Genomic DNA, 55,253 nt, shown 5'->3' on the forward strand with positions numbered 1-55,253 from the left:
AACGGCCCGAAGGCGAGCGGCAGTCGTACGCGAGCCCCCTCCCGGCTCTGGTGCCCGAATCCCCCGCCCCGGAGCCCGACCGCCCGCGGACCGGCTGGACCCGGCTCCTGTCCTGGTGGCGCGGGGAGTGAACGCCAGTGCCGCTAGGGCCCGTCCGGCGGATCATGCCGCGGACGCGTGGCTTGGCACGCCCTCCCCCAAGCTCTTCGAGCAGGGGGTGCCCCCAGCGGTGTTGTCGTCACTCTCCCCCGAGCTCTCGGCTTCGCTCGAGCAGGGAGGGGCCCCATCGCTCCGCGTCGACTCCCTCCTCCGCCTTGCAGCTGGACGCACCAAGCCCCGCTCACCTGTGCTGATGAGGCAGCCTCGCTTCCCTCCGACTTGATCCGCCGGACAGGCCCTAGCGGATCCGGGCGGGCAGCGTGCGGTGGCCGTTGGAGATGAAGGAGTCCACCGGCTCCAGGTCCGATGCCGGTACGGCGAGCCGGAGGCCGGGGAAGCGGTCGAAGAGGGCGGGGAGGGCGATGCGGGCCTCCAGGCGGCCCAGCGGGGCGCCGAGGCAGCGGTGGACACCGTGTCCGAAGGCGAGGTGCTCCTTGTCCGCCCGAGTGACGTCGAAAAGGTCGGCGTCCTTGCCGTGGCGCTCGGGATCGCGTCCGGCGGCGGCGTACGCGGCGAGGATCGCCTCGCCCCGGCCTATCACCGTGCCGTCGGGACCGCCCAGTTCGGCGAGGTCGAGGTCCTCCACGGCGTAGCGCAGCGGCAGGCTCGCGACGGGCGCCTCCACCCGCAGGGTCTCCTCGATCAGGTCGTCCCAGGTGGCGCGTCCGGCGCGGAGGTGGGCGAGCTGCTCGGGGTGGGTGAGCAGGGCGTGCACGGCGTTGTCGATGAGGTTGACCGTGGTCTCGTGACCGGCGCTGACCATCAGGACCAGCGTGTCGAGCAGCTCCTGCTCGCTCAGCCGGCCGTCGCCCTCGTCGCGGGACGCGATGAGGCCGGAGGTCAGGTCGTCGCCGGGCGACTCCCGCTTCTCGGCGACCAGTTCACCCAGTACGGCGTACAGCCTGGCGTAGTTGCCCGTCACCTCCTCGGGCTGCGCGGAGGTGTGGAAGATGCTGTCCACCAGGTCTCTGAGGTCCGCCCGCTTGTCCTCGGGCAGTCCGAAGAGCTCGCTGATCACCTGGATGGGGATCGGATAGCAGAACTCCTCGCGCAGATCGACGACTTCGCCGTGCTCGCCGGCCTCGGCGATGCGGTCGAGGAGGCCGGAGGTGATCTCCTCGATCCTGTGTTGCAGCGCGGCCGTGCGGCGGGCCGTGAACGCCGTGGAGACGAGGGTCCGCAGCCGCCTGTGATCGCCGCCGTACGCGGTGAACATGTTCTGCACCGCGACCCAGGTGAACAGCGGCCACTCGGGGGAGATCTCCCCGTTGATCCAGGCGGGCCAGTGCCGGCGCGGGTCCTTGGACACCCTTGGGTCCAGAAGCAGCCGTTTGAGCAGCTCGGGGCTGCTGACCGCCCAGGCCTCGACGCCACCGGGCAGGGCGACACGGGCCGCCGGTCCGCGCGCGCGGATACGGGCGGCTTCCGCGTGGATGTCACGGCCCGTCGCGTCCACCACCAAGGGACTCGGGCTGCCCGTCAAGGGACTCGGGATTCCCATCAAAAGTCTCCCTGGCGCTCGGATGCCGGTACGGCGCGTCACGCTACGCGAGGGTGGCGTCCCCCGACGCGACCGTCCGGTATCCACTGCGTGCGAGGGCAAATTCCCTGCGCGTACAAGCAAGTTGGAGGACAGTCCGCCTCCTGGAGCCGTACCGTCACGGCTCCCGCCCCGGCGGCCCATTGCCCTGAGCTCGGCCGGGGCGGACCCCTTCCGTTTCGCTTTCCCTACGCCTCGGTCGCCATCTGCTGCCGGCGGCGCCTGCGCAGCAGACGTCGCTTGCGCGGCTCCTGCTGGGGAAGCCAGCCGAAGGCCAGGCAACTGCCGGTCGCTCCGAGGAGGAGGCCGATGAAGAAGCCGCCGAGGTTGGAGGTGAGCCAGGTGCCGAGTGACAGGAGGATGCCGAGCAGGGAGTAGAAGAGGCGCTGCGTCGGGTTGAAGAGGATCAGCAGACCGCACAGGATCATGACCGTCGGCAGCAGATAGCCCGCCATGCCCTGCATTCCGATGTGCATGACGACCTTCAGGGACGCCTTCTCGGTGAGGAGGATCTCCGCCCCGCCCAGGGTGAGCAGCAGCCCGCCCCAGAAGGGGCGGTCCGCGCGCCACTGCCGGAAGCCGGATCGCAGATCCTGGACGGCCGGCATCAGCAGCCCGAGTCGCTGAAGCGGAGCTTGAGACCGGGGAGCTTGAACACGGCCGCCGTGGTGGAGTAGTTGGTCTGCCGCAGGTTCCCGATGTGGACGGTGTCGGCCTGCTGGCTGAAGACGCCCTTGTTCCCCTGGACCCCGGCCTTGTCGAGCGTGCTCGCGTCGTTGCCGATCTCGATGTTGTTGAAGGCCGCGTCGCCCGACAGCTCGGTCGAGTCGGTCGTCAGATTGGTCGCCTGGACCTTGTCCGTGCCACCGCCCGCGGTGATGACCAGGTTCGTACCGCCCAGGTCGACGCTCTGGCACAGCTTGGTGAGCGTCGCGTTCTTGATCGCGGAGGTGATGACGAGGACCTGGCCGCCGGTGTCGCCGGCGTTCGGGCTGCCGTCGGCCATGTTGTCGAGGTTGCCGAACTGCTCGAAGCCGGTGCCGTTGAGTTCGGTGGCCGTGACGGTGAACGGCATGCCGGAGATGGCGAACTGCACCCCCAGAGCGCCCTGGGCGGTGAGGATCATCAGTCCCGCGGCGACCGCGGTGGCAGGCACCGCCATCACCGCGGCGCGGCGCAGGCGGACCCGCCCGCGTCTGCCGGAACCGCTTTCGTTCTCGGGGGTCGAATCGGTGGACGCCGTGGCGTCCGAGGACGAGGCCATGTTCTGCTCCCTGGACATAGTCATGCAGGTGGGGCTTCAACGGGCACGTTGTCCTGGCGCGGACAGCGGCTGCCGCGCACGCCTCCTCGTAACTCCCGGCGTTCGCAAGGGCTTTCTCGTTACGCAGCAGTAGCCGACGTGGAAGTTACCGGGGGTTACATTCGTGGGTCAAGAGACTTGTGGCAAAGGGATGTTGATTGTGTACCACCTGTGGAGGCCCGGCCGTGCTGACCTCGGTCCCGGTCCCGCGACGCGCTGGTGGCCAGGTCGGCCGCCGCCTCGTTCCTGAGGCCGCGTTGACCTTCAACTTCCTTACTACGCCTTGACGTTGACCATTCATCAGGTCTAGAACTCTGCATGGTTTCCCTCGGATCCGTGGCGCCGGATCCGATGCGCGGCACGTACGCCACCTCCTGGACCCCCCGCTCCTCGCGGGGCGGCCGTGGCATGTCTGAACGTGCGGTGCGCTCCAACACCGAAACCGCCTCCCCCGCGGCACCGGCACGGCACTTTCCCCCCTGAGCCGTGTCCGGTCGCCCGGCTTCCGCTGCCGGTCCGTGACGTAAGGAGAAGGCGTCACGGACCGGCAGCGGTCCGCCGTGACGGCACGTCCGCGGCGGCCTCGTACCCACCCGCACCCCCGTCTGAGAAAGAGGCACCCCCATGCGCACTCGATCCCTGCTCGCCCTCCTCGGTACCGCCGCCGCGCTCTCGGTCTCCGCGATCGCCCCCGCCTCCGCGGACGACACCCCCGTGCTCACCGCCGGCGGAGCCGCCGTCGCCACCGGTGACGTCCTCACCGCCTCACTGGCGAGCGGCACCGCCGCCACGCTCTACTCCAGCGCGACCGGCACGAGCGGTGTCTCCTGTGCCGCGTCGACCTTCACCGCCTCCGTCACCGACAACCCGACGGCCCCGGGCACGGCCACCGAGTCCCTCAGCGCCCACACCTTCGGCAGTTGCACCAGCAATGTCATCGGCGTGCTCGGCGTCACCAGCGTCACGGTCAACAACCTCCCGTACACCACCACGGTCGCCTCCGGCGGCACGGTCACCGTGACCCCGGCCGCCGGCTCCACCATCCAGACCACCGTCGTGCTGCGCACCCTGCTGGGCAGCATCAACTGCGTCTACCAGGCGCCCAGCCTGACCGGCACGGCGAGCAACACCGACAACAGCATCACCTTCACCAACCAGGCGTTCGCGAAGTCCTCGGGCTCCTCGCTCTGCTTCAGCAGCGGCTACTTCACCGCGAAGTACGCGCCCGTCTCCGACACCACCCAGTCGGGCAGCCCGGCGGTCACCGTCAACTGACCCGAGCCGGAACCGAACCGACCCGGACGACCGGTCACCGACGGCGTCGCAGCGTGATGGCGACACCCGCGGTGAGCAGGAACGCGACCGCTCCCCCCGCCCCGGCGACGAGGGGGAGCGTGTTGCTGCCGCCGGACGAGCTGTCCGCGGCCGGCGCGAGATGGTCGGGCGCGGTCACCTCCGTCGTCGCCGCGGTGGTCTCCGGGGCGGGCGACGGTGACCGGTCGGTGGGTCCGGCCGTGGTCGCGGTCGGCTCCTGGCTGCGCTGAGCCGTCCGGCTCGCCGTCGGTGTCGTGCGCGCGGGAGACGAGGTCGTCGGCGCGGCGGCCCCGCCGCCGCTCGCGGCCGGGAAGACCACGTCCGAGCACGAGTAGTACGTGTCGCTCGTGCTCGTGTTCTGCCAGATCGTGTACAGCATCTGCCGGCCGGTCCGGTCGGAGGGCAGCGTGGCCTTGATCCGGTAGGCGCCGTTCACCAGCGCCGGATCGGTCGCGGTGGCGAACGGTTTCGTCGGCAGATCGGACCACTTGAGGGGCTTGGCCGGGTCGTACCCGGGCTTGGACAGATACAGCTTGAAGGTTCCCGTGTGCGGAATCGTCGAACTGTAGGAGAGCGTGAAGGTCGCACCCGGCGTCATCCGCGTGGAGGGCCAGTCGGCGCGGGCCAGGTTCAGCCCCTTGTAGGCGGGCAGCCCCCCGCTGCACAGCTGCCCGTCCGGGATCACCTGACGGTCCCTGCCGCCCACACCGGCGACCCGGAGGTTGTCCCAGGCGGTGAAGGGCGCGCCGTTCGCCGCGATCGCTGCCTTGCAGGCCGCCGTAGCGGTGTTGCTGCCGCCTTCCGGCGAACAGGCCACCACCCGGCTGACCGGATCCGTCGGCGCGCCGTGCGCCTGGGCCGGACCGACGGCCCACGTCAGAAGAAGCAGCGGGGCCGCCACGGCGACAGCGGCCGCGGTGGCGGTGCGGTGTGCGGTCATCCGGTGGGTCTCCTCGCGGGGTGGGGACGGGCGGGTGCGGCCGTACGGCATCGCGCGCAGGCGTGGCCGCACCGTGAAGTACGGGGGCACAGGGCCGTGCGTTCAGATGCGCGAGCCAGGTGAAACCGGGCACTCCCGGCCAACTGAGAGCCCTTGAGGGGTGGTTACCGGCCGGATCGAGGGTTTCCCCTGTATCCGTATTACCTGGGCTTTGCCTATCGTTCGGGCACAGCCGACCCACAGGCAACCCCTGACAGGTCGCTCGCGACGTACGGCCGGCCCCCGCGCCGCTTCTGGACTGCACCCCCCGCCGCTTCGACGACGAAGCGATTCGACCGCTGCTCCGCCGCGCCCTTCACCGCCCGGAGCCGGCCACGAAAGGCAAGCCCTTGCGTCCCGCCCCCTCACGAGAAGTCCGACGGAAGCTGATATCCGTCGCCGCGGTCTCCGCGGCCCTGCTGGCCGGAATGACCACCACGGTCGCCGCCGCCCAGCCGTCCACCGTGACCGCCACCAGCAGGGCGGCGGCCATCCCGGCGGCGCAGGCCGCCGCACAGGCCGTCGCCGCTCCCGCCGAGCGCCTCATCGTCGGCTACAAGTCCGGCGCCGCCGAGGCCACCTCCAACTCCGCCGCCTCCGCCGACGCCGAGACCAAGGGCAAGGAGGCGGGCGAGAACCTCGACTTCGCCCGCCGCCTCGGCACCGGCGCGGCCCTCGTCGGCCTCGGCGACAGGCTCGGTACGAAGGACGTCGCCGACGTCATCGCGCGGTACCGCGCCGACCCGCAGGTCGCGTACGCCGTACCGGACCGCCTGAACACGCCCCAGGCCGACCCGAACGACACCGAGTACACCAAGCAGTGGGACCTGTACGAGGCCAAGGCGGGCATGAACGTCCCCGGTGCCTGGTCCACCTCCACCGGCAGCGGGGTGACGGTCGCCGTCATCGACACCGGTTACGTGGCGCACTCCGACGTCGCCGCGAACATCGTCGCCGGATACGACTTCATCTCCGACACGGCGGTCTCCGTGGACGGCGACGGACGCGACAGCAACCCGGCCGACCCGGGCGACCACTACGCGGCGAACGAGTGCGGTTCCGGCATCCCGGCGAGCGACTCCTCCTGGCACGGCACGCACGTGGCGGGCACCATCGTCGCGGTCACCAACAACAACAAGGGCATCGCGGGCATCGCCTACGGCGCGAAGATCTCCCCGCTGCGCGTCCTCGGCAAGTGCGGCGGCTACGACTCCGACATCATCGACGCCATCACCTGGGCCTCGGGCGGCACCGTCTCCGGCGTCCCGGCCAACGCCAACGTCGCCAAGGTCGTCAACATGAGTCTCGGCGGCAGCGGCGCCTGCACCTCGGCCACCCAGAGCGCCATCACCGCCGCCGTGAACCGCGGCACCACGGTCGTCGTCGCGGCGGGCAACGACAACGACAACGCCGCCGGCTACTCCCCGGCGAGCTGCGACAACGTCATCACCGTCGCCGCGACCGGCCGCAGCGGCTCCCGGGCCTCCTACTCCAACTACGGCTCGATCGTCGACATCTCGGCCCCCGGCGGCGACATGAGCACCGCCACCGCCAACGGCATCTACTCCACGCTGAACTCCGGTACGAAGACCCCCTCCTCGGAGTCGTACGCGTACTACCAGGGCACGAGCATGGCCACCCCGCACATCGTGGGCCTGGTCGCGCTGATGAAGTCGGCCAACCCCTCGCTCACGCCGGCCCAGATCGAGACGGCCATCAAGAACAACGCCCGTGCCCTGCCCGGCACCTGCTCCGGCGGCTGCGGCGCGGGCCTCGCGGACGCGACGAAGACCGTGCAGGCCGTGAGCGGTGCGACCACGGGCATGACCTTCTCCAACACCACCGCCCTCTCGATCCCGGACAACGGGTCGGCCGTCGAGTCCTCGATCGCCGTCGGCGGCCGCAGCGGCAACGCGCCCTCCGCCCTCCAGGTCGGCGTCGACATCACCCACACCTACCGCGGTGACCTGGTCATCGACCTGGTCGCCCCGGACGGCTCGACGTACCGCCTGAAGTCCTCCAGCACCTCGGACTCCGCGGACAACGTCAACACCACCTACACGGTCGACGCGTCCACCGAGACCGCGAACGGCACGTGGAAGCTCCGCGTCCAGGACGTGGCCGCCTCGGACACCGGCAAGCTCAACAGCTGGAAACTGACCCTCTGAGCGCGGCCCACGGGGGGAGGGGCGGCTCACGCGCGGCGTGGGCCGCCCCTTTCGGCTCGGCCGGTACCGTGAGCCACATGTCTGAACCCGCCGACGCGCCCGTGATCCTCAGCGACGAGCCGGGCTCGTTCCCCTGGAGCGTGCTGGCCGAGCGGCATCCGGCGCTCATCCGGAAGGTCCGGGACGCCTTCCCCTACGGCCCCGAGCAGCACCGCGCGCTCGACGCCCTGCTGAAGAACGCCACCGAGGGCGTCATCGAACCGCTCGGCGAGCGGGCGGCGGACCGCGAGCAGTGGGAGCGGTGGGGCGCCGAGGAGTACACAGGCCGCTCCTGGTTCGACGTCCCCTTCCTCTGGTCCGAGAGCTACTTCTACCGCCAACTCCTCGAAGCCGTCGGCTATTTCACCCCCGGCCCCTGGAAGGGCATCGACCCCTTCCGCCCCTTCAAGCTCGCGGAACTCGACACCCCGGCGGCCGACGAGGAGCTCGCCGCCCTCGACCCGCTGGCCGAGCGCCCGGCCGAGGAGCGGGAGGAGGCTCTGCTGCACGGCTCGCTGTGGGGCAACCGGGCGGACCTCGGCTTCCGTCTCGCCGCCGCGGACGGGGGCTCGGTCGTCGACGCCCAACTGGTCGCCGACGACGGTGAGTCGCTGCGGTCCCTGTTCGCGGGCGGCACCCTCTGCCTGGTCGCGGACAACTCCGGCCGGGAACTCATCCCCGATCTGCTCCTGATCGACCACCTGCTCCACCACCGCCGCGTCGGGCGGGCGCTCCTGCACGTGAAGCCGTACCCGTACTACGTCTCGGACGCCACGACCGCCGACGTGGTCGACGCCCTGCGCCACCTCACCGGCGCGAAGGGCGCGGCGGCCGAGTCCGGCCACCGGCTGTGGGCGGCCCTGACCGACGGAGGCCTCACCGTCCGGGCCCACCCCTTCTCCTGTGCCCCGCTGCCGTACGCCGACATGCCCGACGACCTGCGCCGTGAGTTCGCCGAGGCCGATGTGACCGTCGTGAAGGGCGACCTGAACTACCGCCGCCTGGTCGGCGACCGGCGCTACCCCGCCACCACCCCCTTCGCGGAGCCCACCGCGTACTTCCCGGGCCCGGTCGCCGCCCTGCGCACCCTCAAGTCCGATGTGATCGTGGGCCTGGACGCCCGCACGGAGGCCGCCCTCGACGCGGCCGAGGGCGGACGCTGGCGCACGAGCGGCACACACGCCCTGATCCAGGTGCGGGCCTGAGAGCCAGGTGCGGGCCTGAGGGCCGGGTGCGGGCCTGAGGGTCGAGCGGCCACCAGCCGTGCACCGCGATCACCTTGTCGGCGCCGCCGTGCACTTCACTTGCCTCGAAAAGGGGTAAATTCACGCGATGGTGTGATCATGTCCCGCCCGGCGGATGCCCCCGGAGGGCCCTGGGTAGGGCCCGGCCATGACGCAGCCGTTCGAACTCCCGCACTTCTACATGCCGTATACCGCTCGGCTGAACCCGCACCTCGACGAGGCGCGCGCCCACACGGTCGAATGGGCCCGTGGGATGGGCATGTTGGAGGGCTCCGGCATCTGGGAACAGTCCGACCTCGACGCGCACGACTACGGGCTGCTCTGTGCGTACACCCACCCCGACTGCGACGGCCCGGCACTCTCGCTCATCACCGACTGGTACGTGTGGGTCTTCTTCTTCGACGACCACTTCCTGGAGACCTTCAAACGCACCCAGGACCGCGACGGAGGCAAGGCCTACCTCGACCGGCTGCCCCTCTTCATGCCGCTGGACCTCTCGACCCCCGTACCGGAGCCGGAGAATCCGGTCGAGGCGGGGCTCGCCGACCTCTGGGCGCGCACGGTGCCCGCGATGTCGGTGGACTGGCGCAAGCGGTTCGCGGTGTCCACGGAGCACCTGCTCAACGAGTCGATGTGGGAGCTCTCCAACATCAACGAGGGACGGATCGCCAACCCCGTCGAGTACATCGAGATGCGCCGCAAGGTGGGCGGCGCCCCCTGGTCGGCGGGGCTCGTGGAGTACGCGACGGCCGAGGTGCCGGCCTCCGTCGCGGGGACGCGCCCGCTGCGGGTGCTGATGGAGACGTTCTCCGACGGGGTCCATCTGCGCAACGACCTGTTCTCCTACCAGCGCGAGGTCGAGGAAGAAGGCGAGCTCAGCAACGGCATCCTCGTCCTGGAGACCTTCTTCGGCTGCACCACCCAGGAGGCCGCCGAGACCGTCAACGACATCCTCACCTCACGCCTGCACCAGTTCGAGCACACGGCCCTCACCGAAGTGCCCGCACTCGCCGCGGAGAAGGGGCTCACCCCGGACCAGGTCGCCGCCGTCGCCGCGTACACCCAGGGGCTCCAGGACTGGCAGTCGGGCGGCCACGAGTGGCACCTGCGCTCCAGCCGCTATATGAACAAGGGGGCGGTGGAGGGCAGTCGGCCGCTCGGCAGAGCCGGGTTCGGCACCTCGGCCGTCGACATCGGCGCCCTGCTCTCCGCGGCCGGGGCGCAGCGGCTGCGCAGGTACACCCATGTCCCGTACCAGAAGGTCGGCCCGTCCCTGCTCCCCGACTTCTACATGCCCTTCGAGCTCACCCTCAGCCCCCACCTGGACGGCGCCCGCGACCGCCTCACCGGCTGGATGTACGAGAAGGGCATGCTCCAGGAGGGCGTCTGGGACGAGGACAAGCTGGACGCTTACGACCTTCCGCTGTGCGCCGCGGGCATCCACCCGGACGCGACCGAGGAGGCCCTCGACCTCGGCTCGCAGTGGCTGGCCTGGGGGACGTACGGCGACGACTACTACCCGCTGGTCTTCGGACACCGCCGCGACCTGGCGGCGGCCAGGGCGACCACCGAACGCCTCTCGGCCTGCATGCCCATCGACGGCGAGCCGACCCCGGTCCCGGTCAACGCCATGGAGCACGGCCTCCTCGACCTGTGGGAGCGCACGGCGGCGACGATGACGCCGGACGAGCGGCGCAAGCTGCGCGGTGACGTGGACAAGATGACGGAGAGCTGGGTGTGGGAGCTGTCGAACCAGCTCCAGCACCGCATCCCGGACCCGGTCGACTACCTGGAGATGCGCCGCGCCACCTTCGGCTCCGACCTCACCCTGAACCTGTGCCGCCTGGGCCACGGCCCCAAGGTCCCGCCCGAGGTGTACCGGAGCGGTCCCGTCCGGTCGTTGGAGAACGCCGCCATCGACTACGCGATGCTGATCAACGACGTCTTCTCGTACCAGAAGGAGATCGAGTACGAGGGCGAGGTCCACAACGCGATCCTCGTCGTGCAGAACTTCTTCGGCTGCGACTACCCGACCGGCCTCGGCATCGTCCACGACCTGATGACCCAGCGCATGCAGCAGTTCCAGCACGTCGCCGCCCATGAACTGCCCGTGCTGTACGAGGACTTCAAGCTCTCGCCGGAGGTGCGCGGCATCATGGACGGCTATGTGGTGCAACTCGAGAACTGGCTGTCCGGAATCCTGAAGTGGCACCAGGACTGCCACCGTTACGGCGCCGAGGACCTGGCCCGCCGGGCCCACGGCTTCCTGCCGGACCGGGCCCCCGCGGTCCCGTTCCCCGGGGCGGCGGCCGGGACCGTGCCGGTACCGGGGCCGGTGCTCGGTCCGCACGACAGGGCGGAGACGGAAGTCCCGCCGGACCTCACTCCCCGGACCGCAGCAGGTGCCACCCCGTCGTTCGCCCTGCCGAAGGGAGTGGGAGCCGCCGCGGAGTTCAGCCTGCCGAAGGCTGAGGCGGTGTCTGCTCCGCACTGACGCCGGCATCGGGGTTCGCACCGGTGTCCGTGTTCGCCCTGGCCGTCCGGGAGAGTCTCGCCAGGAGCTCCCCGGCGGCCACGGTGACGGCCCGGACCTCGTCGGCGAGCGCCGGGTCGGTGGCCGCGGTCCGGGCGAGCGCGTCGTGCTCCTCGACGATGTACGCGCCCAGGTTGGTGCGCCACCAGTGCTCCAGCGAGCCGTCGCTGTCGCCGACGCCGCCGTCCGGCTCGGGGAGGGTGTCCCGCAGCGACGCCAACGTGCGTATCGCCGCGCCGAACCGGCCCTCCTCCCGCTCCAGCCGGGCGAGCCTGAGAAGGGCCGAGACGCGGTCCCAGGCCCTGGTCTGCAGGGGCACGTACAGACGCTGGGCGCGCAGCGCCTGAAAGGTGTCACCCAATTGCTCGAACTCGTGGACGAGCGAGCTCAGTTGAGAGGCGTCGCGGCGCTCCATGGCCTTGCTCTCCCGCGCGTCGCAGTACGCCCGGAAGTCGATGTCGTCCAGCCGGCGGATCAGCGCGGCACGGGCGAGCTCCATCAGACCCTGTTCGTGGGCGAGGCCGGTCCAGGTGAACAGCGGCTCGTCGGCGGCGTCGGTGCCGAAGAGAGATTCGTCCAGGTCGCGCGCCCACCTCCGCAGCTCGGCCGGATCAGCACCCGGCTCGGGCATCCCACCGAGTCCGCACCAGGTGTCGAAGTCCGTCTCACGGACCTCGTACAGCAGCGGCAGATCCTCCGCATGTCCGCGCAGGCCCACCAGGACGGCGGCGAGCCGCAGTTCGTCGGTCATCGACGCCTCGGCCTCGTGCCTCAGCAGATGTCGCAGCAGCGGCAGATCGCCCTCACGCCGGTCGAACTGGGCGGCGCGCAGCGCGAGCGCCCGGCGCGCACGGTCCCCGGCCACCTCGTCCCACGCCGAGCCCTCGCGCAGCAGCGCGAGGTCGGTGCGGCCCCGCGCGAGGACCGCATCCCACAGCGGAGGGCGAGGGTGGCGGTCGAGGAGGCCGTGCGCGCCGCCCTCCTCCGCGTTCAGGAGGAGGAAGTCGGGCTCGGTGCGCAGCAGGGCCGCATGCAGCAGGCCGACGAGCTCGACGGGCGAGCGCTCGGGCAGGCCGAGACCGGCCCGCAGCTCGCTCCGCTCGTCGTCGATCCCGTGGTACTCCCGGATCTCCTCCTCCGTCTCGGCGACCGCCGCGCGGATCTTCTCCTCGCCGTCGGCCGGCGCGAGCCCCAGGTGGTCGTGCCAGCCGGGCAGCCCGACCAGCACCTCCAACGCCTCGTCGACGCTGTTGCCGATGATTCCGGCGGAGCCCTCCGAGTCCGCGTACAGCACGGAGCCGTCCCCGCACACGAAATACGTGCCGCCCGTGTCGTCCCCCGCCACCGCCTCCAGCGGACCCCCCGAGGCGAGCCGGACGTCCTCGACGTGGTCGGCACGGGCCAGGTCGAAGTTGAAGGGGAACGCGGCCAGTTCGGCCAGGTGGGGCTGCTCCCGGAGCAGCCGCAGGGCGTGATCGCTCATACCGCCGAACGTAACAGCCGGCACTGACAACGGCTCCGTCACACCGGCTGACGCCGTCCGCCGACCACGTCGACCTCGTCGGCCCCGCCGACCGCGCCGGGTTCCCGGAGCCTTCCGACGGCCGCGTGTGCCACGGCGGCTCGTGCCAGCGCCCGCACGATCGGGTGCGGGCGTGAGCCGTCCCCGTACTGCTCCGGCTGGAAGAGGGTGCCCAGGAAGAAGGGGTGGCCCGGGAGTTCGACGATCCGTACGTTTCCGTCCTCGTCGTGGCCGCTGAAGCGCAGGCCGTGGGCGCGCAGGGTGTCGAGATGGCGGGTGGGGCCGTACGCGCAGAAGTAGCGCTCGACCGTCCGCTCGGCGCCCATCACCGACTGGGCGAGCGAACCCGGTTCGATGGTGACGGTGGCCTGGTGGCCCAGCAGGGAACAGGTGAGCGGTTCGATGAGAAGGTCCTCGGCGTCGGGGTCCTGCTCGGCGTGCGCGACACGGGTGAGCCCGCAGACGTCGCGCGCGAACTCCAGGAGCGCGTGCTGGAATCCGCCGCACGTGCCCAGGAACGGGATGCCCCCCTCGCGCGCGGTGCGGATCGCGGTGAGGGTCCCCGCCTCGCTGCGGTACGGGCTGCCGGGCAGCACCCACACCGCGTCGAAGCCGCGCACCGCGGCCGGGTCCTCGGCGTCCTCGGACGGCACCCAGTAGGCGTCGAGGACGAGGCGGTCGCGGGTGGCCAGGGCGTCCAGGAGAAGGGGGACGCGGGTGTGGGCGAGGACGTTCGGGGAGCGGTCGCCCACGAGGGCGAGGCGAGCGGGCTGCGCCGCGATGTTCGTCATGCCCTCATCCTCGGCGGGCCCGCTCGTTCACGTCCAACGATGATTACTGTACCTTCGATAAGCAACGCTGATGGGAATGCTGGTGCGGTACAGGTTCCGTACGGGATCCTGGAGCGCATGGATCCGCATCTCCTGCGCACTTACGTCACCGTGGCCCGCGTCGCCTCCTTCTCGGAGGCCGCCCGGGAACTCGGCTACACCCAGTCCGCGGTGTCCCAGCACATCGCCGCGCTGGAGCAGGACCTCGGCGCGCCCCTGCTGACCCGGCGCCCCGTGGCACCGACGGCGGCGGGTGAACGGCTCCTCGAACACGCCGGGCCGCTGCTGCTGCGCCTGGACGCGGCCCGCGCGGACGTCGTACGGATGGTGGGCGCGCCCGAGCACGGACTGACGCTCGCGACGACACCGACGGCGCTCGGTTCGCGCACGCTCGCGGCGCTGCCCGCCGCCGGGGTGACCCTGCGGGTGCTGGCCCGCGAGGAGATCCCCGCCGCCGTCGCGCAGGGCGCGGCGGAACTCGGCCTGGTGGACGGACTGACGGCGCCCAACGACCCCTTGCACCATCCCGACGTGGCCCCGCTGACAACGTACGGCGTCGGCGAGGAACCCGTCTGCGTGCTGCTGCCCGAGACCCATCCGCTCGCCCGGCGCGATGGGCTGCGCCTCGCCGATCTCGTCGACGCCCGCTGGCTGGACGCCCCCGACGCGGGACTGCCCCTGGCCCACCTCCGCCGGGCGAACGGCAGCGGGGGCTTCCGCCCGGCCCTGCGTTACGAGGGCACCGACGTGCGCACCCTCGCCGTCCTGGCCGCCGCCGGGCACGGCCTCACCCTGCTGCCTCGGGCTGCGGCCACCGGCGTCCCCGGGGCGGTGGCCGTCCCGCTCGTGGCGCCGCGCCTGGTGCACCGGACGGAACTGGTGCACAGCGGGTCGCCGCGCGGAGCCGCCGCGGCCGTGGTGGACACACTTCTCGAACGCGTTTGACAGTCTCACTCGTTCGTGAATCGTCGTGCGCCGGAGCGCAGGGTAGAGCAACAGCCGGGGGCGGTCCGTAGAGCATCTGCCGGAGGCGATCCATGGAACAGGCCGCACTGCGTCCCAAACCGATGCCCGGTCAGGATCCGGGCGGTGACGGGAGTCCGACCGGCACCACCAAGCGCCCGCACGCCGCGCGACGGCGTGGCAGGCGGCTGATGTCCCTGCTCTTCGGTCTCCTCGTCGCGGCCGTGCTGGTCCTGTCGGGCGTCGGACTCGGAACCGTGGGCGCCACGGTGATCGGTATGAGCAGGCTGGCGGACTTCCAGAAGCGGGCGGAGGCGGCGCAGGGGCCGTCCGGCCGGCCGTCCCGGCCCGGACAGGCCTCCGGCGCGCCGCAGGCCGGTGGCACCAAGTCGGCGCCCGGCGGCGGGAGTCCGGTCGCTTCGACGGCACCGGAGCCCGCGCCCGGGAAGGCCACGCTCGGCATCGAGGCGGTCGACGCCCCCCACGGCGGGGGCGCGCTCGTCGTCGGTGTGCACATCCCCGGCGCCGGCTACACCGCGGGCCTGGTCCGCGGTGACACCCTGACCGCCTTCGGCGGGACACGGCTCGGCTCGGCCGGCGACCTCGCGCGGTCGGTCTCGACCGCGGACCCCGGGACGACAGTGACGCTCGACGTGCGCCACGCCAACGGCAACCACCAGCAATTGTCCACGGTCCCGGGCATCGTGACCTGACGCCGAATCCGAGCATGGGAGCTAATGGAATGGAAGCGATCAACCATTAGTTGAGCTCCCGGACCGACGCCATGGCCGCAACCGGCTCGCGTCCGCATCGGCGAACGGGCAGGATGCTGCCCGTAGCCCCTGGGGAAACTCCGGACAGACGGAGGCATGGATGACCGGCACGCCCGCGCGCTTCACCGCCGGTGACCCCGCGCCCTTCACCGCCGGTGACTACGAGTCCCGTATGCGGCGCGCGGCCGAGGCCGCCGCGGACGCGGGACTCGACGGCGTCCTGATCGCCCCCGGGCCCGATCTGATGTGGCTGACCGGCTACCGGCCCGTGGAGACCGAACGCCTCACTCTGCTGGTGCTCAGGGCCGGGCAGGACCCCGTGCTGGTCGTGCCGACCCTGGAGGCCCCGGACGCGGCAGCGGCGGCTCCCATGCTGACCCTGCGCGACTGGACCGACGGCAAGGACCCGTACGCGGCGGCCGCGTCCCTGGTCGGGAGCGACGGCCGCTTCGGTGTCAGCGACAACTCCTGGGCCCTGCATCTCCTCGGCCTCCAGCAGCGGCTGCCGGACACGCGGTACGTGGCGCTCACCGAAGCCCTGCCAATGCTGCGGGCGGTCAAGGACGCGGCGGAGGTGGCGCGACTGGCGGAGGCCGGGGCGGCCGCGGACGCCGCGTACGAGGAGATCCGGAAGGTGCCCTTCGCGGGCCGCAGGGAGGCCGACGTCGCCGCCGACCTCGCCGAGCTGCTGCGGCATTTCGGGCACTCCCAGGTCGACTTCACCATCGTCGCCTCGGGCCCGAACGGCGCCAACCCGCACCACGAGGCGGGCGAGCGCGTCATCGAGCGCGGCGACATGGTCGTCCTCGACTTCGGCGGTCTCAAGCACGGCTACGGCTCCGACACCTCCCGCACGGTCCACGTCGGCGAGCCGGACCTCGAGGAGCGCCGGGTGCACGACGTCGTGCGCGCGGCCCAGGAGGCGGGCGTCGCGGCGGTCCGGCCGGGGGCCGCGTGCCAGGACGTCGACCGGGCGGCCCGCGCCGTCATCACCGAGGCGGGATACGGCGAGTACTTCATCCACCGCACCGGGCACGGCATCGGCGTCACCACCCACGAACCGCCGTACATGATCGAGGGCGAGGAACTGCCCCTCGTGCCCGGGATGTGCTTCTCCGTGGAGCCCGGCATCTATCTGCCCGGCCGCTTCGGGGTACGCATCGAGGACATCGTGACGGTGACCGAGGAGGGCGGATGGCGCCTCAACACCACGTCCCGCGAGATGGCGATCGTCGACTGACCGGCCACCAGGAGTACCCCCCAGGGCCTCCCGGCAGTCCAAGGCCCCCGACGGCAACGGCGCGACCATGACCCAGGCACCGACACCGACCGCGGACACCGTCCGCCGACTGGTCCGTTCGCTGCTCGCCGACAGCGAGACGGCGGGCGCGGGACCCGACGTCCGGCCCGTCACCGAGGGCGGTGAGCACTCCACCTGGTGGGTCGGCACCCGCCATGTGCTGCGGCTCGCCCCGGACCGCGAGACCGCCGTGCGCCGGCGCCGCGAGCTGCGGCTGCGCGACCTCGTCCGTCCGCTCGTCGGGGTCGCGGTGCCGACCAGCGTCGCGCACGGCGACTGGGCGGGCGGCCTGCCCTACACCCTGGACACCCGGCTTCCCGGCCGCTCGGGCGAGGCACAGGACGTCTCCGCGGTCGGGGAGGCGGACCTCGCGGGACTGCTCACGGGGCTGCGCGAGGTGCCCGTACGGCAGGCCGAGGCGCTCGGGGTGCCACGGGCCGCGCCCCGCTCCCTGGAGGAGCTGCGGACGGCCGCGGAGCGGGCCGCGGAGGGGCTCGCAGCCGCCGACGAGTTCGACCCCGGACGCCTCGCCCAGCTCACCCAGCCCGCCGCCGGCCAGCTGGCCGCGCAGACCGCGGCCGCCGTCCTCGTCCACCACGACCTCAGGGGCGACCACCTGGTGGTGAGCGCCGACGGGCGGGTGCGCGGCGTCCTCGGCTGGGCCGGCGCGGTCCTCGGGGACCCCGCCGAGGACATCGCCGGGCTCGCGATCGCCGTCGGCGCCCCCGCCGCCGTACGCGCCGCCACCCTCGCCGACTACGGGGCCCGCCCCTGTCTGCGCGGCCTGTGGCTGTCCCGCTGCGACACGGTGATCCGCCTCGCCGAGCACCTGCGGGGCCGCGGCGAAGGCCCGCTCCCGCTGCTGCGGACCCAACTGGGTCGCGCCTGGGAGCCGATCCTCCTCGAACGGGTCACGGAACTGCCGGGCGACAGCTGAGCCCGGCCGCGCGAAGCCGCCGGGCGCTCACGCCTGCGTCAGCACCACACACGACTCGCCGGGCACGCTCAACACCCCGTTCGCGTCAGGCGTCTCGACCGGTTCCCAGGCGGCCAGCACGCGCGCGTGGCGCAGCCCCAGCGGGATCGCGGCGGCCTCCTTGCCGAGGTTCACCGCCACCCGTACGTCCCCGCGTCGCAGGGCCAGCCAGCGGGCCTGGTCGTCGTAGGCGACCTTGACGGCGGCCAGATCGGGGTCCGCGAGGTCGGGCTGACGCCGACGCAGGGCGATCAGGTCGCGGTACCAGGCCAGCACACGCGCGTGGAGTGCCTTTTCGGGTTCCGACCAGTCCAGGCAGGAGCGGTCACGGGTCGCCGGGTCCTGCGGGTCGGGGACGTCCTCCTCCGCCCAGCCATGGGCCGCGAACTCCCGCCGCCTGCCCCGCCGTACGGCCTGAGCGAGCTCGGGATCGGTGTGGTCGGTGAAGAACTGCCAAGGAGTGCCCGCCGCCCACTCCTCGCCCATGAACAGCATCGGGGTGAAGGGCCCGGTGAGCGTCAGCGCGGCCGCGCAGGCCAGCAGGCCGGGGGAGAGGGACGCCGACAGCCGGTCCCCCTGGGCACGGTTGCCGATCTGGTCGTGGGTCTGGGAGTAGCCGAGCAGCCGGTGCGCCGAGACGCGCGTACGCTCCAGGGGCCGGCCGTGGCGGCGGCCGCGGAAGCTCGAGTACGTGCCGTCGTGGAAGAAGCCGGACGTCAGCGTCTTCGCGAGCGCCGCGAACGGGGACCGTGCGAAGTCCGCGTAGTAGGCCTGCCCCTCACCGGTCAGCGCGGTGTGCAGCGCGTGGTGGAAGTCGTCGTTCCACTGCGCTTGCAGTCCAAGACCGCCCTCCGCGCGCGCGGTGACGAGCCGCGGGTCGTTCAGATCCGACTCCGCGATCAGGAACAGCGGCCGGCCCAGGTCGTCGGCGAGGGCGTCCACGGCCGTCGACAACTCCTCCAGGAAGTGCACCGCGCGCGTGTCCCGCAACGCGTGTACCGCGTCCAGGCGCAGCCCGTCCAGCCGGAAGTCCCGCAGCCAGGCCAGGGCACTGTCGACGAGATACGCGCGCACCTCGTCCGAACCCGGTGCGTCCAGGTTCACCGCGGAGCCCCAGGGCGTCTGATGGGTGTCCGTGAAGTACGGCCCGAACGCGGGGAGGTGGTTGCCGGACGGGCCGAGGTGGTTGTGCACGACGTCGAGGACCACACCCAGGCCGAGTTCGTGCGCCCGGTCGACAAAGCGCTTCAGCGCCTCCGGGCCCCCGTACGGCTCGTGCACGGCCCACAGGGAGACCCCCTCGTACCCCCAGCCGTGCCGCCCGGGGAACGGACACAGCGGCATCAACTCGACGTGGGTGACACCCAGTTCCGCGAGGTGCTCAAGCCGCCCGGAGGCCGCGTCGAGCGTTCCTTCGGGGGTGTACGTCCCCACGTGCAGCTCGTAGAGGACCGCGCCAGGCAGCGGGCGCCCCGCCCACTCCGTGCGCCACGCGTACCGGGCCTGGTCGACCACCGCGCTCAGTCCGTCCGGGCCGTCCGGCTGCCGCCGCGAACGAGGATCGGGCAGCACGGGGCCGTCGTCCACCGCGAACCCGTACCGCGTGCCGTCCTGCGCGTCCGCGTCGCCCGTCCACCATCCGGCGCGCTCCGGATCGCGCTCCAGCGCGCGCGTGGCGCCCGCGCAGTGGAGCGTCATCCGGTCGGCCTCCGGTGCCCACACCTCGAACCGCACAGACGGTTCCCCCTTGTCCGCTCTCTGTTGTCCGCTGCCCGTTGCTTGTTCACCGTTGTCCGCTCTTCGTGACAGAGCGCGACGTGAGTGACGCAACATGTCGTGACGTAGCACGTCCATGGTGCTTCACACGAGATCAATTCGCTTTCGAATCCACCCTTTTGCCGCGTGTTTGCCACGTGATGGACGCGTGGAGCCCACCTGTCGGCGCCGGCGGCCTTTTCCGGGTCTTCTGGACACCCCGCTCCTACTGACCGACAATCACCTCCGTGACGTCGTCTTTCGAGTTCCACACGTACCCCGCGCGGCTGTCCGACGCGGAGCGCGACCGGGCGCTGAAGGCGCTCAGTGACGGCGTCGCCCTCGGGCGTCTCTCGCACGACACGTTCGTCCGCCGGATGGAACTGGCGCTCGCCGCCCGCCGCTCCGACGAACTCGCCGTACTCATCGCCGACCTGCCCACCGAGGGACGCTGGTCGAAACTGGTGTTCGGCACCGTCGAGGCGCTCTCCGGCTTCACCGTACGGCTGCGCAGGGCCTGGCAGGCCGAGCGACTCCCCAAACTGCTGCTGCCCCACCCCGGCAACAACTACCCCCTGCGGATCGGCCGCGACCCCGCGAGCGGACTGCGCCTCAACCACGAGACGGTCTCCCGTGTCCACGCCGAACTGAGCCGCCAGGGCGGCCTGTGGGTGCTGCGCGACCTCGGCTCGACCAACGGGACGACCGTCAACGGACGGCGGGTGATCAGCGCCGCCGTTGTCAAAGAGGGCGACCAGATCAGCTTCGGACGCATGTCCTTCCGCCTCTCGTCCTCCTGAGCGGCCGACCCGCACCCGCATGAGCCTTGGCCTCGGATTCACTCAGCGATTTCCTTAAATTCCCTTACGTTCGACGGTGTTGACGTACCTCCACAGCCGTGACTGACTGTGCGTACACCATGTACATCAGGTGAATCGACGGCACCACATTTGTGGAGGTGTGCCCTGCCGCCACTCCTCCGCTACCCGACCGTGGACGAGCTGGGCGCCCGTGCGGCCGCGCTTGTCGCCCGCCGGCCGCGCGACGCCCGACTGCGCCGCGTGGGCACGTCACGGGCGGGCACGCCGATGTGGCTGCTCTCCGTCGGACACGGCCGCCGCCAGGTCCTCGTCGTCGCGGGACCCCACGCCAACGAACCCGTGGGCGGTGCCACGGCCCTGCGCCTGGCCGAACGGGCGCTCGCCGACCCCCGGCTCCGCGAGGGCGCCGACGCCACCTGGAACCTGCTGCTCTGCCTCGACCCCGACGGCGCCCGCCGCAACGAGGCCTGGCTGTCCGGCCCGTACACCCTCGGCCACTACTTCCGGAACTTCTTTCGCCCCGGCTTCCTCGAACAGCCCGAGTGGCTGCCCGAGGGCGCTGCCGGCGCCACCCTCCCCGAGACCCGCGCCCTCCTCGACCTCCAGGACGAACTGCGGCCGGTCTTCCAGTGCTCCCTGCACGGCGTCGACGTCGGCGGCGCCTTCGTCGAACTGACCCGCGAGCTGCCCGGACTCGCCCAGCGCGTCGCCCACACCGCGGCCCGTCTCGGCATCCCGCGCGAACTCGGCCCCTACGACACCCTGTACTGGCCGAGACTCGGCCCCGCCGTCTACCGCATCCCGCCGCCGCACCCCGGCGACCTGGCCGCCGCCATCACCGAGGCCGCCGTCGAGTCCACCTGGTTCCATCCGCACCCCTACGGCACCGTCACCGCCGTCGTCGAGGCCCCCATGTGGGGCGTCGCGGCCGTGGAGGACGCCACCCGGCCCGCCGACGCCGACGCCGTGCTGCGCTCCGTCAGCCACACACTGCGCCACGACACACGGCTCCTGGAAGGTATCCTCGCCCGGATCCGCCCCGGCCTCGACACCTCCCCTGACGCGGCCTGCCTCCTCGCACCCGTCGACGACTATTTACTCGTCGGCCCCGGCCTCGCCGACTCCTGGGACCCCGACGTGCACGACGTCGGGGCGCGCCCCCTGCCGCCGCTCGACACGGCCCGCCTGACCGCCCTGCGCCTCGCCGGACGCCGGGTCGCCCTGCGCACGGCCGGGCTGCTGCACCAGCTCGTGACCGGCTCCGGGCGCGACCCGAGCGGGGCGCTGCCGGAGCTCGACCGGCTGATCGACGCATGGTGCGCCGACTACCGCGAGGGCTGCGGGGCGCGCTGGATCCCGGTCGCCCGCCAAGTCGAGTACCAGGCGCGCGTGGTGATCGCCGCGTTCGAACTCGCCGGGCGGTACGCGCCCGCGCGCTCCCATTCGAGTGAGGCGGGGTGGGGTTCGCAGGCCGCGCTGCCGATGCACCGGGAATGACGAGAAGCATCCACGCGGTACGCAGCGCCCTCCTCGCGACCGTCGCCCTGCTCACCCTGGGCGCGGCCCCGGCCCAGGCGACGTCCCACCAGGCGTTCCCCGGCAACTGGCTCTACCTCACCCTCACCACCAGCGACGCCCACTCCAGCAGCACCCGCGGCACGCTCCTGCTCTGCGACCCGCCCCAGGGCCACGCCCGCGCGGCCGAGGCCTGCGCCGAACTCGCCACCGCCGGGGGAGACATCTCCCGGATCCCGCCCAGGCCCGACACCATCTGCTCGATGATCTACGCCCCGGTCACCGCCTCGGCGCGCGGGGAGTGGGAGGGGCGGCAGGTGACGTACTCGCACACGTTCTCGAACTCGTGTGTGATGGGGGCTGAGACGGGGGCGGTGTTTGGGTTGTCGGGGTGAGGTGATGTCGGATATCAGATGACGAAATCTGTCATCTGATATCCGTCATCTGAAGCCCGTCATCTGAAATCTGTCATCCGTCAGGCGCGATCTGTGAGTCGCGACCCGTCATCTGTCATCTGTCATCCGTCATCTGTCAGACGTCAAACCACACCGTCCCGCGCATGTCGCGCCGCCGCGACCACGGTGCGGGACTGGTGCTCGACCTGGTGCTCCAGGGGAACCCAGCGGGCCCGGAAGCGTTCGGCGAAGGCGTCGCTCCACGCGGCGACCAGGCGCTCGAGGCGCGGCGCCGCCCGGTCGTCGGCCTCCTGGAGGACTCGCAGCAGCATCGCGGCGGCCCGCAAAGGGAGCCGGCGCCCGAACGCGTCGACACTGCCGACGTACGCCATCGTTGGATCGGGAGGCGGCGTCCGCACCCAGTCGTGGGCCAGGCCCGGCACCAGCTCCAGTGCCCACTTCGCGGCGCGCAGGAGGGGCCCGTCGGGGCCCGGGAGCCTCGGCAGGACCTCCGTGAGCACCGTCTGCACCTGGAACGCGTCGCGCAGCAGCCGGTGTGCCAGGCGTCGCATCGCCGCGTCCGGTGCGGGATGCGGCGCCGGGTCGTCCACGAGGTCGCTGGCCCACATCGGCACCTCGACGACCGCGGTCAGACCGCCGTACCGGTGGGTGTGGTACCAGGTGCTGTGCCGGGCGTCGTCGGGCATGCTCGGGTACGCCGCGTCCGAGCCCGGCGCCGGCATCACGTGCACCCCGGGTCCGGAAGCGGGCCAGCCGGCGGCGTCGGAGGCGCCCGTCTCCACGGGGATGTGCAGTTCCGCCGCGGACTTGGCGAAGGGTTCGGCGAGGCCCGGGATGTCCTTGGTCAGCTGCACCCAGCTGCCGCCGAGATCGGTGCCGTGCAGGGTCACCTGGAGGTAGGGCCGCAGCTCGTCGATGACCCGGGTGAGGGCGCGGGTCTCCGGGGGCAGCCGGTCGGGAGGCAGGACGGAGGGCGACCACTCGGGCTGCTCGGGGCCGGCTGGACGGAAGAACCCGAGGTGGTAGTCGAACAGCGTACGCGGGGCCGGTGTCACATGGAGGCTCGCGCCGTCCGGGTCCGCGCAGAGGAGGAAGTGCCAGGAGGTGTCGGCCCGCAACTCCCGTTCGTGCAGTACACGTTCGGCCAGGGCCTGGAGTGTCGAGCCGCCGGTCGGTTCGTTCGCGTGGGCGCCCGCCACGACGAGGACCGCGCGCTCGGCGTGACCGACGGACAGCAGGTGGAGGGGTCTGCCCGCGCGCGAGACGCCGATCTGTCTGAGGGCGCACAGCCCGGGACGGTGAGCCGCCAACGTCCGAGCGGACGAGACGATTTCGGTCACACTGGGGTAGCGCAACTCCGGCAGGAGACTCACCCCCGACTTGTCCGCCCTGCGTCGCTTTCCGCAGTACTCCACGGTCTGGGGGAACTGTCAAGGAGAAGGCGGGGCGCCGCCCCGGGGTGCCGGGTGGCGTTGATCTCCGCCAGGACGGGCGGACGGCGCCGGAAGGGGCGTACGCGGCGCCGCTCGTGCAGGTCCGAGGGCCGGGGGCCGACCTCGGGAGTCCCGGCGCGGCCCGCTCGTCGTCGCCCACCCCGCACACCGTCCGTCCGGTGCGAGCACTGGGAGCGTGCGCGGTCGCGAGCCGGTCTCAGGGGCGGGCTCCGGTGTCACCCGTACGGGCGTACGAGGACTGCGGTCCGGGGGCCGCGGTGGTCCGCTGGGACAACCACGTGCCGCTCCTCGGCGCGCAGACCCGAGGTGGGAGGCCCGCGGTGTTGTGCCCTCATGGCCTTCCCACAGAAGGCGTTTCGATCGCCCCCACCGCTTCGGTCGCGCCCACCGCTACGGTCGCCCCCGTCGCCCCGCGCGCGACCTCGACACGACCGCCCGTCGTACGACGGCTGCCCGACCCCCCCGAGCCTGCTCACCCCCGGCATCGAACGCGACCCGTACCCCCTGTACCGCATCCTGCGCCAGAAGTTCCCGCTCGTGTACGACCGGCCGTTCGGCGCGTGGCTGGTCAGCCGGTACGCCGATGTACGCGCCGCCCTCGCCGACCCCCGGCTCGTCGCCGCGCCGCCCGGACGCACCCTGGCCCACCTGGAGGGCGGCACGCACAGCGCGCACCGGGCGCTCGTCTCACCGGCGTTCCGCGGACACGCGCTGACCGCGCTGACCGCCGGGGTCGAACGGACGGCGTACGTCCTCGCCCGCCGCCTCGCCGACCGTCAGGAGGCCGACCTGGTCGCCGAGTTCTGCCACTGGCTGCCCACCGCGGCGGCGGTCGCCGCGCTCGGGCTGCCGTACGAGGACACCGCGCGCGTGCACGCCTGGTGCCGCACGGGCCTCGACCACCTCGGCGGCCACCACCCCGAGCTCGACGCCTTCCTGCTCCCGTACATCGCCCGCCGGCGCGCCCACCCGGGCGACGATCTGCTCTCCGCCCTGTGCACGGCGCGGGCGGACGGGCGCCCGCTGTCCGACGAGGTGGTGGCGGGGATCGCCGGGACGCTCCTCGGCGCGGGCGGCGAGGCGACCGCGCACGCGCTGGCGTCGTTCCTCGCCAACCTTCTCGACCACCCGGGCCAGCTGGCGCTGGTCCGCGCCCGTACCGAGCTGACGGCCGGGGCCTGGGCCGAGTCGCTGCGTCGCGATCCCCCGCTGCACATCGTGCTGCGCCGGGCCGTCGAGCCGGTCGGCGCGGTACCCGTGGGCGCCACCGTGGCGTGCCTGCTGGGTGCCGCGGGCCGCGACCCGGCCCGGTTCGCCGACCCGGACCGCTACGACGTCTTCCGGCCCGACCCCGGGCAGCTCGCGTACGGCTCCGGACGGCACTTCTGCCCGGGCGCGCTGCTCGCCCGGCTCACCGCGGAGCACGGCCTGCGCGCCCTGTTCGCCGCCCTCCCGGAGCTGCGCAGGTCCCCGGGCTTCCACCCCGTCGCGGACGGCCTGATCAGCCGCTCTCCCCGGAGCCTGCCGGTCCGTCTGCGCTGACCCGCTCCAGAAGGACCACCGGCGACGGCTCGAAAAGCTCCGCCACACGTGTGTGCCCCGTGAATTCCCGCTCCGGGGTGAGTACGTCCGCCCACCGCCCTTCCGGGAGCGCGAGCCGGGTGTCGCGCCAGCCGCCCGCCTCCGCCAGGCGCAGCGAGAGCCGGGTGACGGCGGAAATCACCTCCCCGGAGCGGACGAACGCCGTGCAGTGCGCGGCGCCCGGCCCCTCCGCCGCCAGCGGCACGTACGTCGCCGCGTCGCCGAAGACCTCGGGGCGCCGCCGGCGCAGCCGCAGCGCCGCCGTGGTGAGCGCGGCCTTCGCCGAAGCCTGCTTCAGGGGCGCGAACGGCTCCCGGTTGTCAGGGTCCACCAGCGCCAGGTACTCGCCCTCGGTGCCCTGGTAGACATCGGGCACCCCGGGCATCGTCAGCTGGACCAGAGCGGCCCCCAGGACGTTCGCCCGGACGTGCGGGGCGAGCGAGGCCCGGAGGTCCGTCACGCGCCGCCCGGGCGGCCCGCAGGGGCCCGCCGCGACGAAGGACGCCACCGACTCCTCGTAGGCGGGGTTCTGCTCGGTCCAGGAGGTGTGCAGCCCCGCTTCCCGGACGTGCTTGAGCAGTGCCCCCTGGACGCGTTCCGTGTCGGCCGGACCCAGTCCGAACACCGTCTGCCACGCGGCCCACGCCGGCTGGGGGTCGGGTACGCCCGTCGTTCCCTCGCGGGTCACCTCGGCCAGTACGTCCGCCCACCGCTCGGGGCACTGGGTGAGCACCGAGAGGGCGGCGCGGACATCGGCGCTGCGTTTGGTGTCGTGGGTGGACAGGGCGGTGCCGGTGGCGGGCCAGTCGCGCTGCACGCGCGCGCAGTAGGCGTGGAAGTCCTCCGGGGACACGGCCGGAGCGCCCGGGTCGGCGCCCACCTCGTTGGCCGACAGCAGGGGCACATAGCGGTAGAACGCGGTGTCCTCCACGGACTTCGCCCGCAGTGCGGACGAGGTCTGCGCGAACCGGGCCCGGAACTCGGCGTGCCCGGGCCCGTCACCGGCCCGCCCGAGCAGCAGGTCCCGCACGACGTCCACGGCATGTGCCTCCTCCGGCACCGTGAAGACCGCCCGGGCCTCTTCGGCGGCCTCCTCCGTCACGACCAGGGAGGCGTCGGTGGACGGATACGGCCGGTACACCTCGACGCGCACCAGGAGCTCGCGCAGCGCGGTGCCCAGGGCCCACGGGGCGTGGTCGCGCGGTTCTGGGCCGGGGGAGGCGGCGCACAGCCGGCTCACCACGCGCGTGAGGCGGTCGAACTCCGTGGCCAGCTCGTGCGTGATCACCTTGTACGCCGCCCGGCGCACCGTCGCCTCCCAGCGGCCGCCCCGATCGGGCTGGGGGGCCGCGAACCGCCGGTACTGGCCGAGGAGTTCCCCCGCGCCCGCCGGGTCCGTGAAGAGGCCGTCGACGTGCCGCAGGGCGTCGTAGCCCGTGGTGCCCGCGACGGGCCAGGCGGCGGGCAGCGGCTCGCCGTCCGCGAGGATCTTCTCGACCACCGTCCAGCGCCCGCCGGTCGCCTCGTGGAGGCGGCGCAGATAGGCGTCCGGGTCCGCCAGGCCGTCCGGATGGTCGATGCGCAGTCCGTCGACCACACCCTCGTCCAGCAGCTCCAGGATCTTCGCGTGGGTCGCCGTGAACACCTCTGGGTCCTCGACGCGCACTCCGATGAGCTCCGAAATGCTGAAGAAACGGCGGTAGTTGAGGTCGGTGCGGGCCAGCCGCCACCAGGCCGGGCGGTACCACTGGGCGTCGAGGAGCTCCGGCAGCGGCAGCCCCGCGGTGCCCTCGCGCAGTGGAAACACGTGGTCGTAGTAGCGCAGTACGTCGCCGTCCACCTTCAGGTGGTCGATCTCCGCGCCGAGCCGGCCCCCGAGCACGGGCAGCAGCAGTCGGCCGTCCCCGGCGTCCCAGTCGATGTCGAACCAGCGTGCGTACGGCGACTCGGGGCCCTCGCGCAGGACCTCCCACAGGGCGCGGTTGTGGCGGGGGGCCATCGCCATGTGGTTCGGCACGATGTCCACGACCAGGCCGAGCCCGTGTCGCCGTGCCGTGCGGGCGAGGGCGCGCAGCCCCTCCTCGCCGCCCAGTTCACCCCGTACACGCGCGTGGTCCACCACGTCGTAGCCGTGCGTCGAGCCGGGGACCGACTCCAGGACGGGGGAGAGGTGCAGATGGGAGACGCCGAGCGAGGCCAGGTACGGCACGGCGGCCTCGGCGGCCCCGAAGGGGAACTCCGGCTGCAGTTGCAGCCGGTAGGTGGCGGTGGGTGCGGCGGGTACCACCGGGGCCGGGATCTCCCGTTCGGGACGCTCAGGTGTCATGGAAACCTACGTACCCGCCTCGCCCTCTTTCGTGTCATCGGCGTACGTCCGAATGACCGGCTATGCGGGCCGTTGCAGCACGGTCAGGCTCCGGTCGAGCAGGGTCAGCCGGTCGCCGGCCTGGACCTTCGCGCCCGTGCCCGCCGCCACCCCGTCCGGGAGGGCCGTGTCGACGACCACCTGCCACTGCCGACCGTGGTTGACCGGAACCACGAACTCCAGGGGCTTGGGCGAGGCGTTGAACATCAGCAGGAAGGAGTCGTCGGCGATGTGTTCACCGCGCGGGCCCGGCTCGGAGATCGCGTTGCCGTTGAGGAAGACCGACAGCGCCTGCGCCTGCGTGGACCCCCAGTCGCGCTGGGTCATCTCGGTGCCCGCCGGGGTGAACCACGCGATGTCGGACAGCTCGTCGTGGGTGCCCTGGACGGGCCGGCCGTGGAAGAACCGGCGCCGCCGGAAGACCGGGTGGTCGCGGCGCAGCCACACCATCGCGCGCGTGAAGTCCAGCAGCTCGCCGTCGTCCTCGGGCCACGGCACCCAGGCCAGCTCACTGTCCTGGCAGTAGGCGTTGTTGTTGCCGTTCTGGGTGCGCGCGAACTCGTCGCCGTGGCTGAGCATGGGCACGCCCTGGGAGAGCATCAGCGTCGCGATGAAGTTGCGCTTCTGGCGGGCCCGCAGCGCGAGTACGGCCGCGTCGTCGGTGTCGCCCTCGGCGCCGCAGTTCCAGGACCTGTTGTGGCTCTCGCCGTCGCGGTTGTCCTCGCCGTTGGCCTGGTTGTGCTTGTTGTTGTAGGAGACGAGGTCGTTGAGCGTGAATCCGTCGTGGCAGGTGACGAAGTTGATGGAGGCGAGCGGACGGCGGCCGTCGTCCTGGTAGAGGTCGGAGGAGCCGGTCAGCCGGGAGGCGAACTCCGCCAGCGTGCGCGGCTCGCCGCGCCACAGGTCCCGTACGGTGTCGCGGTACTTGCCGTTCCACTCGGTCCACAGCGGCGGGAAATTTCCCACCTGGTAGCCGCCCTCGCCGACGTCCCAGGGCTCGGCGATCAGCTTCACCTGGGAGACCACCGGATCCTGCTGGACCAGATCGAAGAACGACGACAGCCGGTCCACCTCGTGGAACTGGCGGGCCAGCGTGGCCGCGAGGTCGAAGCGGAAGCCGTCGACGTGCATCTCGGTGACCCAGTAGCGCAGCGAGTCCATGATCAGCTGGAGCACGTGCGGGGAGCGCATGAGGAGCGAGTTGCCGGTCCCCGTGGTGTCCATGTAGTAGCGGGGGTCGTCCGCGAGGCGGTAGTACGAGGCGTTGTCGAGGCCCCTGAAGGACAGCGTCGGGCCCAGATGGTTGCCTTCGGCGGTGTGGTTGTAGACCACGTCCAGGATGACCTCGATCCCGGCCTCGTGCAGTGCCCGGACCGCCGACTTGAACTCCAGGACCTGCTGGCCGCGGTCGCCCCAGGACGCGTAGGTGTTGTGCGGGGCGAAGAAGCCGATCGTGTTGTAGCCCCAGTAGTTGTTGAGGCCCATCTCCACCAGCCGGTGGTCGTTCACGAACTGGTGTACGGGCATCAGCTCCAGGGCCGTGACACCCAGCTCCGTCAGGTGTTCGATGATCGCCGGGTGGGCGAGTGCCGCGTAGGTGCCGCGCAGTTCCTCGGGCAGCGCCGGATGCTGCATGGTCAGGCCCTTCACATGGGCCTCGTAGATCACCGTGTGGTGGTATTCGGTGCGCGGGCGCCGGTCGTCGCCCCAGTCGAAGTACGGGTTGACCACGACCGAGGTCATGGTGTGCGGCGCCGAGTCCAGATCGTTGCGCTTGTCGGGCGCCCCGAACGGATAGCCGTACACCTCCTTGCCCCACTTGATCGAGCCGCTGATCGCACGTGCGTACGGATCCAGTAGCAGCTTCGCGGAGTTGACGCGCTGTCCGCGCTCGGGCGCGTACCGCCCGTGCACCCGGAACCCGTACCGCTGCCCGGGCATGATCCCCGGCAGGTACGCGTGCCGTACGAACGCGTCGCTCTCGCGCAGTTCCACCGCCGTCTCCGAGCCGTCGTCCTGCAGCAGACACAGCTCGATGCGGTCGGCGGCCTCCGAGAAGACCGCGAAATTGGTACCGGCGCCGTCGTACGTGGCACCGAGTGGATATGCCTCTCCAGGCCAGACCTGCATGGATATGACTCTTCCAGTAGTGCCGCGCCCCTGGGGGCAACTCGGGGTCGAGTCTCCCCGAAACTGAGGGAACCTCCTATGACTTATGTCCCTCTTACCCGCTGACCAGGCATACGTCGTATGCCGAACCAGTGGGGCTCAGATCACTCCTGGAAAAACAGAGGGAGTAGGGGGAAATGTGCGCAAGATAGTGCACCGCCACCTGGGAAAGGTGGTGGCGGGTGCCGCCGTCGCGGTGGCCGGGACGGCCGTGATGGTCGGGATCACCCTTCCGGGCTCGGCGGGGGCCGATGAGAGCTCGGGCGGCCTGCGCGGCGGCAGCCAGGCCGCACAGCAGGCGGGACAGGGACAGGGGCAGACGGCCGTCGAGCCCGGTGTCGTCGAGCGGGCCCCGGCCGAGGGCGACAAGGGCACCGGCCGTGATCCGCTGACCGACGACGAGACCAAGCGGGTCGAACAGATCGCGCTGAACCGGCAGTTGTCGACCTCCGGCAAGAACGTCGAGGGGCAGCGCGGCCCGCAGCGCATCGGTGTCGACCTCGCCGACCCGGAGGAGAACGAACTCGACGACCCGAACGCGCCGCGCCGCGCGGACGTCACGTTCTACGACTACAAGGACGACACGCTCGTCACCAAGACGGTCAACCTCGGCAGCGGGAAGGTCGAGCGGACGGACACCCAGCACGGTGTCCAGCCGCCCATCAGCCTGGGCGAGATGACCGAGGCCGCGAAACTGCTGATCGCCGACCCGCTCGGCGCGGGTCTGCGGGCCGACTACAAGGACGCCACCGGCAAGGAACTCACCTCGCCCGACCAGCTGACGCTGAACAGCATGGTCTACCGGGCGACCTCGGGCGCTCAGCCCGCTCTTCTCGCGAAGTGCGGCGAGCACCGCTGCGTGAGGCTGTTCCCGAAGGTCAGGAACGGGTCCTGGATCGATGCCCGTCAACTGGTGATCGATCTGAGCGCACGCAAGGTCGGCAAGCTCGGCTGAGCCGCGACCGACGCGCTCCCGGCGGCTGAGCCGCCTTCGTTCACTTTTCCAACCCACCTCCTTCTTTCGCATGCTTTCGCAAGGAGTCTCTTCGTCATGCGCGTGAACAGAATCAGTCGTGCCCGCAGCCGGGCGGCGGTCGGTCTCTCGGTGGCCGCACTCGCCGTCGGCGCGACGACGGCCGCGGGTCCGGCCGTCGCCCAGCCCAAGGCCGCGCCCGCGGCGGCCCCCAGCTGCAGCGCGGCGTACAAGATCGAGCAGAAGCTCTCCACCGGCACCACCTGGCGCATGTGCTGGCACTACGAGAGCGAGGCCGGGCTCGTCCTGGAGAACATCTCGTACCAGCCCAAGGGCGAGGCCCAGCCGATCAGGGTCCTCACCAGTGCCAAGCTCGGCCAGATCCACGTCCCCTACGACGACGGCAAGGCCGAGTACGACGACCTCACGGGCGCCGGCTTCGGCCAGGGTCTGATGAACATGGCGCCCGGCGAGTGTCCCGGCGGCACCATCAAGACCGTGAAGATCCCCAACGCCTGGGACCCGCAGCACCCGAACGTCAACGGCCTGTGCACCACCACCCGTTCGCGCGGCCACGCCTACCGCATGGAGGCCGACACGGGCAACAAGGTCTACCAGACCCAGGGCAAGGACCTGCTGATCTACACCGCCAACAAGGTCGGCTGGTACGAGTACATCACCGAGTGGCGCTTCCAGGACGACGGCACCATCAACATGAACATCGGTGCCACCGGCAGCCTCTCGCCCGGCGACTACGACGCGGGCGACGGCCGCGGCTGGCCCATCGGCAAGGGCGCCAAGGCCTACGCCACCAGCCACAGCCACAACGTCTTCTGGCGGCTGGACTTCGGCCTCGACGGCTCCTCCAAGAACAAGGTCGAGCAGTACGACTCCGTCGTCAGCCCGCCCCGCAACGGCAACGAGGGCCCGACCAACAAGACCACCCTCACCAAGATCACCAAGGAACTCGCGGGCGACGCCGCGAACATGCGCTGGTGGCGCGTCGTCAGTGACACCGGCAAGAACAAGGACGACCACGCCCGCAGCTACGAGATCGTCCCGGGCGCCACCACCAAGTACCTCGGCCGCCCCTTCACCAAGCACGACGTGTACTTCACCGAGTACAAGAAGTGCGAGCAGTTCGCCACCGACAACCTGCTCAACTGCGGCGCCGGAGCGGGCAAGTCCGTCGACACGTACGTCAACGGACAGACGCTCACCCACCCCATCGTGTGGGTCAACGTGGGCTTCCACCACATAGCGCGCGACGAGGACCAGCAGCCCATGCCGGTCCACTGGCAGGGCTTCTCCCTCGCTCCGCGCGACGTCACCGCTATGAATCCGCTCACTCCGCCGGAGCTCGCCAACCAGAACGGGCATGTGGAAAACGGTAGTTGAGAAACGACCTGTCCATCGGGCTGCACCGCCCGCCGCTCCCGGAGTACCCTTCCTTGATCGTTGAGTGGGGCTGACCCACGGAAGAGCTCGGGGGAGCGGAAGGCGGTGCGCGGGTGGGCTCGGGAGGGCTGGAGTTGCCTCCTGGTGACGAGGGTCACGAGGGGAACTCCACAGATGTCCCACCCGGCGCGGTGTCCCTGGCACGGCCGATGGAGATGGGATCCATTGGACCGGAACTGGACTGGGGCGCCGACGCCTGGCGTGAGGTGCGTACGCGCGCCCAGCGAGCCGGCCGTGCCTACATCTGGCTGAACCTGGTCGAACAGCGGCTGCGCGCGGTCGTGGCCGCTGTTCTGCGTCCCATCTACGAGCCCGTCCACGGCGACGACTGGGTGGTCGCCGCCGCCGGACCCGCCGGGCAGGAGTGGGTGCAGCGCGCGGTCGCCGTACGCGAAGTCAGCCGCCGCAAGGGCTACCTGCTCGACCCGGCCGACGACAACGTGCTCAGCTTCCTCACCCTGCCGCAGCTGCGCGAGCTGATGGTGCAGCACTGGCCGTGCTTCGAGCCCTACTTCGACGAGCGCCGGGACGTCGAACTCGCGCTGGACGAACTGGAAGTCACCCGGAACGTGGTCTCCCGCAACCGGGCCCTGTCCGAGGCGGTCCTGGGACAGGCCGAGCGGGCCGCGGCCAAGCTCCTGGAGGTCCTCGGCGCCGGCAGCGACGTGCCCTCCGCGCGCCGGCTGCCCGTCGACGCCGTCGAGGACCTGGTCGGCGACCGGTACGCGGACGTGGTCGGCGTGCACTCCGACCGGGTGCGGCTGCTGCGCCAGTTCCCCGCCGAGGACCTCTTCGGCGGCGCCCGCCGCCTCGACGCCATCGGTATCGGCCTGAACCTGCTGGTGCAGAACTTCTCCGGGCGGCGGCTCGTGCGTCTTGCCGAGACGGGCTGCCGGGTGCGGCTGCTCTTCCTGAACCCGGCATCCAGCGCGGTCAAGCGGCGCGAGCGTGAACTCGGCATCAAGCGAGGCGAGTTGAGTCGGGCCGTGGAGATGAACATCCTGCACATGCGGCGGGTGCGGGCCCGGCTGCGCGACCCCGGCGCGTTCGAGATTCAGGTGTACGACGAGACGCCGCGCTTCACGGCGTACCTCGTCGACGGGGACGGCTCCGACGGCATCGCGATCGTGCAGTCGTATCTGCGCCGCGCCCGCGGCATGGAGGCGCCGGTGCTGGTGCTGCGCGGCGGTGGCCGGGTGGTCAAACCGGATGAGATCGGCGAAGAAGGTCTCTTCCCGACATATCGCGAGGAGTTCGAGGTGGCCTGGGCGGATTCGCGCCCGGTGTCCTGAAGTGTCGCCCCGACCCCGGTCGTGACGTGGTGTCCGGCGCGGGAAGCGGAACGCGGTCCTCGGACTGTCAGTGGCTCGTGCGATCGTGGAGACCACTGGGGGAAAGCACCACGAAGAAGGGGGGCCGCCCATGGGCTGGCACCGGGAGCTGCTGATCGGCTTCGACCTGGAGACGACCGGGACCGATCCGCGCGAGGCGCGCATCGTCACGGGTGCCGTGATCGAGGTCAAGGACGGAGAGCCGATAGGGCGCCGTGAGTGGCTGGCCGATCCGGGCGTGGAGATTCCGGCGGACGCGGTGGCGGTGCACGGGATTTCGAACGAGCGGGCGGCCACGGAGGGCAGGCCCGCCGACCAGGTCGCCGACGCGATCGCCGACGTCCTCACCGGGTACTGGAAGAGCGGCGTCCCGGTCGTGGCGTACAACGCGGCCTTCGACCTGACCCTGCTCTCCGCCGAGCTGCGCAGGTACGGGCTGCCGTCCCTGCGCGAGCGGCTCGGCGGGACCGACCCCGCGCCGGTCGTCGACCCGTACACGATCGACCGCTCCGTCGACCGCTACCGCCGAGGCAAGCGCAACCTCGAAGCGGTCTGTACGGAGTACGGCGTGTCGCTGGACTCCGCCCACGACGCCTCGGCCGACGCCCTCGCCGCGGCCCGCCTCGCCCGTGCGATAGCCGACCGCCACCCGAAGGTCGCGGCCCTCGGTCCGGCGGAGCTGCACCGCCGCCAGATCGAGTGGTACGCCGAGTGGGCCGCCGACTTCCAGGGCTTCCTGCGCCGCAAGGGGGAGACGGACGCGGTGGTCGACGGGACATGGCCGATGCGGGACCTGGCGGACCAGAAGATCTAGCGTCAGAAGGTCCAGCGTCAGAACGGGTACCAGCGCACCGTCTCGTCCCCGTCCCGCAGCGACGCCACCCTTCGCTCGAACTCGGCCAGGGCCTTCGGACTGCTCGGCGCGTGCTGGGCCACCCAGGCGCAGCTGGCGGTCTCGCGGGCGCCCCGGAGTACGGAGCAGCCCTCCCACGCGCGCACATCCCAGCCGTAGGTCTCGGTGAAGGAGTCGTACGCCTCGGCGGGCAGCCCGTAGCGGTCGCGGGAGAGCGCCATGACCACCAGGTCGTGCTCGCGCAGATCGGCGGAGAAGGTCTCCAGGTCGACCAGGACCGGGCCGTCGGGACCCACGTGCACATTGCGGGGCAGCGCGTCGCCGTGGATCGGGCCCGGCGCGAGATGCGGGGTGAGCGCGGCCGCGGCGTCCGCGAAGCCGTCGCGCCGCGCCCGCAGATATGCCGCGTCCGCGGGGTCGATCGCCTCGCCCGCGAGCCGCAGCCAGCGCTCCACCCCGCCCAGCAGTTCGCGGGGCGGCAGGGGGAAGGAGGGGGAGGGCAGTGCGTGCACCACCCGTAGCAGTTCGGCCAAATCCCGCGGCTCGGCGGGGCGTACGGGATCGGGGAGCCGGTGCCACACCGTCACCGGGTGGCCGTCCACCAGCAGAGCCTCGGTCTCGGCCGCCCGTACCGCGGGAACGCCCGCCTGGGCGAGCCACGCGGCGATGTCCAGTTCCCGCCGGGCGCGGTCGAGGAGTTCGGCATCGCGTCCCACCTTGACCACCAGGTCACCGGCGGCGAACACCGCGTTCTCGCCCAGGGCGAGGAGCGTCGCGTCCCGCGCCGGCCCGGGCAGCACCTCGGCCGCGGCCAGTACGTCCCGCGCCCGTGCCTCGTCCATCCTTCGCCTCCGTGTCCTCGCGCACAGCCCGTGCACGACCCTCGTGTACGACCTTCGGGTAAAGCGTCGCGTTCCCGCCATCCGTCGGCCAGTGTCGCATTCGCACAGGTCGGACCGTGTGCGAGGTGTCTTGACGACCTCCGTCTCCGTCAGGACCATGACGGGGGCCGCCGGGACGGCCAGACCGCCACGAGTCGCGCGAAGGAGCCGATTCCATGACATTGGCGAGCGCGACCAGGCGGCCGGCGACGCGCACCCCCGATGCGGGCGGGAGGCGGCGCCCCGTCGACCACGGAGCCTGGTTCCTGGTGCTGCCCGCGCTGATCCCGATCCTGGTGCTCAGCGTCGGACCGCTGCTCTACGGGATCGCGCTGGCGTTCACCGACGCGCAGTCGGGCCGGACCGCGCCCACACAGTGGATCGGGGCGCTCAACTTCCAGGACCTGCTGCACGACACCCTGTTCTGGGACTCGTTCCAGATCGGACTGCTGTGGGCGGTCGGGGTGACCGTGCCGCAGTTCCTCCTCGCCCTGGGCCTCGCACTGCTCCTCGACCAGGACCTCCGCCTCCGTCCGCTCGCCCGCGCCCTCGCGATCATTCCCTGGGCCATGCCCGAGGTCGTCGTCGGCATCATGTGGCGGCTCGTCTACAACCCCGACGCGGGCATCCTCAACGAGACCCTGCGCGACCTCGGCCTCGGCGACGGCCACGACTGGCTGAGCGGTCTCGGCACCGCCCTGCCCGCGGTGATCGTCGTCGGCGTCTGGGCGGGCATGCCCCAGACCACGGTCGCGCTGCTGGCCGGGCTGCAGAACACGCCGCGCGAACTCCACGAGGCGGCCGCGATGGACGGCGCGGGAGCCTGGCGCCGCTTCCTGACCGTCACCTGGCCCGCCCTGAGACCGATCGCCCTCGCCATCTCGGCGCTCAACTTCATCTGGAACTTCAATTCCTTCGCCCTGGTCTATGTGCTGACCAACGGCGGACCCGGCGGCCGGACCCGGCTCCCCATGCTCTTCGCCTACGAAGAGGCCTTCCGCTACGGACAGTTCGGCTACGCGGCGGCCATGGGCTGCGTGATGGTCGCGGTCATCTCGGTGCTGCTCGCGATCCGGCTGGCAGGCCGGCTGAAGGGAGACGAGGACGCGTGAAGACCCGTAAAGGGGCCCGCGCGGGCCAGTACCTCGCCCTGCTCGCCTATCTCGTCTTCCTGGCCTTCCCCTTCCTCTGGCTGATCTCCACCGCGTTCAAACCGGCCCGCGAGCTGGCCAGTCTCCGCCCCACCTGGATCCCCCGGAGCCCCACCCTCGCCAACTTCCGCCAGGCCTTCGACGAGCAGCCGCTGCTGCACGCCGCGCTCAACTCGCTGCTCGCGGCCCTCGGCGCGGCGGTCGTCGCCGTACTGATCGCGACCCCCATGGCCTACGTCATGGCGCGCCACCGCACCCCGCTCGCGAAGGCCGCCACGGGGTGGGTCGTGGTCAGCCAGGCGTTCCCGTTCGTGCTCGTGATCATCCCGCTGTTCCTGGTCCTGAAGAACCTGCGGCTGATCGACTCCCTCCCCGGACTGATCATGGCGTACGTGGTGTGGGCGCTGCCGTTCGCGCTGTGGATGCTGGTGGGGTACGTACGGGCCGTGCCCGCCGAGCTGGAGGAGGCCGCGGCGGTCGACGGCGCGGGAAGGACGCGGACGCTCCTTTCCGTCACCGCTCCGCTGCTCGCGCCCGGCATCGTGGCGACGGCGCTGTTCGCGTTCATCAGCGCGTGGAACGAGTTCTTCTTCGCGCTCGTGCTGCTCAAGACCCCGGAGAATCAGACCCTCCCGGTCGTCCTCACGCACTTCATCGGGGCGGAGGGGGTCGCGGACCTCGGCCCGCTCGCCGCGGCGGCGACCCTCGCGACCCTGCCGTCCCTGGTCGTCTTCGCGATCATCCAGAAGCGGATCACGGGCGGCATGCTCGCCGGGGCGGTGAAGAGCTGATGCGCGGGAAGCTGATCCGCAGGAAGCCGGTGGGTGGGAAGCCGGTGCGCGCGAGGGGATGTGTCGCGCTGGTCATGGGGCTGCTGCTCCTGCTGGGCACGGGCTGCTCCGGTGGCGGCAGCGGATCGCAGGGCGGCCGGATCACCCTGCGCTTCCAGTCCCTGGCCTGGCAGCAGGAGTCCGTCGCCGCGAACAAAGCGCTGGTGAAGGAGTGGAACGCCACCCATCCGGACGTCAAGGTCGAGTACGTCCAGGGCAGTTGGGACAGCGTCCACGACCAGCTGCTCACCTCCTTCGAGGGCGGCGAGGCGCCGGACATCATCCACGACGCCTCGGACGACCTCGCGGACTTCGCCTACGGCGGCTATCTCGCCGATCTGCGCACGCTGCTGCCCGCGCGGCTCAAGTCCGACATCCCGCAGCACAGTTGGGACACCGCGACCTTCGGGGGCGGGGTCTACGGTGTGCCCTTCCTCCAGGAGCCACGCGTCCTGATCGCCGACGCCGGATGGCTGAAGGCGTCCGGAGTCCGCATTCCGACGCCCGAACGGCCCTGGACCTGGGGCGAGTTCCGTACGATCGCGAAGCGGCTGAGCGGCAAGGGCAGATACGGCGTCGCCTGGCCGCTCAGGGAACCCGTCTCGGCGACGCTCAACCTCTCCCTCTCCACCGGCGGACAGCTGTTCCACCGGGGCGCCGACGGCAAGGTGACCGTCCGCTTCGACACGGCCGACGCCGTGGTGCCGAGGACCGTGCACGACGAGGTGAACACGGACCGCAGCGCCTCCAGCGCAACGCTCGGCATGGGCGGCTCCGACGCACTGCCCGGCTTCTTCGGCGGGAAGTACGCGATGGTGCCGGTCGGGTTCTCCTACCGCCAGCAGATCGCGCAGCAGGCGCCCAAGGGCTTCGACTGGCAGGTGCTGCCCGCCCCGGCCGGCGCGGACGGGCTCACCCAGGGCGTCAGCCCGCAGACCCTGTCCATCGCCGCCGACAGCCCGCACAAGAAGGAGGCCGCCGCGTTCATCGACTTCCTGCTCAGGCCGGAGAACATGGTCCGCCTCGCCCTCGGCGACTGGATGCTGCCCACGGGGACCGAGGCGCTCAAGGACCCCGCCCTGCACACCGCCAAGGACGGCTGGGCGACCGGCGCCGCCCTCGCCTCCCACCTCCGCCCGGCCCCCGCCCAGTCCGTGCGCGGCTATCCCGAGTGGAAGGACAAGGTGGCGACCCCCGCGTTCCAGGAGTACTACAGCGGAGCGATCGGGCTCGCCGAACTGAGAAAGCGGCTGGTGGGGGACGGGAACCTGGTACTGGCCCGCTATCAGAGGTGAGGGGTCAGGGTCAGAGGTGAGAGGGCAGGGCCGGCCCCGTGGCGGCGGTGGCCGTCGGCACGTGCGAAAAACACGTTGGACGAGACGTCTCGTCTTGTCTAGGGTCCTCGCATGACCACCCGCCCCGCCCACATCGCCATGTTCTCCATCGCCGCCCACGGGCACGTGAACCCGAGCATCGAGGTGATCCGCGAGCTCGTGGCGCGCGGTCACCGTGTGACGTACGCGATTCCGCCCGCCTTCGCCGAGAAGGTCGCCGAGACGGGGGCCGAGCCGAAGCTGTGGCACTCGACCCTGCCCACGGACGACGACCCGGAGGCATGGGGGACCGAGCTGATCGACAACATCGAGCCGTTCCTGACGGACGCCCTGCAGGCCGAGCCGCACCTCGCGGCGGCCTACGAGGGTGACGAACCGGACCTGGTGCTCTACGACATCACCGCGTACCCGGCCCGGGTGCTCGCCCACCGCTGGGGCGTCCCGATCGTGCAGCTCTCCCCGAACCTCGTCGCCTGGGAGGGGTACGACGAGGAGGTCGGCAAGCCGCTGTTCGAGCCGCTCAAGCGGACCCCGCGCGGCAAGGCGTTCTACGACACCTTCGCGCGCTGGATCGCGGAGAACGACATGGACCTGAGCGTCGAGGACTTCATGGGCCGCCCCGACCGGTGCCTGGTCCTCATCCCCAAGGCACTCCAGCCGAACGCCGACCGCGTCGACGAGAAGCGGTACACCTTCGTCGGCGCCTGCCAGGGCGACCGCGCCGCGCAGGGGGACTGGCGGCGGCCCGCGGACGCCGAGAAGGTGCTGCTCGTGTCGCTGGGCTCCACCTTCACCAAGCAGCCCGCCTTCTACCGCATGTGCGTCGAGGCCTTCGGCGGGCTGCCGGGCTGGCACGTCGTGCTGCAGATCGGCCGCTTCGTCGACCCCGCGGAGCTGGGGGAGGTGCCCGGCAACGTGGAGGTCCACCCGTGGGTGCCCCAGCTGGCCGTCCTCCGCCAGGCCGACGCCTTCATCACGCACGCCGGAGCGGGCGGCAGCCAGGAGGGGCTGGCCACCGGCACCCCGATGGTCGCCGTACCGCAGGCCGTCGACCAGTTCGGCAACGCCGACCTGCTCCAGGCGCTGGGCGTGGCCCGCCACCTGCCGATGACGGAGGCCACGGCCGGCACCCTGCGGGAGGCGGTCCTCGCCGTGGTCGAGGACCCAGAGGTGGCGCGTCGCCTGCGGGAGATCCAGGAGCGCTCGGCGGGAGAGGGCGGCACCGGGCGGGCGGCCGACCTCATCGAGGCGGAACTGCGCCCGCGCCAGGCGTAGCCCCTGCGCACGGCAACGTGGCCGAGGCAGGTGCGCCCCGGCCACGTACGACCTCACCGTGCGGAGATCAGACGCCCACCTTCTCGCCCTCGACCGCCGGCGGTCCGGACGCGGCCTCCGGCGACTCGTCGTGGGTGAAGTCCGGCAGCCGGTTCAGCCACTTCGGCAGATACCAGTTGCGCTCGCCGAGCAGCGCCATCACGGCCGGCAGCAGCACCCCGCGGATGATCGTCGCGTCGATGAGCACCGCGGCCGCCAGGCCCACACCCATCTGCTTCATGGACTGCATGGAGAGCGTCCCGAAGATCGCGAAGACGGCGACCATGATGACGGCGGCGCTGGTGACGACACCGGCCGTCGTGACCACCCCGTGCCGGATCGCGTCCTTGGTGTCCCGGCCCCGCAGCCGCGCCTCGCGGATCCGCGAGACCACGAACACGTGGTAGTCCATCGAGAGCCCGAAGAGGATCACGAAGAGGAACAGCGGCAGCCAGGTGATGATGGCGCCCACGCCCTCCGCGCCGACCAGCGAGGCGCCCCAGCCGTGCTGGAAGACGGCGACCAGGATGCCGTAGGCCGCCGCGACCGACAGCAGGTTGAGCACGATCGAGGTGATCGCGATCGTCAGCGAGCGGAACGAGAGCAGCATCAGCAGGAAGGCGAAGACGACCACGAACGCGAAGACCGGGGCCACCGAGCCCAGCAACTGGTCGCTGAAGTCGTGCGATCCGGCGACCTGTCCGGTGATCGGCGCCTGGACGCCGTCGACCTTGCCGAGCGTGTCGGGCCGCACCTTGTCGCGCAGCAGCTGAAGGCTCTTCTCCGCCTTGTCCTGGTCGGAGCCGCCCACGAGGGGCACGTACACGAAGGCGACGTTCTGCGCCGCGTGCACCTTGATGTCGACCGGGCCGCGCGAGGCACCCGAACTGATGGCCTGCGTACGGAAGTCGGCGAGCGCGGACTTCACGTCGGCGGCGTTGATGTCGTGTGCCTTGACGACCACCTCGGCCGGTTCGGAGCCGCCCGGGAAGGCTTCGTTGACCCGGTTGTACGTCCCCACGATCGGCAGCGAGTTGCCGAACTCCTTGTCCAGCGTCAGCTGTTGCGTCTTCATGCCGAGGGCGGGAGCGGCGATGGCCAGCAGCGCACCGGCCGCGACGACCAGCGAGACGGCGGGCTTGGCGAGTACGACCCGCAGCACCGCGCTCCAGAACCGGCTGCCCTCCTCGGCGGACCGGACGCGCTTGCCCCTGGCGCGCCGCTTGTCCGGGTGCAGGAACGGCAGGCGGCCCTTCTCGACCCGCTCGCCGAGCAGCGAGAGCAGCGCGGGCAGCACGGTGACCGAGCCGACCATGGCGACCGCCACGACCATCAGCGAGGCCAGCCCCATCGCCTCGAACTCGGCGAGCCCGGTGAAGAGCATGCCGGCCATCGCCACGCACACCGTGACACCGGAGACGACGATGGCGCGGCCACTGGTGGCGGCGGCGATCCGCAGCGCGGCACCGGCGTCCCGGCCGGCCTCACGCTCCTCGCGCTCACGGCGCAGATAGAACAGGCAGTAGTCGACACCGACGGCCAGACCCACCAGGAGCATCACGGAGTTGGCGGTGTCGCTCATCGGCTGGAGGTGGCTGACGATGCCCATCAGACCCATCGTCGCCATGATCGCGGTGAGGGCGAGCGCCACCGGGAGCAGCGCCGCCACCAGGGCGCCGAAGGCGATCAGCAGAATGCCGAGGGCCACCGGCACCGCGGAGTACTCGGCCTTCTTGAAGTCGTCGCCGAACGCGTCGGAGAAGGTCTTCTGCATGCTGGCGCCGCCGATCTCCTCGATCCGCAGCCCCGCGTGGTCCTTCTGGACGCCCTTGACGGCGTTCAGCACCGGCTCGACGCGGTCGCCCGCGGTGTCCGCGTCGCCCCGCATGTCGAACTGCACGAGCGCGCTGCGCCCGTCCCTGGAGATCGTCTTCGTGTCGTACGGGGAGGTCACGTCCGTGACCTTGCCGGTCCCCTCGACGGCCTTGACGAGGGCCGTGACGGCGGCGCGGAAGTCGGCGTCCGTCGCCTTGACGCTCGCGTCCTTCCCCTGGATCAGGACGCTCTCACCGGCCGGGGCCTTGATCCCCGAGTCCTCGATGATCTTCGCGGCGGTGTGCGTCTCGCCCTTGAGCTGATCGCTCTCCTTGACGTCGACGCGGCCCGCCGCGGAGCCGAGCCCCATCGCCAGGACGACGAACAGCACCCAGATTCCCACGGCGGCCCATCGGTGCCGGGCGCTCCAGCCGCCTGCCCGCGCGGCGATGCCCCGCACCCGTATGTCTCCGTTCCCCATGACGGGCCAGCCCCCTTGTGCACGATGACAGCCCCCTGCCGTCACCTCTGCTTATGAAGGTAGGGGCCGGATAAGAACGTCTCCTCGTGCTGCCCGGTGAACCCCGGGACCTCCGGCTCCTCCCCGCGGACCCCGTCGTCTCCGCACTGGGGAGGACAGAAGCCCCTTACACCTATCCGGGCCTCTCGGGGATCGGGATCAGGGTGCGGCCGTCGATCGGCACCGGGGTGCGGGTGTTGATCCACCTGGGTCCGATGGCCGCCCTATGGTGTGCGGATGACGACGACGTACGCGGCACTGCTGCGCGGGATCAACGTGGGCGGCAACAAGAAGGTGCCGATGGCCGAGCTCCGCACACTGATCGAGGAACTCGGCCACGGCGACGTACAGACGTATCTCCAGAGCGGCAACGCCGTCTTCTCCACCGACCGCGGGGACGAGGACTCCCTGGCGGCCGAGTTGGCCGAGGCCATGGAGAAGCACTTCGGCTTCGGCGTCGGCGTACTGGTCCGCGACCACACCTATCTGAGAGCCGTACGGGAGGCGTGCCCGTTCCCGGCCGCCGAACTCGAGGCCAAGCAGCTGCACGTCACCTACTTCTCGGGCCCCGTCGGCCCCGAGGGCTTCGCCTCCGTCGACCCGGCGGTGTTCCTGCCGGAGGAGTTCCGCATCGGCGATCGGGCGCTCTATCTGTACGCACCCGACGGCCTGGGACGCTCCAAGCTCGCCGGGGCCCTGTCGAAGCCGCGGCTCCTCAAGGGCATCACCGCCACCACCCGCAACTGGAACACGGTCGTCAAACTCGAGGAGCTGACCGGTGCCTGAGCACAACCTCGCCGTGGAGGCCGCCATCATGGGCGAACTGCGGCTGCTCGACGCGGAGGTCCGCCGCTCGCCGGAGCGGCTCGGAGCACTGCTCCACCCCGACTTCTACGAGTTCGGCAGCTCCGGGCGGCTGTGGGACCGCGCCTCCGTCCTCGCCGAACTGACCGGCAACGCCGCGCCCGGGTCGCGGCCCCTCACCGCCTCACGGATGAAGGGCGTCCAGCTCGCAGCGGACCTGGTCCACCTCACTTTCGACACGGAGGAGGACAACGGCCGCCGGGTGCACCGCAGTTCGCTGTGGCGGCGGACGGAGGACGGCTGGCGCCTGTACTTCCACCAGGGCACACCGTTCAGGTCCGACCCAGAGTGACCCTTCGTACGCCGCCATAGGTGGTGTAAGAGACGATCTCGTCCGGGACCGTCAGCCTCGGGTCCCGGTACAGGCGCCGCAGCTCGTCCTCGCTGCCGGCCGCGGCGACGGAGTCGATCAGGGCGAGCTCGTCCGCGTCGAGCGCGGCGTCGTCGAGGATCTCCGGGCCCCAGGCGTCCCAGGGCAGTAGCTCGACGCCGTTGAGGGCGGCCAGGTCGCGCAGGAGGTCGGCGCGGACGAACCACAGGCCGTGATACGACAGACCCTCGATCCCGTTGAGGTCGAACACGCCGAACCTCCGGGGGTCGGCTCCTGCCTCGCGGCACGCCCGCCAGGCCTCCGTGGCCACCAGGAACTGGTCGCGGGGCACGTCCATCGGGTCGAAGCCGATGTCGTACTCGTGATGGACCTGCGGGTCGGCCAGCCGCCAACTGCCGTCCGGCAGACGGAACTCGGTGACCCAGTGGTCGGCGTAGTACGCGTCGAAGTACCGGGCGAAGCCACAACGGAGCCGGGCGGCCGTCCCCGTGGCCCGCAGCAGGGAGCAGTGCAGCAGCGCGAAGTCCCGGCACGTTCCCACGAACCGCTCCGCGGGCGCCCGCCGTTCGGTGAGCGGCGCGTCCCGGCGCTCCGCGAGGATCCGCAGCACCTCCGTCACGTAACGCGACTCCGCGTCCTGGTGCACCCGTTCCTCGGGGATGACGTAGCCGAAGCGCGGGCCCTCGCCCCGATGGATGATCAGATCTCTGACGACACGGGCGAGTTGCCCCGGATCACGGGGCAGTCCGCCGAGGTCCAGGGTGCCGCCCGGATCGCTGTACGGCGTCTGTTTCAGGTACTGGTCCATGCCCGGGATGCTCGTCCTTGCCCCAGGGGCAGGGTCAACCCAGCGCCGTCATGTCCTCGGCGGTGAGCCGCACCGCACCCGCGTCGAGGTTCTCCTCCAGATGAGCGAGGGATGCTGTGCCCGGGGCCGGGCACAGCACCGGGGAGCGGTGCAGCAGCCAGGCCAGGGCGATCTGCCCCGGTGCCGCCCCGTGCGCGGCGGCGATCCGGGCGCACTCCGGGTCGGCGGTGAGGGAACCGTTGCCCAGCGGGAACCAGGGCAGGAAGGCGATGCCGTGCGCCTCGCACAGCTTCAGCAGCGGTTCCGAGTCGCGGTCGAGCAGGTTGAAGCGGTTCTGGACCGAGGCGATGTCGGTCAACCGCAGTGCCTCCTTCAGCTGTTCGGCGGTGACGGAGTCGAGCCCGATGTGCCGGATCTTGCCCTCCGCGCGCAACTCGTCGAGCGCGCCCAGCTGTTCGGCCATCGGCACGGCCGGATCGAGCCGGTGCAACTGGTACAGGCCGATCGCCCCGAGCCGCAGCCGCCGCAGACTCGCCTCGCACATCGCCCGCAACCGCTCGGGCCGCCCGTCGATGTGCCAGGCACGGTCGCTGGTGCGCACGACACCGCCCTTGGTCGCGATCAACAGGCTCTCGACGTACGGGTACAGCGCCTCGGCGACCAGCTCCTCGGCGATCGAGGGGCCGTAGTTGTCGGCGGTGTCGACGAGGGTGACCCCGCGCGCCACGGCCCGCCGCAGCACGGCCACCGCGTCCCGGGCGTCCCCGCGCGGCCCCCAGTAGCCGGGACCGGTCAACTGGGCGGTGCCGTAGCCGAGTCGCCGCACCGGCGGCAGACCGCCGAGGGCGAGGCTTTCCGAAACCATTTCATGGAGGGTACACACGACTGTGCGAGGCTCGTCCCCATGCGCTACATCATCATCGGAGCGGGAGCGGTCGGCGGGGCCATCGGCGGCCGGCTGGCGGAGGCGGGCCACGAGGTGGCACTGGTCGCGCGGGGAGCGCACTACGAGGCGCTGCGCACACGCGGGCTGCGGCTCATGACCTCGGAGGGGACACGTACGCACCGGCTGCTCACGGTCGACGGGCCCGCGGCGCTCGGAGAGCTGCGCGCCGACGACGTACTGGTCCTGGCCGTGAAGACCCAGGACAGCGAGGCGGCCCTGGAGGCCTGGGGCCCGGCCCCCGTGACGGGCGGTGGCACGGCCGCCGAACAGCTGCCGCTGGTCTGCGCGCAGAACGGGGTGGAGAGCCCCCGGATCGCGCTGCGCCGCTTTCGCCGGGTGTACGGCGTCTGCGTCTGGCTGCCCGCGACCCTCGTCGAGCCGGGCGCGGTGTCGGCGGCGGGCGCCCCGCTCACCGGAATCCTGCACCTGGGCCGCCATCCGCACGGCACGGACGACACGGCCCGCCGCATCGCCGCCGACCTGGAGAAGGCCCACTTCGAGGCACCGGTCGTGCCGGACGTGGCGCGCTGGCAGTACGCCAAGCTGCTCGGCAATCTCGCCAACGCGATCGAGGCGGTCAGCGGCGTCCTGACCAGCGAGGAGGGCCTGGCGCTCTACGCGCGGGTGCGTGCGGAGGGCGAGGCGGTGCTGGCCGCCGCCGACCTCGCGTACACCGGCGAGGAGGAGCAGAAGAAGGCCCGCGACGACAAGATCCGGTTCGAGCCCTTCGACGGCTCCGAACGCTGCGGCGGTTCCTCCTGGCAGTCCCTCGACCGCGGCACCGGCACCATCGAGGCCGACTACCTCAACGGCGAGATCGTCCTCCTCGGCCGGCTGCACGGTGTGCCGACCCCGCTCAACGAGCTGCTCCAGCGGCTCGCGAACACCTTCGCGCGCGAGCGCAGGGCGGCGGGGTCGCTGCCGGTCGCGGAGCTCGTACGCATGGCCGGCGAGGCTGTCGCGTTTGTTCAAGAGGAGCGCGCGCCGCGTCCCTAGCGTGGAGCGCATGAGTAATCCGTACAAGAACGTGCACCCGTACATGGTGGAATGCGCCGCCGAGGCCGCCCGGGTGGCCGGCGGTGTCACGGCCGCGCAGCTGGCGGGGCCCGGTCCCACGCACTGCCCGGACTGGGACCTGCGCGCCCTGGTGAACCACTGGGTCCTCTACACCTCGCACGGCCTGGAGCACCGTGCGCTGCGGAGGCCGCTCTCCGAGGAGCTGACCGGCCGCGACTTCACGGCGGATCCCGGCTGGGCGCGGGCGTACGCCGAGCAGCTCGACCGTGCCGTGACCGCCTGGGACGACCCCGCGGTGTGGGAGGGCGAGGTCGATCTCGGGATGGCGAAGATGCCCGCCGCCGACATCGCCTCGATGATCGTCAAGGAGATGGCGGTGCACGGCTGGGACGTCGCGACGGCCACCGGCCAGGAGTTCCGGGTCTCGGACGGCGCGGCCCGCTTCGTCCTGGACGTCGTCGACACGCATGCCGAGCTGTACCGCCAGTACGACGGCTTCGCCGATCCGGTGCCGGTGTCCGACGACGCGCCCGTTTTCGAGCGCGCCCTCGCTCACAGCGGCCGGGATCCACGCCTGGCCCGGCGATAGGGCCCGTCGCACAAGGAGTCGGGGAATTGGGTCAGTGAATCAGCTTCGGATTGGATCGAGATTCTGTGCCATTGGCTGGCTAGCCTCGGCGGTATGACGAACCCGAGGACGGACGACTCGCCCACCCGCGTCGACTTCTACTTCGACCCGGCCTGCCCCTTCGCCTGGATCACCTCACGCTGGATGCTGGAGGTCGAGCGTGCCCGCCCGCTCGACCTCCGCTTCCGTGTGATGAGCCTTCACCTGCACAACCTGGGCAATGAACTCCCCGACTGGTACCGGGAGCTGGTCGACAAGTCCGTCGGTCCCGTGCGGGTCGCGGTGGCCGCCGCCGAACAGCACGGCGAGAAGGTGCTGCGCGACCTCTACACCGCCTTCGGCACCCGCATCCACGAGCGGGGGGTCGAGGACTTCGACGCCGTGGTCGCCGACTCCCTCGCCGAACTGGGGCTCCCGGCCGCGTTGGCCGCCGCGGCCCACGACTCCGCGTACGACGAGGCGGTACGCCGCAGTCACGAGGCGGGCCGGGAGCCCGGCTCGGACGGCTATGTGGGGACCCCCACCCTCCATGTCGACGGAACGGTGTGGTTCGGCCCCGTCCTGCGGGCCGTTCCGCGAGGCGAGCGCGCGGCGGAACTCTTCGACAGCTTCCGCGTCCTCGCCGCCCACCCGGACTTCTTCGAGCTCAAGCGGACAAGGACGGGAGGACTGTCCTTCGACTGAACAGCGGTCTGGAGTATGAACACTGCTCGGATGAATAGATGTCCATGAGAAGGGAGTTGGGGCGTTCTCTGTCGCATTCATTGACGCTGGCGCTTCATAGATCCTACCTTTCTCGGCGTTGGGTACCGGCTGATCCCACGGGAGGGGAACATGCCCATGCGCCGAAGAGCCGCCCTAGTCACCCTGATCTCCACGGTCCTGGCCCTCGGAATTCCGGGTGCCGTGTCCTCCGCCCAGCCCGCGTCCTTCGACCTCTACGTCTCCCCGAGCGGGAGCGACCACGCGAACGGCACCGCCCGCCACCCCGTACGCACCCTGGAACGCGCCCGCGACCTCGTCCGCGAGCGCGTCACGGGGATGAAGGGCGACCTGACAGTCCACCTCGCGTCGGGTACGTACCAGCAGACCGCACCCCTCACCCTCGACGCCCGGGACTCGGGCACCGGCGGCCACCAGGTGATCTGGCAGGGCACCGGGAACACCGTCATCAGCGGTGGCCGGCAGGTCCAGGGCTGGCGCCCGGTCAGCGGGAGGCCGGGCCTGTGGTCCGCGCCCGCTCCCCAAGGCCTCACCGACACCCGGCAGTTGTACGTCGACGGGGTGCGCGCCCAGCGCGCCCGCGGAGCCGTGCCGGTGACCCTCACCCAGACCGCCACCGGGTACACGGCGTCCTCCGACACCCTCGCGCACTGGAAGCACCCCTCCGACGCCGAGTTCGTCTACACCAGCGGCGAGTCCCTGTGGAACGTCGAGCGCAACGGCCTGGGCCAGTGGACCGAACCGCGCTGCCGCGTCGCCGCCGCCGAGGGCACCACGATCACGATGGTCCAGCCGTGCTGGGACAACTCCAACAAGCGCGTCGAGTTCCCGGACATCCCCGGCCGCACGGTCAGCATGGTCGGGCCAGGACACCTCACCAACGGCGGCAAGGCGACGTACATCGAGAACGCCTACGAACTCCTGGACCAGCCCGGCGAGTGGTACCTCGACCGCACCGCGCACCGGGTCTACTACCTGCCCCGCAAGGGCGAGAACCTCGCGCGCGCCGACGTCGAGGCGGCACAGGCCGAGAAACTGATCGACGGACGGGGCACGGCCGCCGCGCCCGTCCACGACCTCGCCTTCCGCGGCCTGCAGTTCAGCTACGCCACCTGGCTCACCCCCTCGGGGCCCGAGGGCTTCTCCGAGATCCAGGCGGGCTACACCATCACCGGCGAGAAGGGCTGGGCGACCCAGGGCCTGTGCCAGTACGTCGAGGGCGGCACCTGCCCCTTCGCGTCCTGGACCAAGATGCCGGGCAACGTCTCCTTCGTCCACGGGCAGCGCATCGCGTTCAGCGACGACGTCTTCGCCCATCTCGGCGCGTCCGGCCTCGACCTGGGCACCGGCTCGAAGGACTCCACGGTCAGCGGCAGCGTCTTCACCGACATCTCCGGCAACGGACTGGAGATCGGCACAGTGGACGGACAGACCCCCGCCTCCGGCGTCCAGGTGACGAACAATCACCTCTATGGACTTCCCCGTGAGTTCCACGGCGGCGTGGCGATCCTCAACGGCTGGACCCAGAGCACCACGATCGCCCACAACCAGATCGACCACGTCGGCTACAGCGCCGTCTCGCTCGGCTGGGGCGGCTGGCCCGACAAGATCGGCGACCCGGCGACCCCCAACGCCAGCCACGACAACACGGTCCGCGACAACCTGATCTTCGACTACATGCAGATGCTCGACGACGGCGGCGGCATCTACACCCAGGGACTGACGGGCACCTCCCTGGCCGACGGCGAGAAGGTCACCGGCAACGTCATCCACGACCAGTGGGGCCTGGGCAAGAACGTCTACACCGACAACGGCTGCACCTACGAGACGGTCGAGGGCAACGTCCTCTACAACGCCTCGTACGCCAACGTCGCCTCCCGTCACACCGACTACCGCGACACCCTCGGCAACAACGACCCGACCCTCGTCAAGGACAACTGGTGGGAGGAGGGAACCGCCGACGGCGACAACAAGGGCCTGGTGACGACCGGCAACAAGATCATGACGGCCCCGTCCGACGTACCGTCGGAGATCATCGGCAACGCGGGACTCGAACCCGCCCACCGCGGGCTGCTGAACCGCCGCGTCGGCGCCGTCTCCGCCCCGGAGGCGCCCTCCCGTGTCGGAACGAGCACGGCGGGCGCCGACGCCCTGTACGTCACCTTCAACCCGAGCTTCGTGGACGGGGGCTCACCGGTGACGGGCTACACGGCGCGGGCGTACGACGCGTCCGGGCGCCAGGTGGGCGAACAGGCCGTCGGCGCGGCCGAGTTCAAGCGCACGGCGATCGTACGGATCGGTGGACTGCCCGCGCCGGCCGGCCCGCTCACGGTCACCGTCACCGCGAGCAACGCCCACGGCGCCAGTGCCCCGTCGCTCGCCTCGCTCCCGCTGACCCCGACCGCCGTGACCGCGCTGCCGGGCGCACCGACCGGCCCCAAGCTGCGTACGGCGTCCACCGCGGCCACCGTGGCCTGGACCCCGCCGACGACGACCGGCGACGCCAAGGTCGTCGGCTACCGCGTCACCGTCTCCGACGGCCGCGCCCAGATCGACGTCACGGGCCGGGACGTACTGGTCGGCCAGCCCTCGGCGAAGGGCATGTTCCGGGTGATCGGAGGCCTCAGGCCGGGCACCTCGTACACGATCACGATCGCGACGGTGACGGCGGCGGGCACGGGACCGGCGGCCACCGTGACGGCCACCACCAAGGCGTGAGCGGGTCGGGCGAAGTCCGCTGCGGTGCGGCAGCGACCTGAAGGGAAGCGGGGAACCGCGCGACGAGCCACGACGGCGCCGCAGATGATCGAAGGCCCGTCCCGGTAGCCCTAGCGGAGCGCTCAGGCGCCGAGCGCCACCGGCACCGGGACGCGTGCCTCGTCGTACCGCTCCAGCAGGACCCGTGCCACCTCCGGCGCCGGACCCAGTACGTCGGCCAGGACGTCCGCCTCGGCGGCGCCGCGGGCGATGCGGTCCGGCAGGAAGCCGGGGGCGAGGACGTAGGGGGCGACGGCGACACGGGCGCAGCCGAGGGCGCGCAGTTCACGCACCGCGTCCTCGGTACGCGGAAGGGATGCGGAGGCGAACGCGGGCCGCACGGCGCACCAACCGGTGTGCCGCCACTCCCGCGCGATTTCTGCGATCACCGCGATCGCCTCCGGGTCGGTGGACCCCGCGGAGGCCAGCACGACCCCCGTCGAGGACTTGTCGGCGGGGGTCAGCCCCGCCTCGTACAGCCGGCGTTCGAGCGCCGCCGTCAGCAGGGGGGAGGGGCCGAGCACCTCCGCCTGGCGGATGCGCAGCCGCGCCGGTGCCTCCCGCAGGACCGCCGGGATGTCCGCCTTCGCGTGGAAGGCGCGGGTGAGCAGGAGCGGGAGGGCGACCACATCGCGTACGCCCTCCGCTGCCAGGGACTCCAGCACCGCAGGCACCGAGGGGATGTTGAAGTCGAGGAAGCCGGTCTCCACGCGCAGGCCCGGACGCCGGGCCCGCACACGCCGTACGAGGGCGTGCACCGTCGCGGCATGACGCGGATCGCGGCTGCCGTGGGCGATGACCAGGAGGACCGGACGACTCGTCATGACGGGCTCAGCTCTTCACCAGGAGACCGCGGCTGCGCAGCACCCACCGCTCCAGCGGGCTGAAGATCAGCAGGTCGATGGCGATACCGACGAACAGGATGAGGAAGATGGCGAGGAAGACCATCGACATGGAACTGGCGGTGCGGCCGTTCTCCAGCAGCTGACCGAGGCCGATGCCCAGGTCGGGGGAGGAGGCGATGATCTCCGCCGCCATCAGGGAGCGCCAGGAGAACGCCCAGCCCTGCTTCAGACCGGCCAGATAGCCGGGCAGCGCGGCCGGCATCACGATGTGCCAGGTCCCGCGCAGGCCCGTCGCGCCCATCGTACGGCCCGCCCGCAGGAACAGCGGCGGCACCTGGTCCACGCCCGACACCAGGCCGTTGGCGATGGAGGGGACGGCGCCGAGCAGGATCACCGCGAACATCATCGAGTTGTTCAGGCCCAGCCAGATGACGGCCGGCGGCACCCAGGCCACGGAGGGCAGCGACTGGAGCCCGGAGAGGATGGGGCCGATCGCGGCGCGGACGAACTTCACCCGGGCCACCAGCAGACCCAGCGGGGTACCGATCGCAAGGGCGAAGAGGAACCCGAGCAGACCGCGCGAGACACTCGTCCAGATGTAGTCGAGCAGCGTGCCCTGCAGCCAGGCGTCCTTGACCTCGCCCCAGACGTCGGACGGGGAGGGCAGCTTGCTCGGGTCGGTGACGACCTTGAACGAGATCAGCGCCTGCCACACCACCAGCACCAGGGCGATGGCGACGAGCGGCGGCAGGATCTTCTCGACGAAGGTCTGACGGAAGGCCGGCCGGCCCGAATGCGCCGTCGTCTCCAGGGCGTCGAGGCCCGCTTCCAGGCCCGCCATGTCGTTGCCGGAGCTGTCCTTGACGGGCCGGCCGGCCGCGTCGGCCTTCGTCTCAGTGCTGGCCATGGCGGCGGATCTCCCCACGCAGTTGTTCGGTGATCTCGACGGACAGCTCCGCCACGGCCGCGTCCTCGATACGACGCGGCTGCGGGATGTCGACCCGCCACTCGTGGGCCACCCGGCCGGGGCGCGAGGACAGCAGGACGACCCGCTCGGCCAGCCGCACCGCCTCACGTACGTTGTGGGTGACGAAGAGGACGGACAGCTGGGTCTCGCGCCAGATCCGGGTCAGTTCGTCGTGCAGGACATCCCGCGTGATGGCGTCCAGTGCCGCGAACGGCTCGTCCATCAGCAGGATCTGGCTGTCCTGGGCGAGCGCGCGGGCCATCGCGACGCGCTGGCGCATACCGCCGGACAGCTCGTGCACCCGCTTCCCGTACGCGCCCTTCAGCCGGACGAGTTCGAGCAGCTCCTCCGCCCGGTCGCGGCGGTCGGACTTCGCGACGCCGCGCAGCCGCAGCGCGAGCTCGATGTTCTTGCCCGCGGTCAGCCACGGGAAGAGGGCGTGCTCCTGGAACATCAGGGCCGGACGCCCGTTGGTCGTGATGTTGCCCGCGGTCGGGGCGTCGAGACCCGCGACCAGGTTGAGCAGCGTCGACTTTCCACACCCCGAGGCCCCCAGGAGGGTGACGAACTCGCCCGGCGCGACATCGAGGGTGATGTCGTCGAGGACGAGCTGGGGCCCCGCCGGTCCGGCGAAGGACTTCGAGACATGCTCGATCCGGGCGGCGTGCTCCGTCACTTCGGCGCCGTCGGCGGCCTTGGCGAGGGTTGTGGCCATGGTCGTCACCTCCTGGGAACTCATCGGTGTGGGTCCTTACTTGACGCCGAGACCGGCGTCGTCGACCGTGCTCTCGCCCGCGGCCCCCAGGACCTTGTTCAGGAGCGTGAGGTCGTAGATCCCGTTCAGGTCGGGCTTCTCCAGCAGGCCCGCCTTGACCGCGTGCTCCGCCTCCGTGTTGAGGGTGGACGCCAGCGGGTCATTGGTGATCTGGATGGACTTCCAGGCCGGGTCGAGCACGTTCGCCGGGAGCTCCTTGCCGGAGTCGACCTTCAGCTGGGCGTTGGCCGCGGCCTTCGCCTGGTCGGAGTTGGCGTTGATCCACTTGTTGGTGTCGACCGAGCCCTTCAGCACGGCCTCGACGACCTTCGGGTGCTCCTTGAGGAACTTCTGCGACACGATGATGTTCGTGATCACGAACTTCTTGTCGGGCCACAGGGAGGCCTCGTCGAGCAGTACCTTGCCGCCCTCGGCGACCAGCTTGGACGCGGTCGGCTCCGGCACCCAGGCGCCGTCGATGGAGCCGGACTTGTAGGCGTCCGGGGTGATCTTGTTGTCCGTACGCACGACCGAGACGTCGCCCTTGCCGCTCTGCGCGTCGACGTTCCAGCCCTGCTCCGCGATCCAGTTGAGGAACGCCACGTCCTGCGTGTTGCCGAGCTGCGGAGTCGCGATCTTCTTGCCCTTGACGTCCTTCAGGGACGTGATCTTCTTCGGGTTCACCACGAGCTTCACGCCACCGGACGCCGAACCGCCGATGATGCGCAGGCTCTTGCCCTGGGACTTGGTGAAGCCGTTGATCGCGGGCGAGGGGCCGATCCAGCCGATGTCGATCGAGCCCGAGTTCAGCGCCTCGATCTCGGAGGGGCCCGCGTTGAAGGTGGAGTACTCCGCCTTCGTGCCGCCCAGCGCCTTCTGGAAGAGGCCTTCCTGGCGGCCGACCAGCGCCGTCGCATGCGTGAGGTTGCCGAAGTAGCCGATCTTCACGGTGTCCAGGCCCTCGATCTTCGAGGACCCGGCGGCGACGTTCTCCTTCGAGGAGGAGTCGGCCTTCTTCTCGGAGCCGTAGCTGCAGGCGGCGAGCGCGAGCAGGGGGAGTGCGACGGCGGCGGCTATGCCGCGGCGTACAAAGGTCGAGCGGATGGCAGGCACGGGAGGGGTTCCTCTCGTTGGCCCGGCGGTCACGATCTCAGGTCGTGGCCGGGAGGTCGGCAGGTCTTCGTCGTCGCATCCGGGACGTCGGGTGGGGGGACGGGGCGCGCAGGCAGTGCGCGTACGTCATTACGCACATCGCGCCACTCCGCCCTGCCCGCTGCCGAGGACGCCGCTGCCGACGCGGCCGCCCTCCTTGGCGAACGTGGAGTAGAAGTCGGTGGACGTCATGTCAGAAGTCCCACCCGTCGTCGTCGCCCTCGTCCTTGACCGGCTGGGGCGCGGCGAACGACTCGCCGACCATGCCCGCGGTCAGCGTGGTGCCGTCCGCCGGGTCGATCAGGATGAACGCGCCGGTGCGCCGGGAATCGGCGTACGAGTCGAGCGGAAGCGGCTCGGCGGCACGGATCTTGACGCGGCCGATGTCGTTGGCGACCAGCTGACCCGGGTGCGGGTGCAGCGACAGGTCGTCGAGCGTCAGCCGGGACGGGATGTCCTTGACGATCGCCTTCACCGTGCGGGTGCCGTGCTTGAGCAGCACCCGGTGGCCGACGGTGAGCGGCTGGTCGGCCACGTGGCAGACGGTCGCCTCGACGTCCTGCGTGGTCGGGGGCGCGTCCTTGCTCGGCACGACCAGGTCGCCGCGCGAGACGTCGATGTCGTCCTCCAGCAGGAGGGTCACCGACTGCGGGGTCCACGCCACGTCGACGGGCTTGCCCAGCAGATCGATCCCGGCGACCTTCGTGGTGCGCCCGGAGGGCAGCACGGTCACGCTCTCACCGACCCGGAAGCTACCGGCGGCGATCTGACCGGCGTACCCCCGGTAGTCGGGGTGTTCGGCGGTCTGCGGGCGGATCACGTACTGCACGGGCAGACGGGCGTGGCAGTGCCCCAGGTCGTGGCTGACCGGGACCGTCTCCAGGTGCTCCAGAACCGTCGGGCCGCCGTACCAGTCCATGTTCGCGGAGGCGTCCACCACGTTGTCACCGGCGAGCGCCGAGATCGGGATCGCGGTGATCTCGGGAACGCCCAGCTCGGAGGCGTACGCCGTGAACTCCTCGGCGATCGCGGCGAAGACGGACTCCTTGTACTCGACGAGGTCCATCTTGTTGACGGCGAGGACCACGTGCGGGACGCGCAGCAGTGCGGCGACGGCGGCGTGCCGGCGAGTCTGCTCGATGACGCCGTTGCGGGCGTCGACGAGGACGACGGCCAGGTCGGCGGTCGAGGCGCCGGTGACCATGTTCCGGGTGTACTGCACGTGCCCGGGGGTGTCGGCGAGGATGAACCGGCGGCGTGCCGTGGCGAAGTAGCGGTAGGC

At 71.3% G+C, this 55,253-nt stretch carries 46 protein-coding genes (1 of these 46 only partly in view); 27 read left to right on the forward strand and 19 right to left on the reverse strand.

Annotation, left to right across the window (positions count from 1 at the left end; translation table 11 throughout):
• Nucleotides 1-131, forward strand: the 3' end of a protein-coding gene (locus ACZ69M_RS44925; RefSeq protein WP_470059373.1) for a cytochrome P450. 1,267 nt of this gene lie to the left of the window's left edge; 131 of the gene's 1,398 nt are visible here — the last part of the coding sequence; the start codon falls outside the window, past its left edge; its stop codon occupies nucleotides 129-131.
• A gap of 266 nt (nucleotides 132-397) precedes the next feature.
• On the opposite strand, the gene ACZ69M_RS44930 is transcribed toward ACZ69M_RS44925, so the two are convergent.
• The 3 genes from ACZ69M_RS44930 to ACZ69M_RS44940 form a co-directional block, all read right to left on the reverse strand.
• Complete coding sequence (locus tag ACZ69M_RS44930) at nucleotides 398-1,660, reverse strand: cytochrome P450 family protein (protein WP_470059375.1); 1,263 nt, start codon at nucleotides 1,658-1,660, stop codon at nucleotides 398-400.
• Between the two features lie 227 nt (nucleotides 1,661-1,887).
• On the reverse strand, nucleotides 1,888-2,307 hold the full coding sequence (locus ACZ69M_RS44935) for a DUF6114 domain-containing protein (RefSeq protein WP_470059376.1): 420 nt from the start codon (nucleotides 2,305-2,307) through the stop codon (nucleotides 1,888-1,890).
• A complete protein-coding gene (locus ACZ69M_RS44940; RefSeq protein WP_143657170.1) occupies nucleotides 2,307-2,963 on the reverse strand; it encodes a DUF6230 family protein in 657 nt (218 codons plus the stop codon). The genes ACZ69M_RS44935 and ACZ69M_RS44940 overlap by 1 nt, the downstream gene beginning before the upstream one ends.
• A gap of 663 nt (nucleotides 2,964-3,626) precedes the next feature.
• On the opposite strand from ACZ69M_RS44940, the gene ACZ69M_RS44945 reads away from it, so the two are divergent.
• Nucleotides 3,627-4,277, forward strand: coding sequence for a Tat pathway signal sequence domain protein (locus tag ACZ69M_RS44945; RefSeq protein WP_351426005.1), 651 nt, complete (start codon nucleotides 3,627-3,629; stop codon nucleotides 4,275-4,277).
• Nucleotides 4,278-4,311: 34 nt separating this feature from the next.
• On the opposite strand, the gene ACZ69M_RS44950 is transcribed toward ACZ69M_RS44945, so the two are convergent.
• On the reverse strand, nucleotides 4,312-5,256 hold the full coding sequence (locus tag ACZ69M_RS44950; protein WP_470059378.1) for a lytic polysaccharide monooxygenase auxiliary activity family 9 protein: 945 nt from the start codon (nucleotides 5,254-5,256) through the stop codon (nucleotides 4,312-4,314).
• Nucleotides 5,257-5,645: 389 nt separating this feature from the next.
• Here ACZ69M_RS44950 and ACZ69M_RS44955 point away from each other — a divergent pair, with 389 nt between their 5' ends.
• From ACZ69M_RS44955 to cyc2, 3 genes are all read left to right on the forward strand, one after another.
• A complete protein-coding gene (locus ACZ69M_RS44955) occupies nucleotides 5,646-7,463 on the forward strand; it encodes a S8 family peptidase (RefSeq protein WP_470059380.1) in 1,818 nt (605 codons plus the stop codon).
• Nucleotides 7,464-7,540: 77 nt separating this feature from the next.
• Complete coding sequence (locus ACZ69M_RS44960) at nucleotides 7,541-8,707, forward strand: damage-control phosphatase ARMT1 family protein (protein ID WP_470059382.1); 1,167 nt, start codon at nucleotides 7,541-7,543, stop codon at nucleotides 8,705-8,707.
• Between the two features lie 187 nt (nucleotides 8,708-8,894).
• Nucleotides 8,895-11,240: a germacradienol/geosmin synthase Cyc2 gene (cyc2, locus tag ACZ69M_RS44965; RefSeq protein ID WP_470059384.1), complete on the forward strand. Its 2,346-nt coding sequence runs from the start codon at nucleotides 8,895-8,897 to the stop codon at nucleotides 11,238-11,240.
• On the opposite strand, the gene ACZ69M_RS44970 is transcribed toward cyc2, so the two are convergent.
• Together ACZ69M_RS44970 and ACZ69M_RS44975 are read right to left on the reverse strand one after the other, a co-directional pair.
• Nucleotides 11,200-12,762, reverse strand: a complete 1,563-nt coding sequence (locus ACZ69M_RS44970; protein ID WP_470059386.1) for a hypothetical protein — start codon at nucleotides 12,760-12,762, stop codon at nucleotides 11,200-11,202. The two genes, cyc2 and ACZ69M_RS44970, sit on opposite strands and share 41 nt — an antisense overlap.
• Before the next feature lie 38 nt (nucleotides 12,763-12,800).
• Entirely contained in the window at nucleotides 12,801-13,592 is a 792-nt protein-coding gene (locus ACZ69M_RS44975; protein WP_470059388.1) for a CTP synthase C-terminal region-related (seleno)protein, read from the reverse strand.
• Nucleotides 13,593-13,709: 117 nt separating this feature from the next.
• Between ACZ69M_RS44975 and ACZ69M_RS44980 the strand changes: the two genes are divergently transcribed.
• The 4 genes from ACZ69M_RS44980 to ACZ69M_RS44995 all read left to right on the forward strand — a co-directional run bounded on the left by ACZ69M_RS44980 (nucleotide 13,710) and on the right by ACZ69M_RS44995 (nucleotide 17,604).
• Entirely contained in the window at nucleotides 13,710-14,576 is an 867-nt protein-coding gene (locus tag ACZ69M_RS44980) for a LysR family transcriptional regulator (protein WP_470059390.1), read from the forward strand.
• A gap of 92 nt (nucleotides 14,577-14,668) precedes the next feature.
• The gene (locus ACZ69M_RS44985) at nucleotides 14,669-15,307 is read left to right on the forward strand and encodes a PDZ domain-containing protein (RefSeq protein WP_470059392.1); all 639 of its coding nucleotides are present in this window, start codon (nucleotides 14,669-14,671) and stop codon (nucleotides 15,305-15,307) included.
• Between the two features lie 160 nt (nucleotides 15,308-15,467).
• Nucleotides 15,468-16,607, forward strand: a complete 1,140-nt coding sequence (locus tag ACZ69M_RS44990; protein WP_470059394.1) for an aminopeptidase P family protein — start codon at nucleotides 15,468-15,470, stop codon at nucleotides 16,605-16,607.
• A 67-nt stretch (nucleotides 16,608-16,674) separates the two neighbouring features.
• Nucleotides 16,675-17,604, forward strand: a complete 930-nt coding sequence (locus ACZ69M_RS44995; RefSeq protein WP_352048119.1) for an aminoglycoside phosphotransferase family protein — start codon at nucleotides 16,675-16,677, stop codon at nucleotides 17,602-17,604.
• A gap of 27 nt (nucleotides 17,605-17,631) precedes the next feature.
• Here ACZ69M_RS44995 and treZ read toward each other — a convergent pair whose 3' ends face one another.
• Nucleotides 17,632-19,377 (reverse strand): malto-oligosyltrehalose trehalohydrolase, encoded by a 1,746-nt coding sequence (gene treZ / locus ACZ69M_RS45000; protein WP_470059396.1) that lies wholly within the window; start codon nucleotides 19,375-19,377, stop codon nucleotides 17,632-17,634.
• Nucleotides 19,378-19,646: 269 nt separating this feature from the next.
• Here treZ and ACZ69M_RS45005 point away from each other — a divergent pair, with 269 nt between their 5' ends.
• The 3 genes from ACZ69M_RS45005 to ACZ69M_RS45015 all read left to right on the forward strand — a co-directional run bounded on the left by ACZ69M_RS45005 (nucleotide 19,647) and on the right by ACZ69M_RS45015 (nucleotide 22,129).
• Nucleotides 19,647-20,198: a DUF1707 and FHA domain-containing protein gene (locus ACZ69M_RS45005; RefSeq protein ID WP_352048121.1), complete on the forward strand. Its 552-nt coding sequence runs from the start codon at nucleotides 19,647-19,649 to the stop codon at nucleotides 20,196-20,198.
• A gap of 150 nt (nucleotides 20,199-20,348) precedes the next feature.
• Nucleotides 20,349-21,716 carry a M14 family zinc carboxypeptidase gene (locus tag ACZ69M_RS45010; RefSeq protein ID WP_470059398.1) on the forward strand — a complete coding sequence of 456 codons (1,368 nt, stop codon included), beginning with the start codon at nucleotides 20,349-20,351 and terminating at the stop codon, nucleotides 21,714-21,716.
• On the forward strand, nucleotides 21,713-22,129 hold the full coding sequence (locus tag ACZ69M_RS45015; protein WP_470059399.1) for an SSI family serine proteinase inhibitor: 417 nt from the start codon (nucleotides 21,713-21,715) through the stop codon (nucleotides 22,127-22,129). The genes ACZ69M_RS45010 and ACZ69M_RS45015 overlap by 4 nt, the downstream gene beginning before the upstream one ends.
• Before the next feature lie 143 nt (nucleotides 22,130-22,272).
• Here the strand turns inward: ACZ69M_RS45015 and ACZ69M_RS45020 are convergent, their stop codons facing one another.
• Nucleotides 22,273-23,523: a M14 family zinc carboxypeptidase gene (locus tag ACZ69M_RS45020; RefSeq protein WP_470059401.1), complete on the reverse strand. Its 1,251-nt coding sequence runs from the start codon at nucleotides 23,521-23,523 to the stop codon at nucleotides 22,273-22,275.
• A gap of 618 nt (nucleotides 23,524-24,141) precedes the next feature.
• Between ACZ69M_RS45020 and ACZ69M_RS45025 the strand changes: the two genes are divergently transcribed.
• Nucleotides 24,142-25,146: a cytochrome P450 gene (locus ACZ69M_RS45025; RefSeq protein ID WP_470059403.1), complete on the forward strand. Its 1,005-nt coding sequence runs from the start codon at nucleotides 24,142-24,144 to the stop codon at nucleotides 25,144-25,146.
• Here the strand turns inward: ACZ69M_RS45025 and treY are convergent.
• Both treY and glgX read right to left on the reverse strand, forming a co-directional pair.
• A complete protein-coding gene (treY, locus tag ACZ69M_RS45030; protein WP_470059405.1) occupies nucleotides 25,106-27,511 on the reverse strand; it encodes a malto-oligosyltrehalose synthase in 2,406 nt (801 codons plus the stop codon). The two genes, ACZ69M_RS45025 and treY, sit on opposite strands and share 41 nt — an antisense overlap.
• A 60-nt stretch (nucleotides 27,512-27,571) precedes the next feature.
• On the reverse strand, nucleotides 27,572-29,680 hold the full coding sequence (gene glgX / locus ACZ69M_RS45035; protein ID WP_470059407.1) for a glycogen debranching protein GlgX: 2,109 nt from the start codon (nucleotides 29,678-29,680) through the stop codon (nucleotides 27,572-27,574).
• Nucleotides 29,681-29,858: 178 nt separating this feature from the next.
• Between glgX and ACZ69M_RS45040 the strand changes: the two genes are divergently transcribed.
• The 4 genes from ACZ69M_RS45040 to ACZ69M_RS45055 all read left to right on the forward strand — a co-directional run bounded on the left by ACZ69M_RS45040 (nucleotide 29,859) and on the right by ACZ69M_RS45055 (nucleotide 34,295).
• The gene (locus ACZ69M_RS45040) at nucleotides 29,859-30,674 is read left to right on the forward strand and encodes a Tat pathway signal sequence domain protein (protein WP_470059409.1); all 816 of its coding nucleotides are present in this window, start codon (nucleotides 29,859-29,861) and stop codon (nucleotides 30,672-30,674) included.
• Between the two features lie 96 nt (nucleotides 30,675-30,770).
• Complete coding sequence (locus ACZ69M_RS45045; RefSeq protein WP_470059411.1) at nucleotides 30,771-32,090, forward strand: copper amine oxidase; 1,320 nt, start codon at nucleotides 30,771-30,773, stop codon at nucleotides 32,088-32,090.
• A 113-nt stretch (nucleotides 32,091-32,203) separates the two neighbouring features.
• Nucleotides 32,204-33,442, forward strand: a complete 1,239-nt coding sequence (locus ACZ69M_RS45050) for an SAV2148 family HEPN domain-containing protein (RefSeq protein WP_470059413.1) — start codon at nucleotides 32,204-32,206, stop codon at nucleotides 33,440-33,442.
• A 130-nt stretch (nucleotides 33,443-33,572) separates the two neighbouring features.
• Nucleotides 33,573-34,295, forward strand: coding sequence for an exonuclease domain-containing protein (locus ACZ69M_RS45055; RefSeq protein WP_470059415.1), 723 nt, complete (start codon nucleotides 33,573-33,575; stop codon nucleotides 34,293-34,295).
• A gap of 17 nt (nucleotides 34,296-34,312) precedes the next feature.
• Here the strand turns inward: ACZ69M_RS45055 and ACZ69M_RS45060 are convergent, their stop codons facing one another.
• On the reverse strand, nucleotides 34,313-35,176 hold the full coding sequence (locus ACZ69M_RS45060; protein WP_470059417.1) for a phosphotransferase enzyme family protein: 864 nt from the start codon (nucleotides 35,174-35,176) through the stop codon (nucleotides 34,313-34,315).
• Between the two features lie 215 nt (nucleotides 35,177-35,391).
• On the opposite strand from ACZ69M_RS45060, the gene ACZ69M_RS45065 reads away from it, so the two are divergent.
• The 4 genes from ACZ69M_RS45065 (at nucleotide 35,392) to mgt (ending at nucleotide 39,805) form a co-directional block, all read left to right on the forward strand.
• Nucleotides 35,392-36,327, forward strand: a complete 936-nt coding sequence (locus ACZ69M_RS45065; protein WP_470059419.1) for a carbohydrate ABC transporter permease — start codon at nucleotides 35,392-35,394, stop codon at nucleotides 36,325-36,327.
• Entirely contained in the window at nucleotides 36,324-37,157 is an 834-nt protein-coding gene (locus tag ACZ69M_RS45070; protein WP_470059420.1) for a carbohydrate ABC transporter permease, read from the forward strand. The genes ACZ69M_RS45065 and ACZ69M_RS45070 overlap by 4 nt, the downstream gene beginning before the upstream one ends.
• A gap of 74 nt (nucleotides 37,158-37,231) precedes the next feature.
• Nucleotides 37,232-38,491: an ABC transporter substrate-binding protein gene (locus ACZ69M_RS45075; protein WP_470059461.1), complete on the forward strand. Its 1,260-nt coding sequence runs from the start codon at nucleotides 37,232-37,234 to the stop codon at nucleotides 38,489-38,491.
• Between the two features lie 111 nt (nucleotides 38,492-38,602).
• Nucleotides 38,603-39,805 (forward strand): macrolide-inactivating glycosyltransferase, encoded by a 1,203-nt coding sequence (mgt, locus tag ACZ69M_RS45080; protein WP_470059422.1) that lies wholly within the window; start codon nucleotides 38,603-38,605, stop codon nucleotides 39,803-39,805.
• Between the two features lie 67 nt (nucleotides 39,806-39,872).
• Here the strand turns inward: mgt and ACZ69M_RS45085 are convergent, their stop codons facing one another.
• Nucleotides 39,873-42,140: an MMPL family transporter gene (locus ACZ69M_RS45085; RefSeq protein WP_470059424.1), complete on the reverse strand. Its 2,268-nt coding sequence runs from the start codon at nucleotides 42,138-42,140 to the stop codon at nucleotides 39,873-39,875.
• Between the two features lie 276 nt (nucleotides 42,141-42,416).
• Here ACZ69M_RS45085 and ACZ69M_RS45090 point away from each other — a divergent pair, with 276 nt between their 5' ends.
• Together ACZ69M_RS45090 and ACZ69M_RS45095 are read left to right on the forward strand one after the other, a co-directional pair.
• Complete coding sequence (locus ACZ69M_RS45090) at nucleotides 42,417-42,965, forward strand: DUF1697 domain-containing protein (RefSeq protein ID WP_470059426.1); 549 nt, start codon at nucleotides 42,417-42,419, stop codon at nucleotides 42,963-42,965.
• Nucleotides 42,958-43,335, forward strand: coding sequence for a nuclear transport factor 2 family protein (locus ACZ69M_RS45095; protein ID WP_470059428.1), 378 nt, complete (start codon nucleotides 42,958-42,960; stop codon nucleotides 43,333-43,335). The genes ACZ69M_RS45090 and ACZ69M_RS45095 overlap by 8 nt, the downstream gene beginning before the upstream one ends.
• Here ACZ69M_RS45095 and ACZ69M_RS45100 read toward each other — a convergent pair.
• Together ACZ69M_RS45100 and ACZ69M_RS45105 are read right to left on the reverse strand one after the other, a co-directional pair.
• Nucleotides 43,316-44,182, reverse strand: coding sequence for a transglutaminase-like domain-containing protein (locus tag ACZ69M_RS45100; RefSeq protein ID WP_470059430.1), 867 nt, complete (start codon nucleotides 44,180-44,182; stop codon nucleotides 43,316-43,318). The two genes, ACZ69M_RS45095 and ACZ69M_RS45100, sit on opposite strands and share 20 nt — an antisense overlap.
• 34 nt (nucleotides 44,183-44,216) lie before the next feature.
• A complete protein-coding gene (locus tag ACZ69M_RS45105; RefSeq protein WP_470059432.1) occupies nucleotides 44,217-45,047 on the reverse strand; it encodes an aldo/keto reductase in 831 nt (276 codons plus the stop codon).
• A 39-nt stretch (nucleotides 45,048-45,086) separates the two neighbouring features.
• On the opposite strand from ACZ69M_RS45105, the gene ACZ69M_RS45110 reads away from it, so the two are divergent.
• The 4 genes from ACZ69M_RS45110 to ACZ69M_RS45125 all read left to right on the forward strand — a co-directional run bounded on the left by ACZ69M_RS45110 (nucleotide 45,087) and on the right by ACZ69M_RS45125 (nucleotide 50,214).
• On the forward strand, nucleotides 45,087-46,124 hold the full coding sequence (locus tag ACZ69M_RS45110) for a ketopantoate reductase family protein (protein WP_470059434.1): 1,038 nt from the start codon (nucleotides 45,087-45,089) through the stop codon (nucleotides 46,122-46,124).
• A 10-nt stretch (nucleotides 46,125-46,134) separates the two neighbouring features.
• A complete protein-coding gene (locus ACZ69M_RS45115) occupies nucleotides 46,135-46,734 on the forward strand; it encodes a TIGR03086 family metal-binding protein (RefSeq protein WP_470059436.1) in 600 nt (199 codons plus the stop codon).
• A 93-nt stretch (nucleotides 46,735-46,827) separates the two neighbouring features.
• Nucleotides 46,828-47,457, forward strand: a complete 630-nt coding sequence (locus tag ACZ69M_RS45120) for a mycothiol-dependent nitroreductase Rv2466c family protein (RefSeq protein WP_470059438.1) — start codon at nucleotides 46,828-46,830, stop codon at nucleotides 47,455-47,457.
• A gap of 156 nt (nucleotides 47,458-47,613) precedes the next feature.
• Nucleotides 47,614-50,214 (forward strand): fibronectin type III domain-containing protein, encoded by a 2,601-nt coding sequence (locus tag ACZ69M_RS45125; protein WP_470059440.1) that lies wholly within the window; start codon nucleotides 47,614-47,616, stop codon nucleotides 50,212-50,214.
• A 122-nt stretch (nucleotides 50,215-50,336) separates the two neighbouring features.
• On the opposite strand, the gene ACZ69M_RS45130 is transcribed toward ACZ69M_RS45125, so the two are convergent.
• From ACZ69M_RS45130 to ACZ69M_RS45150, 5 genes are all read right to left on the reverse strand, one after another.
• Nucleotides 50,337-51,077: a sirohydrochlorin chelatase gene (locus tag ACZ69M_RS45130; protein ID WP_470059442.1), complete on the reverse strand. Its 741-nt coding sequence runs from the start codon at nucleotides 51,075-51,077 to the stop codon at nucleotides 50,337-50,339.
• Nucleotides 51,078-51,084: 7 nt separating this feature from the next.
• On the reverse strand, nucleotides 51,085-52,005 hold the full coding sequence (locus ACZ69M_RS45135; protein WP_470059444.1) for an ABC transporter permease: 921 nt from the start codon (nucleotides 52,003-52,005) through the stop codon (nucleotides 51,085-51,087).
• Complete coding sequence (locus ACZ69M_RS45140; RefSeq protein ID WP_403701259.1) at nucleotides 51,992-52,780, reverse strand: ABC transporter ATP-binding protein; 789 nt, start codon at nucleotides 52,778-52,780, stop codon at nucleotides 51,992-51,994. Before ACZ69M_RS45140 ends, ACZ69M_RS45135 begins: the two co-directional genes overlap by 14 nt.
• A 36-nt stretch (nucleotides 52,781-52,816) precedes the next feature.
• Nucleotides 52,817-53,932 carry an aliphatic sulfonate ABC transporter substrate-binding protein gene (locus tag ACZ69M_RS45145; RefSeq protein WP_470059446.1) on the reverse strand — a complete coding sequence of 372 codons (1,116 nt, stop codon included), beginning with the start codon at nucleotides 53,930-53,932 and terminating at the stop codon, nucleotides 52,817-52,819.
• Nucleotides 53,933-54,164: 232 nt separating this feature from the next.
• On the reverse strand, nucleotides 54,165-55,253 hold a 1,089-nt coding region (locus ACZ69M_RS45150; RefSeq protein WP_470059447.1), incomplete at its 5' end, for a sulfate adenylyltransferase subunit 1.

The organism is Streptomyces sp. NPDC107454 (genome assembly GCF_055582885.1).

Excerpts from the sequence above, each read along its gene's own strand:
- ACZ69M_RS44935 (WP_470059376.1), bottom strand. The coding sequence starts at position 2,307 with ATGCCGGCCGTCCAGGATCTGCGATCCGGCTTCCGGCAGTGGCGCGCG.
- treY (WP_470059405.1), bottom strand. The coding sequence starts at position 27,511 with ATGACACCTGAGCGTCCCGAACGGGAGATCCCGGCCCCGGTGGTACCC.
- ACZ69M_RS45075 (WP_470059461.1), top strand. The coding sequence starts at position 37,232 with ATGGGGCTGCTGCTCCTGCTGGGCACGGGCTGCTCCGGTGGCGGCAGC.
- ACZ69M_RS44940 (WP_143657170.1), bottom strand. The coding sequence starts at position 2,963 with ATGGCCTCGTCCTCGGACGCCACGGCGTCCACCGATTCGACCCCCGAG.
- ACZ69M_RS45135 (WP_470059444.1), bottom strand. The coding sequence starts at position 52,005 with ATGGCCAGCACTGAGACGAAGGCCGACGCGGCCGGCCGGCCCGTCAAG.
- ACZ69M_RS45045 (WP_470059411.1), top strand. The coding sequence starts at position 30,771 with ATGCGCGTGAACAGAATCAGTCGTGCCCGCAGCCGGGCGGCGGTCGGT.
- mgt (WP_470059422.1), top strand. The coding sequence starts at position 38,603 with ATGACCACCCGCCCCGCCCACATCGCCATGTTCTCCATCGCCGCCCAC.
- ACZ69M_RS45105 (WP_470059432.1), bottom strand. The coding sequence starts at position 45,047 with ATGGTTTCGGAAAGCCTCGCCCTCGGCGGTCTGCCGCCGGTGCGGCGA.
- ACZ69M_RS45130 (WP_470059442.1), bottom strand. The coding sequence starts at position 51,077 with ATGACGAGTCGTCCGGTCCTCCTGGTCATCGCCCACGGCAGCCGCGAT.
- ACZ69M_RS45090 (WP_470059426.1), top strand. The coding sequence starts at position 42,417 with ATGACGACGACGTACGCGGCACTGCTGCGCGGGATCAACGTGGGCGGC.
- ACZ69M_RS44960 (WP_470059382.1), top strand. The coding sequence starts at position 7,541 with ATGTCTGAACCCGCCGACGCGCCCGTGATCCTCAGCGACGAGCCGGGC.
- ACZ69M_RS44975 (WP_470059388.1), bottom strand. The coding sequence starts at position 13,592 with ATGACGAACATCGCGGCGCAGCCCGCTCGCCTCGCCCTCGTGGGCGAC.
- ACZ69M_RS44970 (WP_470059386.1), bottom strand. The coding sequence starts at position 12,762 with ATGAGCGATCACGCCCTGCGGCTGCTCCGGGAGCAGCCCCACCTGGCC.
- cyc2 (WP_470059384.1), top strand. The coding sequence starts at position 8,895 with ATGACGCAGCCGTTCGAACTCCCGCACTTCTACATGCCGTATACCGCT.
- ACZ69M_RS44945 (WP_351426005.1), top strand. The coding sequence starts at position 3,627 with ATGCGCACTCGATCCCTGCTCGCCCTCCTCGGTACCGCCGCCGCGCTC.
- ACZ69M_RS44980 (WP_470059390.1), top strand. The coding sequence starts at position 13,710 with ATGGATCCGCATCTCCTGCGCACTTACGTCACCGTGGCCCGCGTCGCC.
- ACZ69M_RS44995 (WP_352048119.1), top strand. The coding sequence starts at position 16,675 with ATGACCCAGGCACCGACACCGACCGCGGACACCGTCCGCCGACTGGTC.
- ACZ69M_RS44950 (WP_470059378.1), bottom strand. The coding sequence starts at position 5,256 with ATGACCGCACACCGCACCGCCACCGCGGCCGCTGTCGCCGTGGCGGCC.
- ACZ69M_RS45055 (WP_470059415.1), top strand. The coding sequence starts at position 33,573 with ATGGGCTGGCACCGGGAGCTGCTGATCGGCTTCGACCTGGAGACGACC.
- ACZ69M_RS45140 (WP_403701259.1), bottom strand. The coding sequence starts at position 52,780 with ATGGCCACAACCCTCGCCAAGGCCGCCGACGGCGCCGAAGTGACGGAG.
- ACZ69M_RS44985 (WP_470059392.1), top strand. The coding sequence starts at position 14,669 with ATGGAACAGGCCGCACTGCGTCCCAAACCGATGCCCGGTCAGGATCCG.
- ACZ69M_RS45100 (WP_470059430.1), bottom strand. The coding sequence starts at position 44,182 with ATGGACCAGTACCTGAAACAGACGCCGTACAGCGATCCGGGCGGCACC.
- ACZ69M_RS45060 (WP_470059417.1), bottom strand. The coding sequence starts at position 35,176 with ATGGACGAGGCACGGGCGCGGGACGTACTGGCCGCGGCCGAGGTGCTG.
- ACZ69M_RS44930 (WP_470059375.1), bottom strand. The coding sequence starts at position 1,660 with ATGGGAATCCCGAGTCCCTTGACGGGCAGCCCGAGTCCCTTGGTGGTG.
- ACZ69M_RS45015 (WP_470059399.1), top strand. The coding sequence starts at position 21,713 with ATGACGAGAAGCATCCACGCGGTACGCAGCGCCCTCCTCGCGACCGTC.
- glgX (WP_470059407.1), bottom strand. The coding sequence starts at position 29,680 with ATGCAGGTCTGGCCTGGAGAGGCATATCCACTCGGTGCCACGTACGAC.
- ACZ69M_RS45085 (WP_470059424.1), bottom strand. The coding sequence starts at position 42,140 with ATGGGGAACGGAGACATACGGGTGCGGGGCATCGCCGCGCGGGCAGGC.
- ACZ69M_RS45120 (WP_470059438.1), top strand. The coding sequence starts at position 46,828 with ATGACGAACCCGAGGACGGACGACTCGCCCACCCGCGTCGACTTCTAC.
- ACZ69M_RS45065 (WP_470059419.1), top strand. The coding sequence starts at position 35,392 with ATGACATTGGCGAGCGCGACCAGGCGGCCGGCGACGCGCACCCCCGAT.
- ACZ69M_RS44990 (WP_470059394.1), top strand. The coding sequence starts at position 15,468 with ATGACCGGCACGCCCGCGCGCTTCACCGCCGGTGACCCCGCGCCCTTC.
- ACZ69M_RS45115 (WP_470059436.1), top strand. The coding sequence starts at position 46,135 with ATGAGTAATCCGTACAAGAACGTGCACCCGTACATGGTGGAATGCGCC.
- ACZ69M_RS45125 (WP_470059440.1), top strand. The coding sequence starts at position 47,614 with ATGCGCCGAAGAGCCGCCCTAGTCACCCTGATCTCCACGGTCCTGGCC.
- ACZ69M_RS45110 (WP_470059434.1), top strand. The coding sequence starts at position 45,087 with ATGCGCTACATCATCATCGGAGCGGGAGCGGTCGGCGGGGCCATCGGC.